50 protein-coding genes, 1 tRNA gene, 1 rRNA gene and 1 other RNA gene (1 of these 53 only partly in view) are annotated in these 45,601 nt (G+C 43.2%); 5 read left to right on the top strand and 48 right to left on the bottom strand.

What is annotated here, in order from left to right:
* The 13 genes from B9A22_RS07855 to B9A22_RS07915 all read right to left on the bottom strand — a co-directional run.
* On the bottom strand, positions 1–140 hold the beginning of the coding sequence (locus tag B9A22_RS07855) for a DUF1292 domain-containing protein (protein WP_084575161.1). Its footprint begins 217 nt before the window's first position; 140 of the gene's 357 nt are visible here — the first part of the coding sequence; its start codon is at positions 138–140; its stop codon lies off the left edge, out of view.
* A 79-nt stretch (positions 141–219) separates the two neighbouring features.
* Positions 220–642, bottom strand: a complete 423-nt coding sequence (ruvX, locus tag B9A22_RS07860) for a Holliday junction resolvase RuvX (protein WP_084575162.1) — start codon at positions 640–642, stop codon at positions 220–222.
* A 50-nt stretch (positions 643–692) separates the two neighbouring features.
* On the bottom strand, positions 693–1,640 hold the full coding sequence (locus B9A22_RS07865; RefSeq protein WP_084575163.1) for an aldo/keto reductase: 948 nt from the start codon (positions 1,638–1,640) through the stop codon (positions 693–695).
* On the bottom strand, positions 1,641–1,898 hold the full coding sequence (locus tag B9A22_RS07870; RefSeq protein WP_084575164.1) for an IreB family regulatory phosphoprotein: 258 nt from the start codon (positions 1,896–1,898) through the stop codon (positions 1,641–1,643).
* Between the two features lie 311 nt (positions 1,899–2,209).
* Positions 2,210–4,828: an alanine--tRNA ligase gene (gene alaS / locus B9A22_RS07875; RefSeq protein ID WP_084575165.1), complete on the bottom strand. Its 2,619-nt coding sequence runs from the start codon at positions 4,826–4,828 to the stop codon at positions 2,210–2,212.
* A 95-nt stretch (positions 4,829–4,923) separates the two neighbouring features.
* Entirely contained in the window at positions 4,924–5,949 is a 1,026-nt protein-coding gene (locus B9A22_RS07880; RefSeq protein ID WP_084575166.1) for an AI-2E family transporter, read from the bottom strand.
* A gap of 57 nt (positions 5,950–6,006) precedes the next feature.
* Complete coding sequence (locus B9A22_RS07885; protein ID WP_084575167.1) at positions 6,007–6,207, bottom strand: hypothetical protein; 201 nt, start codon at positions 6,205–6,207, stop codon at positions 6,007–6,009.
* 1 nt (position 6,208) lies between these two features.
* Positions 6,209–6,406, bottom strand: coding sequence for a hypothetical protein (locus B9A22_RS07890; RefSeq protein ID WP_084575168.1), 198 nt, complete (start codon positions 6,404–6,406; stop codon positions 6,209–6,211).
* A 12-nt stretch (positions 6,407–6,418) separates the two neighbouring features.
* Positions 6,419–6,931, bottom strand: a complete 513-nt coding sequence (locus tag B9A22_RS07895; RefSeq protein ID WP_084575169.1) for a PRC-barrel domain-containing protein — start codon at positions 6,929–6,931, stop codon at positions 6,419–6,421.
* A 101-nt stretch (positions 6,932–7,032) separates the two neighbouring features.
* A complete protein-coding gene (gene mnmA, locus B9A22_RS07900) occupies positions 7,033–8,118 on the bottom strand; it encodes a tRNA 2-thiouridine(34) synthase MnmA (RefSeq protein ID WP_084575170.1) in 1,086 nt (361 codons plus the stop codon).
* Between the two features lie 7 nt (positions 8,119–8,125).
* On the bottom strand, positions 8,126–8,497 hold the full coding sequence (nifU, locus tag B9A22_RS07905; RefSeq protein WP_084575171.1) for a Fe-S cluster assembly scaffold protein NifU: 372 nt from the start codon (positions 8,495–8,497) through the stop codon (positions 8,126–8,128).
* A 25-nt stretch (positions 8,498–8,522) separates the two neighbouring features.
* A complete protein-coding gene (gene nifS, locus B9A22_RS07910; RefSeq protein WP_084575172.1) occupies positions 8,523–9,734 on the bottom strand; it encodes a cysteine desulfurase NifS in 1,212 nt (403 codons plus the stop codon).
* Between the two features lies 1 nt (position 9,735).
* Positions 9,736–10,173 carry an RrF2 family transcriptional regulator gene (locus tag B9A22_RS07915; RefSeq protein ID WP_084575173.1) on the bottom strand — a complete coding sequence of 146 codons (438 nt, stop codon included), beginning with the start codon at positions 10,171–10,173 and terminating at the stop codon, positions 9,736–9,738.
* 182 nt (positions 10,174–10,355) lie between these two features.
* On the opposite strand from B9A22_RS07915, the gene B9A22_RS07920 reads away from it, so the two are divergent.
* Positions 10,356–10,973, top strand: coding sequence for an acetate uptake transporter (locus B9A22_RS07920; protein ID WP_084575174.1), 618 nt, complete (start codon positions 10,356–10,358; stop codon positions 10,971–10,973).
* A gap of 46 nt (positions 10,974–11,019) precedes the next feature.
* On the opposite strand, the gene B9A22_RS07925 is transcribed toward B9A22_RS07920, so the two are convergent.
* The 33 genes from B9A22_RS07925 to B9A22_RS08085 form a co-directional block, all read right to left on the bottom strand.
* On the bottom strand, positions 11,020–12,351 hold the full coding sequence (locus B9A22_RS07925; protein WP_084575175.1) for a replication-associated recombination protein A: 1,332 nt from the start codon (positions 12,349–12,351) through the stop codon (positions 11,020–11,022).
* A gap of 151 nt (positions 12,352–12,502) precedes the next feature.
* On the bottom strand, positions 12,503–13,123 hold the full coding sequence (locus tag B9A22_RS07930; protein ID WP_084575176.1) for an acetate uptake transporter: 621 nt from the start codon (positions 13,121–13,123) through the stop codon (positions 12,503–12,505).
* 196 nt (positions 13,124–13,319) lie between these two features.
* A non-coding RNA gene (gene ssrS / locus B9A22_RS07935) (6S RNA) lies at positions 13,320–13,500 on the bottom strand.
* 89 nt (positions 13,501–13,589) lie between these two features.
* On the bottom strand, positions 13,590–15,377 hold the full coding sequence (aspS, locus tag B9A22_RS07940) for an aspartate--tRNA ligase (protein ID WP_084575229.1): 1,788 nt from the start codon (positions 15,375–15,377) through the stop codon (positions 13,590–13,592).
* Positions 15,378–15,418: 41 nt separating this feature from the next.
* Positions 15,419–16,684, bottom strand: a complete 1,266-nt coding sequence (hisS, locus tag B9A22_RS07945) for a histidine--tRNA ligase (RefSeq protein ID WP_084575177.1) — start codon at positions 16,682–16,684, stop codon at positions 15,419–15,421.
* Between the two features lie 2 nt (positions 16,685–16,686).
* Positions 16,687–18,273, bottom strand: a complete 1,587-nt coding sequence (gene hemZ, locus B9A22_RS07950) for a coproporphyrinogen dehydrogenase HemZ (protein WP_245823886.1) — start codon at positions 18,271–18,273, stop codon at positions 16,687–16,689.
* Positions 18,263–18,712, bottom strand: a complete 450-nt coding sequence (locus B9A22_RS07955) for a Fur family transcriptional regulator (protein ID WP_084575178.1) — start codon at positions 18,710–18,712, stop codon at positions 18,263–18,265. Before B9A22_RS07955 ends, hemZ begins: the two co-directional genes overlap by 11 nt.
* Positions 18,713–18,717: 5 nt before the next feature.
* Entirely contained in the window at positions 18,718–19,770 is a 1,053-nt protein-coding gene (locus tag B9A22_RS07960; RefSeq protein ID WP_084575179.1) for an AI-2E family transporter, read from the bottom strand.
* 12 nt (positions 19,771–19,782) lie between these two features.
* Positions 19,783–20,403 carry an MBL fold metallo-hydrolase gene (locus B9A22_RS07965; protein ID WP_084575180.1) on the bottom strand — a complete coding sequence of 207 codons (621 nt, stop codon included), beginning with the start codon at positions 20,401–20,403 and terminating at the stop codon, positions 19,783–19,785.
* 16 nt (positions 20,404–20,419) lie between these two features.
* Positions 20,420–20,869 (bottom strand): D-aminoacyl-tRNA deacylase, encoded by a 450-nt coding sequence (gene dtd / locus B9A22_RS07970; protein WP_084575181.1) that lies wholly within the window; start codon positions 20,867–20,869, stop codon positions 20,420–20,422.
* Positions 20,869–23,094, bottom strand: coding sequence for a RelA/SpoT family protein (locus B9A22_RS07975; protein WP_084575182.1), 2,226 nt, complete (start codon positions 23,092–23,094; stop codon positions 20,869–20,871). The genes dtd and B9A22_RS07975 overlap by 1 nt, the downstream gene beginning before the upstream one ends.
* A gap of 61 nt (positions 23,095–23,155) precedes the next feature.
* Complete coding sequence (locus B9A22_RS07980; RefSeq protein WP_084575183.1) at positions 23,156–23,668, bottom strand: adenine phosphoribosyltransferase; 513 nt, start codon at positions 23,666–23,668, stop codon at positions 23,156–23,158.
* A complete protein-coding gene (recJ, locus tag B9A22_RS07985) occupies positions 23,668–25,737 on the bottom strand; it encodes a single-stranded-DNA-specific exonuclease RecJ (protein WP_084575184.1) in 2,070 nt (689 codons plus the stop codon). Before recJ ends, B9A22_RS07980 begins: the two co-directional genes overlap by 1 nt.
* Before the next feature lie 90 nt (positions 25,738–25,827).
* Positions 25,828–26,118, bottom strand: a complete 291-nt coding sequence (locus B9A22_RS07990) for a LapA family protein (RefSeq protein WP_084575185.1) — start codon at positions 26,116–26,118, stop codon at positions 25,828–25,830.
* A 143-nt stretch (positions 26,119–26,261) separates the two neighbouring features.
* The gene (locus B9A22_RS07995; RefSeq protein ID WP_084575186.1) at positions 26,262–26,726 is read right to left on the bottom strand and encodes a DUF456 family protein; all 465 of its coding nucleotides are present in this window, start codon (positions 26,724–26,726) and stop codon (positions 26,262–26,264) included.
* Positions 26,727–26,771: 45 nt separating this feature from the next.
* Positions 26,772–27,800 carry a hypothetical protein gene (locus tag B9A22_RS08000; RefSeq protein WP_084575187.1) on the bottom strand — a complete coding sequence of 343 codons (1,029 nt, stop codon included), beginning with the start codon at positions 27,798–27,800 and terminating at the stop codon, positions 26,772–26,774.
* Positions 27,801–27,888: 88 nt separating this feature from the next.
* A complete protein-coding gene (gene secF / locus B9A22_RS08005; RefSeq protein WP_084575188.1) occupies positions 27,889–28,797 on the bottom strand; it encodes a protein translocase subunit SecF in 909 nt (302 codons plus the stop codon).
* 13 nt (positions 28,798–28,810) lie between these two features.
* Positions 28,811–30,016, bottom strand: a complete 1,206-nt coding sequence (gene secD, locus B9A22_RS08010; RefSeq protein WP_084575189.1) for a protein translocase subunit SecD — start codon at positions 30,014–30,016, stop codon at positions 28,811–28,813.
* Positions 30,017–30,066: 50 nt separating this feature from the next.
* A complete protein-coding gene (locus B9A22_RS08015) occupies positions 30,067–30,750 on the bottom strand; it encodes a phosphohydrolase (RefSeq protein WP_084575190.1) in 684 nt (227 codons plus the stop codon).
* 116 nt (positions 30,751–30,866) lie between these two features.
* On the bottom strand, positions 30,867–31,448 hold the full coding sequence (locus B9A22_RS08020; RefSeq protein ID WP_084575191.1) for a 5-formyltetrahydrofolate cyclo-ligase: 582 nt from the start codon (positions 31,446–31,448) through the stop codon (positions 30,867–30,869).
* A gap of 88 nt (positions 31,449–31,536) precedes the next feature.
* Positions 31,537–31,830, bottom strand: a complete 294-nt coding sequence (gene yajC, locus B9A22_RS08025) for a preprotein translocase subunit YajC (protein WP_084575192.1) — start codon at positions 31,828–31,830, stop codon at positions 31,537–31,539.
* Positions 31,831–31,893: 63 nt separating this feature from the next.
* Positions 31,894–33,003, bottom strand: a complete 1,110-nt coding sequence (gene tgt, locus B9A22_RS08030) for a tRNA guanosine(34) transglycosylase Tgt (protein ID WP_084575193.1) — start codon at positions 33,001–33,003, stop codon at positions 31,894–31,896.
* A gap of 23 nt (positions 33,004–33,026) precedes the next feature.
* The gene (gene queA / locus B9A22_RS08035; protein WP_084575194.1) at positions 33,027–34,046 is read right to left on the bottom strand and encodes a tRNA preQ1(34) S-adenosylmethionine ribosyltransferase-isomerase QueA; all 1,020 of its coding nucleotides are present in this window, start codon (positions 34,044–34,046) and stop codon (positions 33,027–33,029) included.
* A gap of 19 nt (positions 34,047–34,065) precedes the next feature.
* The gene (locus tag B9A22_RS08040) at positions 34,066–35,427 is read right to left on the bottom strand and encodes a SpoIID/LytB domain-containing protein (RefSeq protein ID WP_176215435.1); all 1,362 of its coding nucleotides are present in this window, start codon (positions 35,425–35,427) and stop codon (positions 34,066–34,068) included.
* A gap of 16 nt (positions 35,428–35,443) precedes the next feature.
* Positions 35,444–35,671: a DUF2905 domain-containing protein gene (locus tag B9A22_RS08045; RefSeq protein ID WP_084575196.1), complete on the bottom strand. Its 228-nt coding sequence runs from the start codon at positions 35,669–35,671 to the stop codon at positions 35,444–35,446.
* The gene (locus B9A22_RS08050; RefSeq protein WP_084575197.1) at positions 35,671–36,225 is read right to left on the bottom strand and encodes an epoxyqueuosine reductase QueH; all 555 of its coding nucleotides are present in this window, start codon (positions 36,223–36,225) and stop codon (positions 35,671–35,673) included. Before B9A22_RS08050 ends, B9A22_RS08045 begins: the two co-directional genes overlap by 1 nt.
* 10 nt (positions 36,226–36,235) lie before the next feature.
* Positions 36,236–37,258, bottom strand: coding sequence for a Holliday junction branch migration DNA helicase RuvB (ruvB, locus tag B9A22_RS08055; RefSeq protein WP_084575198.1), 1,023 nt, complete (start codon positions 37,256–37,258; stop codon positions 36,236–36,238).
* Positions 37,259–37,276: 18 nt separating this feature from the next.
* Positions 37,277–37,900, bottom strand: a complete 624-nt coding sequence (ruvA, locus tag B9A22_RS08060; protein WP_084575199.1) for a Holliday junction branch migration protein RuvA — start codon at positions 37,898–37,900, stop codon at positions 37,277–37,279.
* Positions 37,884–38,390 (bottom strand): crossover junction endodeoxyribonuclease RuvC, encoded by a 507-nt coding sequence (ruvC, locus tag B9A22_RS08065; protein WP_084575200.1) that lies wholly within the window; start codon positions 38,388–38,390, stop codon positions 37,884–37,886. Before ruvC ends, ruvA begins: the two co-directional genes overlap by 17 nt.
* An 85-nt stretch (positions 38,391–38,475) precedes the next feature.
* Entirely contained in the window at positions 38,476–39,081 is a 606-nt protein-coding gene (locus tag B9A22_RS08070) for a BofC C-terminal domain-containing protein (protein ID WP_084575201.1), read from the bottom strand.
* Positions 39,082–39,193: 112 nt separating this feature from the next.
* A complete protein-coding gene (locus B9A22_RS08075; RefSeq protein WP_084575202.1) occupies positions 39,194–39,931 on the bottom strand; it encodes a YebC/PmpR family DNA-binding transcriptional regulator in 738 nt (245 codons plus the stop codon).
* 91 nt (positions 39,932–40,022) lie between these two features.
* Positions 40,023–40,268: a hypothetical protein gene (locus tag B9A22_RS08080; protein WP_084575203.1), complete on the bottom strand. Its 246-nt coding sequence runs from the start codon at positions 40,266–40,268 to the stop codon at positions 40,023–40,025.
* 434 nt (positions 40,269–40,702) lie between these two features.
* A complete protein-coding gene (locus tag B9A22_RS08085; protein ID WP_217805907.1) occupies positions 40,703–41,335 on the bottom strand; it encodes a class I SAM-dependent methyltransferase in 633 nt (210 codons plus the stop codon).
* Between the two features lie 349 nt (positions 41,336–41,684).
* Between B9A22_RS08085 and B9A22_RS08090 the strand changes: the two genes are divergently transcribed.
* From B9A22_RS08090 to B9A22_RS26550, 4 genes are all read left to right on the top strand, one after another.
* On the top strand, positions 41,685–42,401 hold the full coding sequence (locus tag B9A22_RS08090; RefSeq protein ID WP_084575204.1) for a helix-turn-helix transcriptional regulator: 717 nt from the start codon (positions 41,685–41,687) through the stop codon (positions 42,399–42,401).
* A 112-nt stretch (positions 42,402–42,513) separates the two neighbouring features.
* A complete protein-coding gene (locus B9A22_RS08095) occupies positions 42,514–43,689 on the top strand; it encodes an MFS transporter (protein WP_084575205.1) in 1,176 nt (391 codons plus the stop codon).
* A 229-nt stretch (positions 43,690–43,918) separates the two neighbouring features.
* Positions 43,919–44,407, top strand: a complete 489-nt coding sequence (locus B9A22_RS08100; RefSeq protein WP_084575206.1) for a CBO0543 family protein — start codon at positions 43,919–43,921, stop codon at positions 44,405–44,407.
* A gap of 14 nt (positions 44,408–44,421) precedes the next feature.
* A complete protein-coding gene (locus B9A22_RS26550; RefSeq protein ID WP_371361026.1) occupies positions 44,422–44,868 on the top strand; it encodes a CBO0543 family protein in 447 nt (148 codons plus the stop codon).
* Between the two features lie 184 nt (positions 44,869–45,052).
* On the opposite strand, the gene B9A22_RS08110 is transcribed toward B9A22_RS26550, so the two are convergent.
* Positions 45,053–45,128: transfer RNA gene (locus B9A22_RS08110), tRNA-Ala, on the bottom strand.
* Between the two features lie 203 nt (positions 45,129–45,331).
* Positions 45,332–45,601, bottom strand: a 16S ribosomal RNA gene (locus tag B9A22_RS08115); the annotation flags it as partial.

Here is a 45,601-nt window from a genome sequence, read left to right on the forward strand (position 1 = left end):
ACCAGGATGGCAAAGCGCTTATCGCCCACAGGGACAATCATATCTTCGCGATAATAGTATTCATTGCCTTCTTCATCAGTCATGACTACTACCGGCTCATCGTCAAACTCCATAATATCTTCTTGTTCGTTATCTGCCATTTTTTTCACCTCTTTTTACTCATACGCAATGTAATTGTATCCTAGAAAACATGTCCTGTCAAGGAAACCTATGGAAAGGCTACTGTCCTCGCGGTAAGCTGTCAAGATAGCCTTGCAGGAAGAAAACGGCAGCCATTTTGTCTATGATCTGCTTCCTTTTAGCCCGACTGACATCGGCAGCTATCAGTGATTTTTGCGCTGCCACAGTAGAAAGGCGTTCATCCCAGAATTTTATCTCGACATTTGGAACTGCTTGAACTAAAGTTTCTCCGAATTCTTTTACAAGCTCGCCTCGCGGTCCGATAGTGCCATTCATGTTCTTGGGCAATCCGATAATAACCAGCCCTACCTGATACTGAGCGATAAGTTCGTTAAGCCTGGCGAAATCCTTAGCAATTGATGTCCGCCTAATAACTTCGACTCCTTGTGCTGTGAGCTTAAGTTCATCGCAGACTGCCACTCCAATGGTTTTGTCCCCAACATCAAGTGCTAGTATGCGCATAGTTCCTCCAGATTATTAGCAAAAAATATTATTTTACCAATATATTTAAATTAAATAATTTTCAAACAAAATTCCGGGCAATACGCACCACAATAGCCGCATAATACACACTGACCAGAATCAGCACTTGCTTTTCCATTCTTAACGGTTATTGCCTTCATTGGACAATGCAAGGCGCACTGACCGCAACCGACACACCAATCCTCGACCAAGAGCCGTCTGGTCACATTGGCCACACTGGCCCAAAGCCGACTATCTGGGGTTCGTCCTGAAAAGACTTCGGTGTTGAGTAATACCTCATCAATTGTCTGCATTCCAACAGCAATTGATGTGATGCCTGACTGGGCCAGTACCCAGGAAAAGGCCTGCTCAGCCATAGTATTTAAGTGACCGCCGCCTAATGCTTTCATGGCATATATGCCTTTACCACAATCAGCCGCAAAGCGAATCGCAGTTAGCATTTCTTCGGCAGTACCGTCGGTGATACCAATACCTTTAATATTAATTATGGGATGAATCACATCTATTTCTTCAATTAAAGCCGCTGCCCTCACAACATCGATGGTATGTGTTGATATCCCTGTTGCCCTAATTATTCCCTGGCGCTTAGCATCACATAAATACGCCAGCGCTTCAGCATGTCCTTTGAGCGTCATACGCGATGACTGCTCATGGAGTAAGAACAGATCAATATAGTCGCGATTTATTTCCCTACAGGCAGTTTCGACACTTAAACGCATGTCTTCATAGGTGTAAGCATAGGACTTGGAAGCAACAATTACATCCTGCTTGGCGCCGACAAGGGATTCCCGAATATAAGGATAAGTACGATATAATTCAGCAGTATCAATAAAATTGACCCCCGCATCAAAGGCTGACCGAATAACGGCAGCACCTTCGGCCAACGGCCGATTAGACTGCAAGGGGCCAATAGTAAGTCCGCCAAAACATAGTCTGGATACATTGAGACCAGTCCGGCCAAGTGTGCGATACTCCATTTACTTGCCTTTAAGATAGGCCCGCACTAACTCCTCAATAATTTCATCGCGCTCTAACTTGCGAATTAAACTACGGGCATTATTATGGCTGGTTATGTATGTCGGATCACCGGATAAAAGGTACCCGACCAACTGATTTATGGGATTGTAGCCTTTTTCCCTTAAAGATTGATAAACAGTAGTCAGGATTACTTCGGCTGCGTTGGTGTCGTCATTATTGACTTTAAACATCATCGTTTCCTGAGATATGTTGGTCATGAAGCCTCCTCCTCCCTTATATTATCTACAAAGTATTACCATATATATTCTACTCGGACTAGATTTTTCCTGTAAGATTATTAAATTTTTACAGGCAGATAAGAAAAGACTTGGCTTGTGCCAAGTCCCTCAGGACGCCGGCAGAAGCCTTAGTCGTTCTTATGTCAACAGAATTGCGTTATAAATTCTGGTAGACTAAAGAAAACACGGCTTGCGCCGAGCCTTTAGCGACAGCGGAAGCCGATGTTGCCCTTATCCAGACGGAAAGTTATACTTTCTTACAGGACAAAACGCCTGCCTGTAAAACACAATTAATTGATCTGCGATTTGATTATCTGTTCAGCCACCTGCAGCGCTTCACCAATTTTTTCCGGCTGCTTACCGCCCGCTTGGGCCATATCCGGCCTACCTCCACCGCCGCCACCGGCAATTTTGGCAGTTTCTTTGATAATGTTACCAGCATGCGCACCTTTAGAAACGCAGTCAGCTGTAGCCATTGCTACAAAATTTACTTTGTCTCCATTAACAGCACCAAGCACAATAACGCCTGACTGTAGGCGATCACGTACCATATCACCGGTTGCTCTCAGGTTCTCCATATCTGCTGCCGCTACTTGACCAATCACTACTTTAACACCGTTAAAATCTTTAACTCCTGTTAAAAGATCTTGTACCTCATTTTTAGCCAGTTTGCTGTTTAGCGTTCCTACTTCTTTTTCCAATTCGCGAACACGCCCGTTGAGCACATCAATTCGAGCCACGATTTCTTCCGGCCGAGTTTTCAGTGCTGCTGCAGCCTCTTTAATGAGCTCGTTCTGTGCCTTCAAGTATCCGTGAGCCCCATATCCCGTAACAGCCTCAATCCGGCGCATACCAGCCCCAATGCCGGCTTCACTGATAATTTTAAACAAACCAATTTCGGCAGTTGAGCCAACATGGGTGCCGCCGCACAATTCTTTACTAAAGCCGTCTACTACAACTACGCGTACCTGGTCGCCATATTTTTCGCCAAAGAGAGCCATTGCCCCCATACCTTTGGCTACATCCTGCGTTGTCTCGATAATGCCTACACAGGTATTATCTAATATAACGTCATTGACGATCTTTTCAACCTCAGAGAGTTGCTCATCAGTAACAGGTGCAAAATGGGTAAAGTCAAAACGCAGTCTACTGCTATCAACAGCAGAACCAGCCTGATTAACATGCTCGCCCAAAACTTGTTTCAAGGCAGCATGAAGTAAATGGGTAGCTGTATGATTGCGGGCAATATGGCGGCGCCTCGCGTAATCAACCGTAAGTTTTAGTGCTTCACCTGTCTTAAGCAACCCTTCACTTATTTGACCAATATGGTAAATAGTTCCATCAGGGAGCTTGCGGGTATTGGCCACTTCCAATTTACCAAGTGCACTAGCAATTACGCCAGTATCGCCCGCTTGTCCGCCACCTTCGGCGTGAAACGGCGTAACATCTAAAATAACGGCAACTTCGTCCCCATCAAAGGCTTCTTCCACAATTTTACCGTCTTTTAATAGCAGAACCAGTTTGGCGTTTTCAGCATCCGGTTTATAGCTAAGAGCATCTGTCACCACACCTGATAAATCAGGCATAACAACCTTTTCTTCGCTGTCCTGCCGGGCAGCCCGAGCCCGTTCGCGCTGCTCAGCCATAGCTTGATCAAAGCCTTGCTTGTCGAGAGTCATGTTATGTTCACTTAAAATTTCTTCAGTGAGTTCCCATGGGAAGCCATATGTATCATAAAGTTTGAATGCTGTTGCGCCGTCAAGAACAGCCTGCCCTGTTTGAGTAAGATCTTGAACATGCTTACTTAACAGTTCAATCCCCTGTGCCAAGGTATTGTGGAAGCGTTCTTCTTCCAGTTGAATAACTCTTTTAATATAAGATTTTTTGTCACTAATATCCGGATAAGCCTGTGCAAAAATATTGGCAACCACATCAACAATATCGGTAAGAAACGGCTTTTCAACGCCCATAAGACGGCCATGACGAACAGCCCGGCGTAGAATTCTTCGTAACACATAGCCCCGTCCTTCATTAGACGGTAACACGCCATCGCCAATCATAACAGTCATACTGCGGCCATGATCGGCGATTACTTTTAGCGATACATCCGTTTTGGCTGATTGTCCATATGAGACACCAGCAACGTTGGCGGTGTATTCGATAATAGGATAAAGCAAGTCGGTTTCAAAGTTAGAACGTTTATGTTGCAAAACAGACGCAATCCGCTCAAGACCTGCACCTGTGTCAATATTTTTCTTGGCAAGCGGCGTATAATTCCCCGCTTCGTCCCGATCAAATTGTGTAAATACCAGATTCCAAATCTCCAGATACCGATCACAGTTGCAGCCAACTGCACAATCAGGTTTGCCGCAACCTCTTTCTTCGCCTAAATCAATGTGAATTTCCGAGCACGGACCACAAGGGCCAGGGCCAATTTCCCAGAAGTTCTCTTCCATTCTAATAATACGATCAGCCGGTATTTTAATATCATTATGCCAAATCTCAAAAGCTTCATCATCGCCAGTATGTATAGTAATCCAGAGCTTATCCTTAGGCATTTCCAAATACTCAGTCAAAAACTCCCAGGCCCAAGTAATGGCCTCTTTTTTAAAATAGTCGCCAAAAGAGAAGTTACCCAGCATTTCAAAAAAAGTATGATGGCGTGCAGTTCGGCCAACGTTTTCAATATCACCGGTACGAACACATTTTTGACTTGTCGAGATACGAGGATGTGGCGGCTTCATTTTCCCCGTAAAAAAGGGTTTAAACGGAGCCATGCCGGCACCAACAAGGAGCAAGGTCGGATCGTTTTCAGGTATGAGTGAATAGCTAGACTGCACCAAATGGTCTTTGCTAGCAAAAAAATCCAGAAACAGCTTTCTGAGTTCGTTTCCGGCTAATTGTTTCAATTTAATCAGCTCCAATGTGCTAAATTTAATCCATTATTCTGGAATTATACTACGATTTAAGATTTAGTGTCAATCTTTGGCTTGTTTTTAAGAAACTATAGTAACAATCTAAGACCATGCTTAAGCAGCACTTTCCCCACTGCAGCTGCCGGCACAGCCAATAACATGCCAACCACGCCATATAATTCACCACCAGCAAATAGAAAAAAGATTACCGTAAGCGGATGCAGTCCTACACTTTCCCCCAGTATTTTAGGGCCGATGACACTGCCTTCCAATTGGTGAATCACAAAAAATAATAAACCTACCTTGAAAGCCAACATTGGTGACTCTAGAAGCGCCAGTGTTATGGCTGGAGTTGCACCAATAAACGCACCAAAATACGGAATAATATCAAGTAAGCCGGCAGCTATGCCAATAAGCAAAGCAAACGGAACATTAAATAAATATAAACCAGAACTTACTAAAATGCCAACAATAATTGCCACTGTTATTTGGCCTCTGATTACCCCACTTAATACTTTGTCAATATCCTTAAGCGCTAAGGTATATTCATGCCGCCAACTACATGGAATCAAAAGCAAAAAAGCCTCTTTTATTTCTCGCCAATCGTGCAAAAGATAAAAAGCCAATATGGGAGTAATGGCAAACCCGATAAAATGGGTAATTAATCCCATAATACCATTGGCTAACTCACGAGCAAAAGATTGACCTTCTCTTTGCAGTGATAATACTGCATCGTCAATACCAATCCGCATCGAGTATGGTAATGCTGAGTTTTGATATTGACTTTGAACAAGGTAAAATAGCTCTTCGCCTTTATCCAGAATATGCGGCAGTTCCCCGGCAAAATTCTCCAAGTCTCTGACAAAAACAGGTACGAGACGGGCTCCACCTAAAATAACTACAGTAAATAAAACTACATATAAAAGCGTAATCGCCAATCCTCTGGGCAACCCTTTCTTCTCAAGATAACATACTGCAGGATTGAGTAAATACGCGAGTACTAACGCAATAATAAACGGATATAAGCCACTACGAACAAGCCAAAGAAAATATACAGTTGCTGATAAAAACAAAAAAATGATAGCAAGGCGAACATGCTTTTTCGTTAACTGCATAGGCTGCCTCCTTGTCAAAAAAAAAGGAGACCATACAGGCCTCCGTATTACCGGATATTAATCCAGCTTTTTCATCAACCGCTTGCGCGCCCGGCGCGCTCCCTTCATCAAATCACGGGTGGTGTCGGCGACCGTGTCAGCACTGTATTCAAACAGCGGCTTTTTCTGTGGTTTAGCCATGGGACCTATGATGGCGCCGAGTGCTGTTCCTACAAGTCCACCCCAAACCAACCCTTGCCAAAACTTACTGCGCATCATATCACCCCTTTTGTACCTCTAAATTAACAGTACCTTGTATTAAATCGTCATATAGAGTCAATGTGCCGTCAGACTCGACATTGAAAATCCTTATATCTTGATCCCGCACCGTGAACTCTACACAGCAATCCCAACAATAGTACTGGTCGGCACCCACCTTACCGATTCCCCGCTGCCCGCACACAGGACAAGTTGTCATGAAACTTACACCTCACACCTCTTTAGATTCAGGTATAAGAAGGTTGGCCATAGTTTCTGGAACAATTAATTTATCCTGACCAACAACTTGTGCTTGCGGCAACGGCATAATTCTGCGGCCATATAGCAGATCAGTGATAAGGCCGTCAGAAATCTCATAAGCCTTTATCTCACCGGTAGAACCATCATAAAGCGCGTCAACCAATATGCCTAAACTTAGTCCGGTATCTGTATAAATTTGCTTGTCCAGCAAATCGCGCACATAATAACTGGTTCCCAGCGTTGCGATTGGTGTCAACTCCTGTACGGCATAACCGGCCCGAACCATTACAGCGTCTCTGCCTATTCTGAATAAATCTTCAAACACAATACCCTGGTCATTAGTGAACCAATTGGCACCGGCAAGGACAATTCCCCATACGGAAGCCTGTTCCAAATCAACTATTACTTCTTTTACCTCTCCAATCTGTGCGCCAGTCCCAGTAATCAGTACCGGCAAGCCAAATAATTCGCGTAATTTATGCATACTAGGCCTCCACAACAGATTGTAGTATTAGTATGACCAGAATCGAGGCTGTTTATATCATTGCCGCAGTGCAGGAAAATTTTATCCGTCTATTTACTTTACTACTTTATTATAATGCCACCGCCAACAACAGTGTCACCGTGATAAAAAACTACTGATTGTCCAGGCGTAATGGCCCGCTGCGGTACCTCGAATTTGACATTAACCTGCCCGTTGCCAAGTGGAATTACTGTTGCTTGAGCCGGCGGCGCGCTGTAACGAATTTTAGCCTCGACCGCAAGTGGTTCATCTAATTGATCAATAGTAATAAAATTAAGATCACCGGCAATGAGCTCAGAAGCAAAAACATCCTTGTCAGAACCAACAACGACCCGATTGCGTTCAGCATCAAGCGCCACTACATACAGGGGCTTACCGACTGCCAGCCCAAGACCTTTGCGCTGGCCGACAGTATATAACTGCACGCCTTGATGTTTGCCTAAAACCTTACCAGCAGTATCGACAATAAGACCTTGCTTCAGTGATTCAGGGATGCGCTCTTTTAAAAAGGCTTTATAGTCATCATTAGGCACAAAGCATATTTCTTGGCTGTCTGGTTTATCGGCAACTGATAAACCCAACTCCTTTGCCATCTTTCTGGTTTCAGTTTTTTCAAAACTGCCTAATGGCATTAAAAAATGGCGCAGAGTCTGCTGATTAAGATGGTATAACGCATACGACTGATCTTTGGCAGGATCAATCCCTTTGCGCAGAATGTAGCGTTGAAGCTCCTCGTTATACATAATCTGAGCATAGTGGCCTGTTGCCACATACTGAGCACCGAGAGCGAGCGCCTTGGACAGCAGCCCTTCAAACTTAACATATCGATTGCAGGCTATACAAGGGTTGGGTGTCCGGCCAGCCGAATACTCAGCCATAAAATAATCGACAACTGTTTCTTGAAACATATCCCGAAAATTAAGAACATAGTAGGGAATTCCCAGTTTGTTGGCAACTTGACGCGCATCATCGACAGCAGATAACGAACAGCACCCTCTACTGTCGGGATTATCTTCATTCTGATCTTTTTCCCATATTTGCATTGTCGCGCCTATTACATCGTAGCCTTGATGAACAAGAAGGGCGGCAGTTAAAGAACTGTCCACCCCTCCGCTCATGGCTACAACCACGCGGGGTTTGTCAGCCATTCATTAATCACTTTCCTTTTTTAGCAATGTAATCTTTTATAGCCTCATGCAGCGCGTCAGCGGCCAAATTGGAACAGTGCATCTTGGCCGGAGGCAATCCCCCAAGCGCTTCGGCAACGGCCTGATTGGAAATCTCTAAGGCTTCATCAAGAGTTTTTCCTTTAACCATTTCAGTTACCATACTGCTAGTAGCAATCGCTGCACCACAGCCGAAGGTTTTGAATTTTACATCAGTGATGATATCATTTTCGACCTGTAAATAAATCCGCATTATATCACCGCATTTGGCATTGCCTACCTCACCAACACCAGCAGCGTCTTTGATTTCGCCTACATTACGAGGATTAGTGAAATGATCCATAACTTTATCAGTATACATAGTATTCTCTCCTCTCAACAAATTATTAGTGATGATGATGGCAACTGGAGCAAGGATTCGATGGTTTAAAGTCAGCTGCACTGCCATAAAGCGGTGACATGCTGCGGAGACGTTCGACTATTTCCGGCACTACATTAAGAAAGTAGTTTACCTCTTCCTCAGTGTTGCCGCGACCAAGGGAAACCCTAAGTGATCCATGCGCCACTTCATGGGTTAACCCCATTGATAACAATACATGCGATGGGTCAAGCGAGCCTGAAGTGCAGGCAGAACCGCTTGATGCAGCAATCCCTTTAAGGTCTAGATTCAAAAGAAGAGATTCACCCTCAATATACATGAAGCTAAAATTAACATTACCAGGCATTCTTAGATCCGGATGACCGTTAAGTTTGATATGCGGCACTTTTTCAGTAATACCAGCAATAATCTTGTCACGTAATCCTTTAACATAAGCAACCTTTTTGTCCATATCCCGCATTGCCACTTCAGCAGCCTTACCCAAGCCAACAATTCCGGGTACATTTTCTGTGCCTGCACGCATATTGCGCTCGTGACCGCCGCCATGCTGAATTTCTTCAACCCTGACACCGCGCCGGATATAAAGTGCTCCCACGCCTTTACTGGCATAAAATTTATGGCCTGACATTGTGAGTAAGTCTATATTAAGTTCTTTAACATCAATAGGACAGTTGCCAGCAGCCTGGACAGCATCTGTGTGGAAATAAATACCCTTTTCTCTGGCCAGTTGTCCAATTTCTTTAATCGGCTGGATTGTTCCCACTTCATTATTAGCAAACATAATACTAATAAGTATTGTTTTATCAGTAATCGCATTTTTCAAGTCTTCCATACGCACCATCGCATGTTCGTCAACCGGAAGATAAGTAATAGTGAAGCCCTGTTTTTCAAGATATTCGCAAGTATGTAGCACAGCATGGTGCTCAATAGCAGTAGTTATAATATGATTGCCTTTTTTACGATTGGCATAAGCAACCCCTTTTATTGCCAGATTGTCACCTTCGGTGCCGCCGCTGGTGAAGAATATTTCATTTGGAGTGGCGTTAATCAAAGCAGCCACTTTTTCCCGGGCTTCTTCAACAGCTTTACGAGTTTCTCGGCCAAACGCATGGACACTGGATGGATTACCGTATTTTTCGGTCATATATTCCATCATCAGTTCGGCAACTTCTCGGTCAACCGGTGTTGTAGCCGAATGGTCAAAATAAATACGTTTCATGCTACTCATCTCCTTGTCTCTTTTCTTCATTGCATAAATCAGCAAGAGTAATTGAATCTAACACAGACGTAATGCTATCTCTTACCTTAGCCCAAACGCCGCGGGTCACACAAATATTAACCCGTGCACAGAAAGTTCTGCTTGCATCCTCATCAGAAAGCAGACAGTCAACCGGGGCAATCGGACCTTCCATAATCCGGATAATATCGCCAACCGAGATTTGCGCCGGTTCTTTAGTCAATGCATAACCGCCTTGGGCACCTCGCACGCTTTTTACGTAACCAGCCTTCCTTAGTGTACCCATTAACTGTTCAAGATAGTGTTCTGATATTCCCTGGCGCTGAGCCACGCTTTTAAGTGAAATGGCACCTTGTCCATAATGTAATGCCAAATCATACATAGCTGCCACGCCATAACGCCCTTTCGTTGACAGTTTCACTGCAACATCTCCCACTCCGGCTTTTCCGAGTATTATGATAGGTTTTCTTGCTTTAAATATTACCAAAATTATGGACAATTGTCAAAGGCGATTTGCCAGTAATTATTTGTAATTTATTTGATTGACACTATATGGCAGACTATGTTATTTTTTAAACATACTAAATATTTAGGAGGTTTTGCATGAGTATTAATACCAATAACACACAAACAGTAAAAATCGTGACTGCCGATCCGGGCGGACTGGGTCTATTTGGCTTGGCAATGGTTACTTTAGTAGCTTCCTCACAGAAACTCGGCTGGACTACAGGATTTTCTTTTGTCATTCCCTGGGCTATCTTTCTCGGCGCTATTGCCCAAGTGATTGCGAGCTTTAATGACTTTAAACACAACAACACATTTGGTGCAACAGCATTTGGCGCTTACGGACTGTTCTGGTTATCAGTAGCTGCCTGCTGGCTCATTAAAATGGGCGCTTTCGGCCCAGAATTAGCTGCTAATGTTGATGGTAAACAGCTTGGGGTTGCATTTATCGGCTATCTTATTTTTTCTGTGTATATGACTATTGGTTCAATGGAAACTAACAAGGTGCTTTTTATTATTTTCTTCCTTATTGACTTACTATTCATCGGTCTTGCCGCAGATGCTTTAGGTTGGGGTCACGGTTGGCACACAATGGCAGCTTGGTCTGAACTCTTGATTGCATTAGTCGGTTTTTATGGCGCTGCCGCTTCCACCCTTAACACCCATTTTGGCAAGCAGTTTCTTCCCACAGGCAAACCTTTTGGTATCTTTAAGTAACTAGTATTTAAATAAGCTAAGCCCCCGCTTCCAGCGGGGGCTTAGCTTATTTTTTATTGCCATTTTGTGCTTTAATGTGTTCTAAACGCTCAGCAAACTTGGTTTCAAAACCATTTCGCGTAGGGTGGTAATAGCTTCGCTGTCTAAGCTTATCAGGCATATATTGTTGAGCAACGAAACCTTCGCTAAAGTCATGGGGATAAAGGTAGCCTTTCCCGCTGCCAAGCTCGCGGGCGCCACGGTAATGAGCATCGCAGAGATGAGGCGGTATTGCTCCATAATCCATACGACGAACATCCTCTATTGCTTGATCAATGGCCATGTACGCAGCATTACTTTTAGGTGAACAGGCCAGATACACTACAGCCTGGGCTAACGGAATCCGCCCCTCAGGCATACCAATAAATTGAACTGCCTGTGCTGCTGCCATTGCTACTACAAGAGCCTGTGGATCTGCGTTGCCGATATCTTCTGAAGCACAAATAACCAGCCTGCGTGCGATAAATTTTACGTCTTCCCCAGCTTCCAGCATCCGTGCAAGATAGTGTAGCGCCGCATCAGGATCTGAACCCCGCATACTTTTGATAAACGCCGACACTACATCATAGTGATTATCGCCCTTTTTATCATAGGCCTGTAGTTTTTCCCCAGCTACTATTTCAACTATTTCAGGAGTAACAATGCTTGATTGAGAAGGTTCAAGCATTGCTGCCGCTTGTTCAATGATATTGAGGGCTGTACGAGCGTCACCACCGGCTAAGGCCGCAATCTTAAGTAAGGTTTCCTCACTACAAGTAATTCCCGCTTGTCCAAGTCCACGCTCACGGTCTGTTAGCGCTTGTTCTACAATCCGGATAATACCCTGCTCATCAAGTCGTTTTAAACGAATTACCCGCATGCGTGAAAGAAGCGGCGAGTTTACTTCAAAGTAAGGGTTTTCCGTCGTTGCACCAATTAGAATAATAGTACCGTTTTCTACATAGGGTAAAAGGACATCCTGTTGTCCTTTATTAAATCTATGAATTTCGTCCACAAAAAGAATTGTTCGACGCTGATGGAGCCTAAGCCGCTCTTTTGCACTGTCAACCACTTTGCGAATATCGGCAGTACCTGCAGCTACCGCATTCAATTTTTCAAAATGGCTGCCAGTCGTTTGTGCAATAATGTGAGCAAGTGTAGTCTTACCAGTCCCCGGCGGTCCATACAAAATAATTGATGGTATATTGTCGGCTTCGATCATTCGCCGCAAAAATTTCCCACGACCAATAATCTCTTCTTGACCAATGTATTCTTCCAATGTTCTCGGCCGCATTTTAACGGCCAACGGTCTACTATCTTTCAACTGAACTTCAAACAAATTCTGCGAAAACAAGTCCACACTATCACCCTTTTTACTGCTTGTGCTAATATGTTACTGGTATTAGGTATAGTATTCTAGCTAAACAGCAAAAAACCCTTGAGTAAAGTTAAAAAACAGACCACCGTATCCGATCAATATCGAATGCGGTGGTCGTAATTAATTTTGTAATTTAAGCGCGTCTCAGGATGCCGAGCGGTTTACCGATTGGCAGAACAACCCGTCCGGCAAACTTATTAAGGAATATAGCGCCACTTGCATAAAATCCGAGGATACTGATAGCAAGCTCAGACCAGGCGGCAATTGAATGTGCCCAGTGGAAACCCCAGGAATCAAGGGCAAGGCAAATTAAGAGAACATCAATTAAGACCATAATACCAATAAACACTTTGTTAGTATCCAAAGATGCCACTGTGGCAAATACAGAGAAAATGAAGTAACCAAAAAATGCGAAACCAAGTTGACTGACATCAGCCTGTGCAGCAAGTGCGGCACCAAATACTCCGCCTTTAATCATCCAAGCCATTGCAACGCTATACCAGAAAAGACCAAATGCGCCTAGAACGGTAGCGCCAAAGAGGTTGTTGTGCTTAAAATCCCAGTATGAGGCAACAAATTGAGCAGTAGCCCCAAGGAAGAAAGCCCAAGGAATAAGGAATGCAGTGCCTGACGTCCAACCTAATTTTTGGGACGCTGCGACCAGTGTTACCATGGCCAGACCAAAGACGCCTAATGGAGTAGGATCAGCGATGACTTCGGAAATTTTTTGTACTTCACCAGATTTGTTGCTCATGATATCCCCCTATAAAAAAGATGTACAACAAACATAACATAAATAGAATAAAAGGTCAATTCTTGTCGAAATAAAGTATAAAGTTTTTTTAATCCTTTCAGTAAAGGTACACAAAAAATTCGGACATCGTCCCCATTGATATAAGGAAGATGTCCGAATATGTTTCTTAGCAGAAATTAACTCTCTCTATGAATGCTCAATCCCCACCATGCCGTATTGTCTGTGTTTTGAACCTGCCCCCGGCAGGTGGGTGCTCGCCTGATTACTTTGTGTGTCCCCTCAAACATACAGGGCATACAGGCCATAATCAGAGACAGGCTCCCGCAGTAAATGTGTTGGCTCAAAACATAGACTTCAAACGAACACAGTAGGGTATGAGCAATTCTTTTGTTCGTTTTTATATTATCAAATAAATCACGCAATTGCAAGAGTTTAGGCTCCGGAATATTCTTCCATTTACAATCGCTTACTTTTTAGTCACAACATCAGACTTAATAAACAATTCCTTAAGCTGACGCGGTCCCACTTCCGACGGAGCTTGCATCATCATATCTGAAGCGCTTTGTGTTTTGGGGAAAGCAATAACATCCCGAATTGATGCTCGTTTGGCCATAAGCATAACTAGACGGTCTAAGCCAAAGGCGATACCGCCATGCGGCGGAGTGCCATACTCAAAAGCCTCAAGCAAATAACCAAACTTATCTATAGCTTCTTCAGGAGTTAGACCTATCGCCGTAAATACTTTTTCCTGAATGCTGCGGTTATAAATCCGGATGCTGCCACCGCCCAGTTCAATTCCGTTAAGCACCAAATCATAGGCTTTAGCTTTAATCTTGCCTGGATCATTGCCCAAATATTGAACGTCCTCGTCGCGCGGTGAAGTAAATGGGTGATGCATAGCAACCCAACGCTTGTCTTCTTCGTCATATTCAAACATGGGGAAATCAATAACCCATAAGAAGGTTAGTTTATCTGGATCGATTAAGTTAAGACGACGGCCCATTTCCAGTCTGAGCTGCCCTAATGCGGCTGCCACAACTTTAGGTTTATCAGCAACAAATAGCAGCAGATCACCAGTCTCAGCTTGCGTTAGAGCTGTCATTTTACTAATCGTATCTTCGCTAAAGAATTTAGTAATCGGCGATTTTAGGCCCTCGTCAGTATAGCATATCCAAGCTAATCCCTTAGCACCATAGGTGGCAACATAGTCTACTAGACCATCAAGTTCACGGCGGGGAGCGTTGGCGTAACCCTTAACATTAATGGCTTTAACCTGACCGCCGTTAGCTAGTACAGTATCAAATACTTTGAAGCCGGAATCTTTAAAGATTCCAGACAAATCAACCAGCTCCATACCAAAACGAAGATCAGGTTTATCTGAACCGTAGCGTGCCATGGCTTCATCATAACTTAAACGCACAAAAGACGCAGGCACCTCGGCGCCAATACCTTCTTTAAAGATGTGAGCAACCATTTGCTCCATAAGAGATATAATATCTTCTCTGTCAATAAAGGACATTTCAATGTCAAGCTGGGTAAACTCTGGCTGGCGATCAGCTCTTAAATCTTCATCCCGGAAGCAGCGGGCTATTTGAAAATAACGTTCCATCCCAGCAACCATAAGCAGCTGTTTATAGATTTGCGGCGATTGCGGCAAGGCATAAAACTTGCCTGGATTTACCCGGCTGGGTACCAAGTAGTCTCTAGCACCTTCAGGCGAACTTTTTGTCAGAATGGGGGTTTCAACTTCAAGAAAACGGTGCTGATCCAAGAAGTCCCGCATGGACTTGGCCACCCGGTGTCTGAGCATAAGGTCTTTTTGCATCTCAGGCCGCCGCAGATCAAGATAACGGTACTTTAACCGTAGAATTTCATCAACCTCGATGTTGTCTTGGATATAAAAAGGCGATGTTTTGGCCATATTTAAGATTTTCAGTTCACTGCCATATACCTCAATTGTACCTGTATCCATATTAGGATTAATAGTACCTTCAGAACGAACCTTTACAGTACCGCGTACAGCCAGCACATATTCATTGCGAACCATCTCAGCCTTAACAAAAGCATCCTTATTAACATCAGACGAAAATACTACTTGAACAATACCTGAACGATCACGCAAATCAATAAAGATAAGCCCGCCATGGTCACGGCGTCTGGAAACCCAGCCGCATAGAATAACTTCCTGGCCTGTGTGATCTTGGTTCAAATCATTACATGCATGGGTCCGTTTTAACCCCTGCATTGTATCAATTGCGCTAATTGTTTCATAATCGGCTGTTTCTATTTGTGCCATTACTTCTCCATCTCCTCTATAATCATATGTACCAGTTCAGCCCTATCAATTAAATTTTGGCTGCCTGTTTCCATATTTTTTAACATTACTTTATTCTGTGCCAGCTCATCCTGGCCAATAAGCGCCACAAACTTGGCCGGATATTTATTGGCATATTTCATCTGCGCTTTTAAGCTGCGATTCATAAAATCCATATCAGCGGCGATACCTGCATGGCGAAGCTCAGTTAACAGCTCGAAGGATGCTGCCTGAGTCTCAGCTCCCAACGGGGCAACAAAAACATCAATCGCGTTATTTATGAATGGCAATAACTCTTGTTTTTCTAGCGCTAAAAGTACCCGCTCAATACCAATGGCAAAGCCGATACCCGGCGTTGGCTGACCGCCGCATTCGGCAATCAGACCGTCATAGCGGCCACCGCCACATACTGCGCTCTGCGCACCTAAGGGTGAGTACTGGATTTCAAAGGCCGTCTTTGTGTAATAATCAAGGCCACGCACTAAACGCGGATTAAGGACAAAACTAATCCCCGCAGCAGTCAAAAGATCTTTCAGTCCAGTAAAATGGTTACTGCAATCACTGCAAAGGCAATCGACCATATGAGGAGCACCTTGAGAGTGTTCAGCACATGTCTCATTTTTACAATCTAAAATACGCATAGGATTACGATCATACCTGGACTGACAGTCTGAACATAAGTGCGATACTTTATCGCGAAAAAACTCTTGCAGCTTAGTGCGGTAAACAGGACGACATTCTGGGCAGCCAACCGAATTAATTAACAATTTTAATTCATTTAACCCTAACTTGTTAAGAAGCTCTACTGCCAAGCTAATAATCTCAGCATCAATAGTTGGCCCGTGCGCGCCGATAGCTTCGATGCCAAACTGGTGAAACTGGCGGTAACGGCCAGCTTGCGGCCGGTCATACCTAAACATGGGTCCGATATAAAATAATTTTGTCGGCTGCGGTCCAGCATACAGTTTGTTCTCTAAATAAGAGCGAACCACAGAAGCAGTATTTTCAGGTCTTAATGTAATATTGCGTTTACCTCTATCGGTAAAGGTATACATCTCTTTTTCAACAATATCAGTAGTCTCTCCGATACCGCGTAAAAAAAGTTCTGTATGCTCAAAAATCGGGGTACGAATCTCGTGATAGGCAAAATTACGGCATACTTCACGAATCGTTTTTTCAACATACTGCCAATGTCCACTAGTATCAGGCAATATATCCTTAGTTCCCCGAGGGCCTGTTGTCAGCATAATTAATCCTCCTTACAGTCGCCATATAATCTTGAAAGCAGTGTATTTCTTTCGTTTAAATAAACATCTAGATTTTTTATGTAGGAGACAACATCTTTGGCATTATAGGAACTTTGAAGCCGCCAGTGATTAGGGCTTACTGCCTTAGTACCAGCACCGGGTCCAATGCCGATGATCGTCTGTCTTTCTTCCATTATTTGAATATTATAAAGGCAATCGGTTTCCGGTTTGGCATAGCCGATGTTTTCAAGATTACCTGTCATATACTTCTGCCGGTATAAATAGTATGGATGCATGTCCAAGCTGGTGGCGTAATCGGTAGCAACCTTAAGCATTGCTTGAGTTACTTCCTCATTGGGCAAAGATTGTCCTGATAGTATGCCGGAACTCAGTGACTCCTTCAGGATGGAGCCACGCTTTAAGGCTAACGTATGTACCGTAATATTTTCAGGGTTGAGCATGGCAATTTGCCGCATGGTATCCTCCATATCGGCTTCAGTCTCACCAGGCAGACCTGCAATTACATCCATGTTTACCAGGGGTATCCCAGCATAGCGGATTTTACCGAATATGTCTATTATATCTTGAACAGTATGTCTTCGTCCAATCTGTTTTAATGTTTTATCTTGCATTGTTTGCGGATTTATACTTACCCTATTTACTCCATATTGCCGCAAAACATCAATTTTTTCGTTATTAATGCTATCAGGGCGTCCAGCTTCAACTGTAAATTCTTTCGTTTGCGCACTCCTAAAGCCTTCTCTAATTAGAGCAAGCAAAGCGGCCAAATCAGTTGCTGACAAACTCGTAGGTGTTCCGCCACCAACATAAATACTCTCTACCGATAAATTAAACCTTGCTATTAGCTGTGAAGTGCTTTCGATGTCTCGGGTAATTGACCGTAAAAAAGCATCAAGCTGTTCTCGCCGCTCGGGCAGCACATAGGCTGGGAATGAGCAGTATAAACATCTCGATGGACAATAGGGTATTCCTATATATATACTTATTTTTTTTTCGTTCACTGGATTATCAGGGCTAACGATCACGGGGCGCTGATGGATGGCAATACCGGTAACAAGTGCAGCCTTGGCGGGTTCTAACGCATACTCTTGCACAAGTTTTGCAGTGATTTGGGAACGAATAAGACCTTGATCCAACAAACGATGGACTATTTTCGTGGGACGAACACCACGAAGAATTCCCCACGGTGCTGGGTTACTTCCTGTTAACTTCCGCATAAGCCGAAGAACAGTAAGACGTACCAGTCGCCTGACCAGCCCAGTTACATCTTCACTGTCTTCACTCTTAGTGCGCGCCAGCGGCATAGGACGATACTCATATTCAGTCAAAGATTCGATTTCAGCTGCTGGGGTACAAAAGCTAATAACAATTTTTATACTTACTTGATCCTCTTCACATCTGACTGAACTTACTATAAGCAGACTGCCAGGCTTAAGATCAGCTAAGCGGGCCCCTTCCGGCCAGACGCCCGCAGCATCAACATTAAACAGGAGCATAGTATCACGTATAGCAGAAGAAATATCAACGCCGGCACCAGCATTAGTAAAGAAAAAATTATTAATCTTCACGTTTTTTGCGGCACTCCTGACAATATCCGTAAAACTTAACTTGATGATCTACGATGGTAAAATTGCTGTTTTTAGCAATTACGTTTTCTAGCTCGTCCATTAAATCATCTTCAAACTCTATCACCTTGCCACAGGCAAGGCAAATAAGATGATGATGATGATGGGGCGTACTTGTTTCATTAATTTCATATCGGCTGCGGCCATCACCAAAATCCATTTTTTGCAGAACATCGAGTTCACTCAATAATTCAAGCGTGCGGTATACTGTTGCCAACCCAATATCGTTCGACTGCTGCCGCACAATATTATGAACGTCTTCAGCGCTTAAATGCTTGTCTTGATTATCGATAAAAACCTGCAAAACAATTTGGCGTTGGGGTGTCAGCTTATAGTCCCGTTCCCGAAACTTTTGACGCAAGTTAGACAAATCAATACTCATATAATTCACCTGTCCTTCGGAACTTCATCCAAATACCAGAGGTGCCGGAGTACAACCTTGAATAATGCGGCAACAGGCACGGCCAGAATCATTCCGGCGATTCCGTACAATTGGCCGCCTATCAACAAACTTATAATTACCAATACGGGATGCAAATCAATGGTGTGCCCCATAATATTAGGAACAATTATGTGGTTTTCAATTTGATGAAGGATTATATAAAAAGCAGCCACTTTTGTTGCTAACACGGGTGATGACAAATAAGCTAGCAAGATAGCAGGAATAGCACCAATTATCGGCCCGATAATTGGGAGTGTCTCAGTCAAAGTAACCAGGAGACCCAATACAAGCGGATAGTCCACTCTCAAAAAGTACATGCCGCTAAATACCATTAAACCCATTATGGCACTAATCAGTACCTGACCGCGAATATAATTGCTCACAACCATAGCCAATTCTTCAATTATGCTGACAGCTCGGGGCTGGGATAAAGGAGGAAAAAGGGTAATAACATCAGCTTTGAGACTTCGCCAGTCTTTCAAAAAATAGTAAGTTAAAACAGGTACAACTACCAGCTCAATGATTTGTGTGGCAAAAGCGAATACTGCATTAATAATATTACGCATGAAGCCTACGCCATAAGAAGCTGCTCCAGTCAGTCCATCAGTAATCAGCGAGCGGATATTATCAGGAACTTGTGCAGAATTTGCCTGTTGCTCAATCAACATAGTTAGCTTGTTAATTCTGCTAACCAGTTTGGGCAGGTCAATAACAAAGTTATTAAACTCACTGATAAATGGTAATAAGACAAACATCGTAATAGCGCTCAGGAGCAGGCCAGTTAGCAGAAAAGCTAGTAAAATAGCTACTTCACGGGGTAAATGATATTTCTTCGTACCCATGGGTACGTCAGTCAGAGCATTTACTAGTGGATTAAGCACAAAAGCCGCGATAATAGCAACAATAATAGGTAGATAAATAACCGTTACCTGGCTGAGCATATATAATCCAGAGGCTAAAATGACGATTTTTATCCAAACGGCAAGTGATTTCATCATACGTAATCCAAGTTACTGAACAAAGGGATTGTGTGTACGTTCCCAGCCTATCGTGGTTTCTGGGCCGTGGCCTGGCAGGACAGTAACATCATCCTCAAGGTTCAGCAGGTTATCTTTGATGCTATTGATTAGCTGACTATGAGAACCGCCCGGAAAATCAGTCCGGCCAATTGATTCAGCAAACAATGTATCCCCAGCAATTAGCACTTTGTCTGACAGCAAGCAAATACCTCCAGGTGTGTGCCCAGGCGTATGCAAAACTTTCAATTTAATGTTACCAACAGCAATAGTATCATTATGACTTAGTAGCTGATCAGCAGGCTGGCAAACAATACCGCCGCCAATAAACATAGATAGGTTGCTCTGAGCACTTGTCAACATACCGGCATCTTCATGATGAATGAGAACTTTTGCGCCGGTAGCCTGCTGAATCGCGTCGTTTGCCGCAATATGATCGGCATGTCCATGTGTATTGATAATATACTCAACCTTAAGATTAGCTTTATTAATTTCAGAGATGATGGCGTCGGCGCTTCCGCCAGGATCAATTACGCCAGCTTTTAATGTTTGCTCGCAATACACTACATAGCAATTAGTTCCAAGATGGCCTACTTGCAGTTGAATTACTTTCACATAATCACACTCCTTATTAAAACAACCGGTTACTGTCAAGCAGCATGGTTACCGGTCCATGATTGCTCAAACGAACAATCATTTCGGCCTGGAACTGCCCACACGACACATTCACACCCATATTGCGGCATAATTCCACAAAAGCCTCATAAAGTGCCAAGGCTTGCGCTGGCGGAGCCGCAGTATCAAAACTTGGCCGGCGGCCTTTACGGCAATCGCCATATAATGTAAACTGGGAAACTATTAACAAATCTCCGTTGATGTCTTTGACAGACAGATTCATTTTTCCCGCATCATCAGGAAAAATTCGCAAATTAACAATTTTTTCCGCAAGATATTTGGCATCTTGCTCAGTATCCTCCTGGCCCACCCCAAGAAACACGGTGAGCCCTGTCTTACTATTAGATATTTCCTGCTCTGCTACCGTTACACTGGCGGCATCTGTGAGTTGAACAACAGCCCGCATTAGACTCCTCCTAAGGATTGGGTCATACGGTGTACAGAGAACACATCCGAAACCCTGCGTATTTTATTCATAATATGCTCTAGTTGGGCCAGATTGCCGATATCAATGTCCATGTTAATAATAGCGGTTTTATTTTTCTGTACCCTAGCATTCAGAGAACTTACGTTAATCCTAGCATCTGCTGCGACCATCATAATGTCTGACAGCAGGTTAGGACGATCCCCGCCTGCAATCTCAATGGAAACCTTGTAGAGTGTATCACCAGGCATATCCCAGTTAACTTCAATCATGCGCTCGTATTCCTCGGGATTATTCAATATATTAGGACAGTCCGCACGGTGAACCGATACTCCCCGTCCTCTAGTAATATACCCAACGATGACATCACCTGGCAGCGGATTGCAGCACCTGGCCAATCTGACCATAAGTCCTGATTCGCCTTTTACCAAAATACCATGGCTGACTTTACTCTTTGGCCGTTTAGGCTTAAGATCGGCCAATATAGCAGTAACATCAGGAGGTGTAGTGCTTTTTAGTTCTTTTTTATGAGCTTCCATCAGCTTGCCCATAACCCCATGGAGGGTAACTCCACCATAACCCAAAGCTTCAAACAAGTCATCTTCGCTTACAACGTTTAAGCGTTTAGCGACTTCACTTAAACGATCGCCTTTTACCAGATCACGCCATTCATAGCCAAGTTTCTTACTCTCGCGTTCGATCATCTCCCGGCCTTTGGCAACATTCTCTTCTCGCTTTTCTTTCTTAAACCATGACCTGATTTTATTCCGGGTTTCCGATGATCCTACCACATTTAACCAATCACGGCTAGGCCCGTTGTTATGTTTGGAAGTAATGATTTCAACAATATCGCCATTAGTGAGCTTGTATTCAAGCGGGACAATTCTGCCGTTAATTTTGGCCCCAACACAGCGATGACCAACATCGGTATGAATGCGATAGGCAAAATCTATCGGTACTGAACCAGCAGGCAAATCAACGACATCGCCCCGCGGTGTAAACACAAATACTTCATCGGCAAAGACATCCATCTTTACCGTTTCAATGAATTCGCGCGGATCCCGCAAATCACGGTGCCATTCTAAAAGCTGCCTGAGCCAGGCTAGTTTTTGGTCTGTGTCCTTATTGGCTGCTTTTGGGCCTTCTTTGTACTTCCAATGAGCGGCAATACCATATTCGGAAATCCGGTGCATGTCTAATGTACGAATTTGAATCTCAAGTGGCTGACCTGATTGCCCAATAACAGTAGTATGTAGTGACTGATAGCCGTTAGATTTCGGCATTGCGATATAATCCTTGAATCGACCAGGCAAAGGTTTCCATAAAGTATGAACAATACCGAGAGCACCGTAGCAATCTTTTACAGAATCGACAACAATCCGAATGGCTGATAGATCATATATTTCACTAACATCCTGCTTGTGACTTTTCTTTAGTTTCTTATAGATACTGTAAAAATGTTTTGGACGCCCTTGGATTTCCGCTGTAATCCCGACACCCTCAAGCCGTTCACTCATCAGCGCAATGGCATCGGTAATAATTTTCTCTCGCTCTTTACGCTTTTGTTTAACTTGTTCAACAAGCTTATAATACTTGTCTGGTTCTAAAAACCGAAAAGATAAATCTTCCAATTCCCACTTAACATTAGAAATACCAAGCCGGTGCGCCAATGGTCCAAATATCTCAAGTGTCTCACGGGATATCTCCTGCTGTTTATGTGGTGCCATATACTTAAGCGTACGCATATTGTGCAATCTGTCAGCAAGCTTTATCAGTACTACCCTGATATCTTTAGCCATGGCTAAGAACATCTTGCGGTAGTTTTCCAACTGCTGTTCTTCTTTGGACTTATACTCAATGCGACTTAATTTAGTGACTCCGTCAACAAGCATGGCAATTTCTTTGCCAAACTCTTTTTCCAGTTTCTCTAATGTAACTTCAGTATCTTCCACCACATCATGAAGCAAGCTGGCGCTAATTGTAACAGCATCAATCTGTAAATCAGCCAGTATATTAGCAACCCCTAACGGATGATAAATATACTCTTCGCCAGATACCCTAAGTTGACCAGCATGGGAGCTATGGGCCAATTGGTAAGCTTTTTCAACTAACTGCAATGGCGCGTCAGGTTGATAAGTTTTAATTTTAGCCACTATATCTTCAATATTTGGCCGTTTCCCTTTTTTTTCTTGCACATCGCTGCCCATGACCCACCTCTTACCCTGTTGCTGCTAATATATTATATATAGCTGTACTTGATTTGGCTAATTAGTATTGAACCAAAGAGTTTATGTCATAGCCAGCCAAAACTTGGCGCCCATTCAAAAAGGATAGTTCGATCAAGAACGCCAGCCCTGCCACCTTGCCACCTAACCGTTCAACCATCTTGACTGTCGCCATGGTAGTACCGCCGGTTGCCAGCAAGTCATCGACAATCAGCACGCTGCTTCCTGGTTCAATTGCATCTTTATGAATTTCAAGGGCATCTTTACCATACTCTAATGAATACTCATAACTGATTATCTCAGCAGGCAACTTTCCTGGTTTACGGATCGGCACAAAACCTGCGCCTAGAACATAGGCGACCGGAGCACCAACAGCAAACCCGCGCGCTTCTGGTCCAACCACTACATCAATGTGCTTATCCTGATAATGTGCTGATAACATATCAATCGCTACTCGAAATGCTTTTCCATCTTTAAGTAGTGTAGTAATATCTTTAAAGTCAATTCCTTGCTGTGGAAAATCAGGTACATTTCTAATTTTTTCCCGTAGATTCATTACTGAACCTCCTTAAACTGAGTATATCCAGCTAAATACTCCTCACGCATTCGTACACTCTCACGAAATGTAGGTGAATCTGATAGCTCTAGCTTTTTCAACGGAGATGGCTCCAGTACAATGTTAAGTGTTCCTTCAGCAGTTACTTCTTTGGCTAATAAATTTAGTTCCCATAGTATGGTTATTGCCATATCAACAACCTTCTCAGGTAAAGTAATTTTATACTTTTTTAAAATTATATCGGCGATATCTTGAAGAGAAAATTTACATTGTCCCAATTTATTAAATTCTTTAACAGTCAAATAGATATACCCAATACATTCTCGGTCAGGTGCAAGTTTATCCAGACTCTCTTTGTCTTCACTGACAATCGATTGTCGCACATCATGCGCTGTCAACTGCAGATTTTTTTTTCCCTGCCATTCATTAAATTTAGGTACAAATACCAGGTCTATTTTTTTGTTGCAGGCAAGCGTATCTGATAATTCTCCCATGTTCCAGGCAATTACATCATTAACTGCAGTATTTTTTAACTTAAGCTTCAAGTGTCGGCTCTGCTGCCCGATCAGCCTTTTTTCCAAAAACTCAACATTTCGGCAGGCAAACACCGGACTCGGGTTGCCAAATCCATATGGTTCAAGGCAAGCTAATTGTTCAATAAACGCCGCATTGACTTCTGCCAGCGGCAAAAAAGAATCAATAGTAAGGACAGGAATATAGTCAGATTCTGATAGGTTTTCCGAAGCAATAGCATTTAATCGCTCATGAAGAAAGGGTATATTGTTAACAGGAATTGTTAGGCCTGCCGCCTGACGGTGACCGCCAAATTGGGTTAACAAATCAGAACATCGAGTCAGCGCTCCGTACATATCAAATGCCGGTATGCTGCGGCAGGAGCCCTTGCCGTATCCGTCACGTACACTAATCATGATTACCGGTCTATAAAATTTGTCTACTAACCGCGAAGCTACGATGCCAATGACCCCTGAATGCCATTCTTCGCCAGCCAGAACCAGCACGTTGGCAGCACTTATATCTAGCGTGGACAACTGCTCTTCAGCTTTGGCCAAAATCAGCTTCTCTATTGCTTGGCGGGCTGAATTTTCAGCATCTAAGAGGCCAGCCAGTTCACGCGCATAGTTTAAGTCATTAGTGATTAAAAGCTCCACACCGGCCGTTGCTTGGCTCACACGTCCTACTGCATTTAGCCTCGGTGCAATAACAAACCCCACACTCCCGCTGTCAACCACCTTACCAGTTAATCCACATACTTCTAATAAAGCATTGATGCCTATATTAGAAGTAGTTGCTAACTGCCTTAAACCAGTTTTAACTAAAACCCGGTTTTCACCGGTAAGAGGTACAATATCGGCAATTGTGCCAATCGCTACGATATCGAGGTAATCAAAAAACTTATTATCTGTCCCGTAGTAGTGTTGCCACAAAGCCTGACATAACTTAAATGCGACACCGACTCCGGCTAAGTTTTTTTCAGGATACAGACAATCCGGCTGTTTGGGATTAATAATCGCCAAAGCAGATGGCAGTTCTGCCGGTGGCTGGTGGTGGTCTGTTATAATTATATCTAGCTGCCCCAATATAGCAGAAATTTCTTTTACCGCACTAATTCCACAATCGACAGTAATAATAAGTTTGGTTCCTGTCTGAATAAGGCTGTCTAAAGCGGCAGCATTCAAGCCATAACCTTCACTTTGCCTGTCTGGAATATAAAACTCAACACTAGCGCCAAGCCGAGTTAATGTTTTATAAACTACCGCACATGATGTAATTCCATCAACATCATAGTCACCGTAAATAGTAATCTTTTCATGCGCTGCAATAGCCTGAACAACTCTCCCGACGGCAATACTCATATCTTTAAGGAGATATGGGTCTGCGATATATTCTGAACTAGCAGACAAAAATTCAGTTGCTGCTTTTTCGTCGGTAACACCGCGATTAATTAACGTTTGAGCAATAAACTCTGATATATTCATTTTCCGGCTGAGCTCACTAGCCAGTTCACGCTTAGCAGGAAATAGTCTCCATGCCTTTTTTAGCCTCGCCATAGACTGTATAAAGACCTCCGTAATACTATACTAGATAATTGTAGTATACAGTGTAATATTTTGCAACTTGACCTAAATCTATCTTGTTTTTTACTGGTTTTGTGGCTGGGTTTCCTGTCCGGCTCGCAATTCACGGTTTTCTGCTTCCAACTGCTGCTGCACCTGCTGTGCTTTGCGGAGGGCACGTCTAAGTCTAAATTGTACCAGCATAGCAAGCGATAAGATGATCATAGCGCCAAAGGTAGCAGAGCCTAGAATGATAATAACCAGTGAAGTTTGAAAACCCCATGTCAAAAAAGTCACAGTAACCGGCAGTGAGTTCTGGACAGCAAAAATAGCCACCAGAAACGCGAAAATAAAGGCAAGCAATAAGTTAATCATTTTTCTATCACACCCATAAATAGTTATCAAGTTACTATTCTCGTAAAAAGTGGAATAATCCTTTAAATTTGATAAAATAGGCAAATAAAAGTAGCAATATAAAGAAAAACAGGCTGAGCGCCTGCTAATCTACAAATCAAAATTCACATGATATACATATTAATGAGCACGATCATAATAAGCCCACAGGTAAATCTGAGTAGAGCCACCCCGGCTAACCGGTAGAGTACGGATAAAACGCTATCACTACGGGGAATAAGTGTTTTGCCAGCAACTAACTCCCAGACTACTAGCCCAAGAACGGGCCCTAGTAATGCATCACTAGCTAGCATGCCGGCAACGTGACTGATTACGCTGTTGACGCTGAATACACGAGAAACTGGATAGTTTCGGGTCAAATATATTCTTAATGCCCTGCCACCCAACTCGGCTATTACAACCAGACATATCAGCATTACGATAATCCATGGCGCGAAAGTCAAAAAACCAGCAAACAGGCCATAAAGCGCTGCTCCCAGCAGAATGATTAACGTTCCAGGCAGCTTAGCTGAGATCGTACATAAGAGACCGACCAGCATAATAAAAGTGACTAGAAATTTAACCAACAAAAGTCATGTACCCCGTTTCGCACTAGTATAGTACTATTGGTAACGTTATTGTGACTTGTTGGCACCTTGTTTATGTAGGGAGTAAGCTGTATAACAAATGAAAACCATCATGATCAAACCTGTACCGCTCATGAGCATGAGCATCAAATCTAAACAGATAAAACTGCCACCCCAAATAAGAGCCCCCGACAGTGTCAATGCAGGCCACAGAGTTAATCGGGTCAATACACTGAGCTGCTTTGCATTGACCAGCATTGCTGGCACCATTGTATTAATAAATATACATAGCAAAATACCGTTAAAACCAGTTGCCAGCCAAGGACCAAGGACCTTATCAGCAACAGTTGGCAGCGCCATGAGTCCGGAAGCTCCACCAACTAATGCCAGATGAGCCAAGAATAGGGTAAAACAACCTTCAAAAATTTTAGCCAATATTGCTAGATACACCCCTGTGTAATCTCTGGTGACAAAATAAGTTCCGGCCTCTACTACTAGCGCTGAACGCATGCCACAGGCATTATAGCCAATGAGCGCCAAGACTAAGGGCCAACTGATCTGATCGAGTGCAATGATATTATTTAACGGTATAACTTGGATAGTATCTAACAGCATTGCCAGCATAATGCCTGTTGCCGGAATAAACAGAAGCGCCAGATAATTAGAAATCTGCAGCAATTCTCGACCATAACCGGCGGCCAGCATAGAACATCCTGCTATACATAGTGCAGCGGCAAACATATACGGGATGCCAGTCAAGCTCTCAATTAACTGCCCAGCAAAATAGCCGCCGGTTAACGCGCTGGCGGGGAGCGACACGGCTAATACGGAAAACGCCAGTATCTGCTTACCTCGCAGGCCAAATAACCGTTTTACTACTGCTGTCAATTCGCGCCCGCTCTTTACACCTATCCAGGCTGACATCCCCGCTAGCACTGAGCCAAATATCATATAAGCCAAGAAAACTGTAGCATAAATACCATTTCCTATTAACGAAGCCATGGCCGGAACAACTGCTGCATTATCGCCTGCAATATGAACAATAGCCAATGACAGCGCCGGTAGTATTACGCCCATATGTATCGCCCCCTGCCTTGCTTATAGGATATGCGCAGGGGCCTCGATGGTGCAAAAAAACCTGGAGCAATATGCCCCAGGCTACTTTTTACTTGGCGCCTTTTGTCTTTATCTCAAGCCGCCGCCGGTCTTCATATAGTTTCCAGGTAACCCAAATTTGGCTGGCATTAAATATCGAAGAGTATGCGCCGCTGGCAAAACCAATCAAAAGCGCCAAAGAAAAGTTCTTCGTAGTCTCGCCGCCAAACAGATAGAGCGCTCCTGTTGCAAACAGCACCGTAAGCACGGTATAAATCGAGCGGGTCATAGTCTGCCAGATGCTGCGGTTGACAAGTTCCTCAAGACCATCTGCTTTTTTATACGTTTTCAGGTTTTCGCGAATACGGTCAAAAATAACGATTGTATCGTTAATCGAAAAACCGACAATTGTCAAAATAGCAGCAACAAAGGAAGCGTCAATCTCCTTTTGCAGAATTGAAAACAAGCCCATCACAATCAATATATCGTGAAGTAGTGCTGCAATCCCAGAAACAGCAAATTTAAACTCAAACCGATAGGTTATATAGACAATCATAAGCACCCAGGAGATTAAGAGCGCAAAAATCGCCTGCCGGGTAAGCTCTGAACCAATAACGGCTCCAACCTTTTCGATCCTGAGCACTTCAAAAGCACCCAACTTAGTTTCAAAACCTTTAAGTACCGTCCGTCGCTCATCTTCATTGAGCACGTGGGAACGTACAAATACGTTAGGTGACCTATCTTCCTGACCGGCCAGAGCCAGCTGAATGGTACTGCCTTCTAACTGATAATCCTTGAGAACATCCCTGACTTCCGCAACTGTGACCGGGCGAGCAAATTTCAGGTCAAGCAAAGTGCCGCCGGTAAAATCAATGCCTAGATTAAAACCTTGCATCATCATAGAGATCAGGCCGGGGATTAAGAAGAGCGCTGAAAGTATAAACCACCATTTACGTTTACCGACAATATCGAATTTCATGTCCTTCTCCCCCCTAAGCCCCGTAAAACTTGCTATTTTTAAATACATTGGCATGAATGAGCATTCTTAATACATATCTGGTAATTGTAATTGCGGTGAACATACTTAAAACAATGCCCAACCCCAAAGTGACGGCAAAGCCTTTAATAGGCCCTGTGCCCAAGAAAAACAGTACTGCAGCTGCAATGAGAGTAGTCACATTAGAATCTAAGATAGTGGCAAAAGCCCGGCTAAATCCGGCGTCCATGGCAGCCCGCAACGTCTTTCCGTTGCGATATTCTTCTTTAAACCGTTCGAAGATAAGCACGTTGGCATCAACGGCCATACCCATAGACAGGATTATTCCCGCAATACCTGGCAATGTTAACGTCGCATTGAGCATTTTTAAACCAAATAACAGCAGCATTACATACAAAACCAGCGTGACATTAGCCACAAAACCTGAAAGGCGGTAGAAAAGCAGCATAAAGATGACAATGGAGGCAATACCGATGACAAATGCCTGCATGCTTTTAGCTTTAGAATCTTCGCCTAAAGACGGACCAACAGTTCGCGTTTCCAAGATATCAACCTTAACTGGCAAAGCACCTGATCTGAGTAGTATTGCCAGACGTTCAGCTTCTTCGATGGACCGATTACCTGAAATTACTGCCTTACCGTTAGGAATAGCTTCCTGCACAACAGGATTTGTTAAAATCTGCTTATCTAACAGAATCGCGATATGTTTACCCACATTTTTGGCAGTCAAATCAGCAAACTTTTTAGCACCTTCGTCGGTAAATTCAATGGAAACCAGTTTTTGCCCGTTTTGATCTATCTGGGCTTTGGCATCCTTTAAGTCTTTACCAGTCAAGACTACGGCACCGCTCTCATCCTGAAACTCCATAAGAGCAGTTCTGCCGAGCATTTCAATAGCTTTTTCCGGATCTTTTACACCTGGAAGCTCAACAATAATCCGGCGTTCACCCTGGCGCTGAACAATTGGCTCGGTAAGCCCAAGTTCGTTAATCCGGCGCTCAATAATATGAACAACCCGCTGCATGGCATCCTCGTTAACTTGAGCTTCGGGAGTGTCAGAAGCCTCCAGTACAACATGTGTTCCGCCCTGTAAGTCAAGACCCTGTTTGATAGATAGGGCCAGCGGCAACATATAATAGCCAGCAGCAGCAAGAATTACTAAGACCACAGCCAAAAATTTCGTTAAATTCCCCCACCTCAAAAAGTTATCCCCCAATCTTGCTTGTATGTGTTTTTTTGAAATGACTATGTCTAGAGTAAGTCATAGTCATTGATTACCAACTTAAAACGACAGTCTAAAAACTCGGCCGCTCGCCGGCACATAACCATGCGTAATAAAAATATTTCAAAATACTCCATGACAGGACAGATTTCCGTGTCAATAGTGACATGGAGCGTTACAGTGCGGGAAGCTTTGTCAACCAGCAGCTTGCCACTTTCGGCAGCATAGTTTACTCTGTCATGTATCTCAAATTTGGCAAAATCACGATTAGTAACCCGTGCACGATGGACATCAGACTTATCAGCGAGAATTAACGCTGCAGCCACATGGTTAACGGCGTTACCGCGCTCTTCCTCATGGTTGCCGATAGCTGATATAACCAAAGCAATCTCTTCTGGAGGCATTCTCAGACGTGTAAGAATATTATAGGCCATTATTGCACCTGAGCCGCCGTGATTATACCGGTTAATCATATTCGCAACGTCATGAAGATAACCGGCGATCGCCGCAAGCTCACATTCTCGCGCCGGATACTCCAATTCTTGCAATACCTTATAGGCTAAGGCTGAAACAATCCCCGCGTGTCTGAGACCATGCTCAGTGAAACCGAGGCTCCCGAGATATTGAGTACTACGGGTAAGATAAACGTTTACTTCGTGGTCTGCTCTTAATTGTGCAATAGTAAGAGTACGCTCATCAGTAGCTACTGACATAGACTAATTCCTCCGTTTATCAAAAAAATTAGCCTTTGCCCTCCACTGCCAAATATCTCGTAGCCATATTCAGTTAATGGCAGTGTAAAGGCAAATGCAACTACTTACATTTTGCCTTACCTGCACGTAAATATGCCCTCTTCAGTAACTAAATAATTTACTGGCCGATCATGCTCGTCAGTGGGGACCATCTCAAGTATTTGCGCAGCCCAAGCCGCACCAATAAGCTCGGTCTTGTTCGCCTTAATCAAGAACCGGTCATAGTAACCAGCCCCCATCCCTAATCGTCGGCCATCTTTGTCAAAAGCCACTCCAGGAACAATAATAAGGTCAAGCTCACTTGGTTCCAGGAGCCTTAAGGTTGCCGGATTGGGAGTTAAAAGATTAAACTGACCTACTACCAAATCATCAAGATCGGCAATAATAGCAGCATCCATCAGGCCTCTAGTCTCACGCATATGCGGTACACATACTGTTTTACCGGCAGTCAGCGCGTGTGAGATAACTTTTTCCATATGAGGCTCATCAGGCATTGCCAGATACATCATAATATGTTTAGCGGCTTGATAGACAGGCCAAGCACACAAATGCTCAACAAAGCGTTCACTGCCGGCAGCAACTTCCTCAGGAGTCATTCCCCGTCTAACAGCTAAAATATTTTTGCGCAGTTCCATTTTGGCATTTTTATTCATTTCCATAATGCTTTCCCCCCTCCTTTAAGAAAAGACTTGGCGTTGCACCAAGTCCTTAGGACGAAACCGTAAGTATGGGTGACAGCGATAATTATTAAGGCTTAGGTTGATTCTGGTGGTGGCTTACAGCGGAACGTGATACATCGACTTCCACTTTATCGGCAATTTTGATTGTGACGGTTTTTTCACTGAGTGCAGTGATAGTTCCGTACAAACCACCGATTGTTACGATCCGTTCGCCCTTCTTCAGATTATTTAAAAGTTCCTGGCGGCGCTGCTGTTCCTTTTTCTGTGGACGGTAAAGCAAGAAATAGAAGATCACGCCCATTAAAATAATCGGCCATGAAGCTTGAATGGCTTGCATTATTTCGGGTGAAAACTCTGGCATTATAAATCACCTCCTGTTGTCTGTTAGCCAGTATATTCCACACAATCGCCGTAAATCCTCTTATTATTTACGATAATGAGCCCAAAACTCTTCTCTAAAAGCCAAAAAACGGTCTTCAAGGATGGCTTTGCGCATGTCTTTCATAAAATTCAGTAAGAAATGCAGATTGTGAGTGGTTGTCAGGCGCATACCAAAAATTTCTTCTGTTTTTAATAAGTGCCGGATATAGGCGCGCGAGAAGTTACGGCAGGCGTAGCAGCCGCAATCCGGATCAATTGGCCGAAAATCTCTAGCGAACTCAGCATTTTTGACGACAAGCCGTCCGCGGCTTGTCATCACAGTGCCGTTACGCGCCACCCTTGTTGGGAAAACGCAGTCAAACATATCAATGCCGTACATTACACCCTCTACCAAACAATCAGGCGTACCTACTCCCATTAAATAGCGCGGCTTGTTTTCGGGTAATAAGGGGACAGTGTGCTCCAACATTTCATACATAAGTGGTTTTGGTTCTCCGACACTCAGACCACCAACAGCATAACCGGGAAAATCCAAAGAAATGAGATCTTTGGCACTCATAGCCCGAAGGTCTCTATACATTCCTCCCTGAACAATGCCAAATAGAGCCTGATCCTTACGGGTATGGGCTTTTTTGCAGCGTTCAGCCCACCGTGTTGTGCGTTCAGTGGATTGGCGGGCATATTCATGATCAGCCGGGTAAGGAACACACTCGTCAAAAGCCATGATGATATCAGCGCCTAACGCCATTTGTACTTCAGTGGCTTTTTCTGGAGATAGAAAGTGTTTTGATCCGTCAATATGCGAGCGAAATGTAACTCCGTCTTCGGTTATTTTGCGAAGGGGCCCTAAACTAAACACCTGAAATCCGCCGCTGTCAGTCAAAATGCCACGATCCCACTGCATAAACTTATGAAGCCCACCAGCTTCGGCGACCAAATCGTGACCTGGACGTAAATATAAGTGGTAAGTATTACTCAAAATTATGCCTGCACCCATAGCTTTAAGCTCGTCAGGTGACATGGCTTTCACCGTAGCCTGCGTGCCGACAGGCATAAAAATAGGCGTGTCAAATACGCCATGCGGCGTATATAACCGGCCAACCCTCGCCCCTGTTTTCGAACAACGTTTAATAAGTTCATATGTAATGGCCATAATTACACCTCCAAATCAAAAAATCAACTAATAAACATGGCATCACCAAAGCTAAAAAAACGGTAACGCTTATCTACCGCTTCCCTGTATGCATTAAATATATGTTCGCGACTAGACAATGCGCTAACCAACATGAGCAATGAGGATTTGGGAAGATGAAAATTGGTAATAAGTGCTTTGACAATTTTGAATTCATAGCCTGGATAAATAAATATCTCCGTCCAGCCGCTTTTAGCCTCCAATTGCCCACTAGTCCCTGCCGTCTCTAATGTACGTACCGCTGTGGTACCTACTGCAATAACCCGTTTGCCTGCTGCTATTGTTGCATTTACGATAGCAGCAGTTTCTTCAGGTACAGAATAATATTCCCGATGCATAATATGTTCTGTAATGGTTTCGGTGGCTACCGGCCGAAATGTCCCTAAACCGACATGCAGAGTAACAAAGGCTAGGTTGACACCCATACTCTCAATATTTTCCATGAGTTCACGGGTAAAGTGAAGCCCGGCTGTAGGGGCAGCAGCTGACCCCCGTTCCCGGGCATAGACAGTCTGATAGCGTTCCTTATCTGACAACTGAGCTTTGATATATGGCGGCAATGGGGTTTCCCCTAAAGTATCGAGGATTTCTTCAAATATGCCCTGATAATTGAATCGGACTCTACGGCCGCCGAAATCAGTAGTATCGATCACTTCACAGCGTAAAGTCTCACCAAATTCAATGACTGTACCTATCCTAGCCCGCTTTCCTGGCTTAACCAGCACTTCCCACTCATCTTTAGTTGTGCGGTTTAATAAAAATACTTCCAGTTTGCCGCCTGTTTCAGGCTTAACTCCGAACAATCTGGCTGGTATTACCCGGGTATCATTAAAAACCAGGGTATCCCCTGGTTGTAAAAATTGCGGCAGATTATAAAACTGCTTATGCTCAATAACACCTGTTTTTCGGTCAAGCATCAACAATCGAGATTGATCGCGCGGTTCTATCGGTTGCTGAGCAATTAGTTCTTCAGGCAAATAATAATCAAAATCTGAAACCAGCATGTAACTCCCTCGTTATGGCCTATAAATAGGCTTTTTTAATTTGTACGCTTTGGTAGTAGTGTTTCAATATATCCTTAAAATATTCGGTGTTCTCAGGCGGAGCCTTTTCCGCCATAGCTTTAGCTCCCCACTGGGACATGCCAACACCATGTCCCCAGCCAAATCCAGTAATAATGACAAAGTCAGTTGGTTCGCCATTAACAGGACGAATATCAAAGATTTGCTTGGTGGTTGATAACGATAGCATCCCCTGACGCGGCTGCATAATTCCTTTTCCGCTAGCGGCAAAAACAGGCATAGCAAATTCTTTAACCTCATTGGCGAGAGTATTAATGTCAAATAGTGTGCTTTTCAAATCCCACATACGTCTCAATTTTTCACCAGATACCTGGACGCTGCCGCTTGTTCCTATCAGACGGACATTCTTAACCCGACCTGATACACCACGATCAACGCTAACAACTGGCGGGGGACCAAGCGGTGATAATTCGATAGCCTGAAGGCTGCCAATATTATATCCAGCCTTACTAATGGCTTGGTTAACTTCAGCAATTGTCAGCTTTTTTTCCCATTTAAAATACTGGTTGTTTTGGTCGTAGTCAGCCACACCCCGAAGGTAGGGCTGCGATGATGACCAGACGTTTTCGCTGTTTTCAGTATACCCGCCTGAACTACTATGAAAGTAGGCTGTTATCAACTTATTATTATAGGTCAACACCAAACCACGTGTCGCATCTACTGCTTCAAGCGCTCTAGGGGCTTCGCTTTCCCTCCCGCCATACACTTGGCAGTCGGTAGTTGCACATACATCAAAGCCATCTGCTTTATGTTTATTGTAATTTGCTAAAGCATAGGTACGTGCAGCTACAGCCTGAGCTTTTACCGCTTCCAGTGCCCATTCAGGTGAAATTTCATTTTTAATTATTCCATATAGATACTGTTCAATCGGCAGTGTATTAACTACAGTCATACCGGATTTTCCAATTGTACTGCGAATGCTTATATCGCCTCGATACCGGCGTTTATTAACCTGGATATGCTGTTCAACATAAAACAAAAACTCATCTTTTTTAATAATAACGTCCACACCTGCAGCTGTTGTTGGTAGGCCGTTGATAGCAAATTCACCATTTTTAATAGTTATTGCTACTATATCCTTGGCACGGAAACTTCCCAATACCTTACCAGCTCCAGCGCTAACAAGATCAAAATTGGCATCTGCGGAAACCTGTACACTTTGCTGGTTAGTTAAAATCCCCACACGCAGGCTTGGTTCGAAAAATGACACGACTTCATCCGCATTAGACGGTTGGGCATATCCGCATAGTGGTAGGAATACAAGAACAAACAGCATTAACCATTTTAGCATATATTTATGCACTCGCATACCTCCGATGCTATTTTCTTGATATCAGGTTCAAAATTATTGTTAAAAGAATACTTAAGATAATAGACGTAACAATCGGGAAATGAAAACTAAAGTTGCTCCGCTCAATATGTATATCTCCAGGCAGACGGCCAAAATTAAAAATTTTCCCACCGAAATGGAATACGGCCCCAGCAATCAATAGGACTATACCAAATAGCATTAGTATCTTACCAAGCGAGTCAAAACTTCCAAACATCAGCTTTGCCCCTTGCGTGGTTTGTAATAACGGTCTTTCTCGCTAAACACACAGCCACAGTAAGGTTGACGATACATTTCAAGCTCTCGGCTAAGCAGAGCGCCTTCTTGCCAGCCTGGTCGGAAGTCTATATAGCAAAACTTGATTCCCTCGGCTTCGGCTGCCGCTTCAGCTGCTGCTTTTATCAAATCATGCTGCTGATAAGGACTGACTAACAGCGTAGTGCTAAAACAGTCAAAACCATGCTCTTTTGCATACCGAGCTGTTTGTCTCATTCGCATATCGTAGCAATTACGGCAACGCCCGCCAGGAGCATCTAACGCTTGCCGCAAAAATTCCTCAAGGGTATAGCTCTCATCGATGATTAGATTGTCCAAACCTATTTTTTCTGCAAAGGCTTTAAGTGTATCCAACCGTCTGACAAACTCTTTGTATGGGTGGATATTAGGGTTGTAAAAATACCCAGTTATCTCATACTGCGAATATTCTTCCTGCAGATGTTTCAGTGGAAATATAGAACAAGGGCCGCAACATACATGCAGCAGCATGCGCATAACAAGTCACCTACCAAAGTTTTTCTTGGTTTTTACCTTTATCTTCATAAGCAATATTGAGATGTGCGTAGGCTGCAGGGGTTGCTACCCGCCCACGCGGCGTTCTGGCAATAAACCCCATTTGCAGTAAAAATGGCTCATACACATCTTCAATTGTCTCTGTCTCTTCACTAATGGCTGCAGCCAACGTGTCAAGGCCTACCGGCCCGCCGTTAAACTTTTTAATAATGGCATTAAGCATACTCCTGTCGGTTTTATCCAGTCCGCGCTTGTCTACTTCTAAAAGCTCCAGCGCTTTATCGGCAATGGCATCAGTAATTACACCATCGCCAGTTACCTGGGCAAAATCCCGTACCCGCTTTAAAAGACGATTGGCGATTCTCGGCGTACCGCGTGAGCGTCTGGCAATCTCCACCGCTCCACGGGGCTCAATATCCACTTTCAGAATTTCGGCGGCTCTATTTACAATACATGTTAAATGCTCTGTCTCATAATATTCCAGACGACAGATTACTCCAAACCGGTCTCTAAGTGGCGCCGCCAATGCTCCTGCTTTGGTCGTTGCCCCAACAAGTGTAAACTTGGGCAGATCAAGACGAATCGAGCGGGCAGACGGCCCCTTACCAATAATAATGTCAAGCGCGTAGTCCTCCATTGCGGAATACAAGACTTCTTCTACTGCCCGGGACAGGCGGTGAATTTCGTCAATAAACAATAAGTCCTTTTCACCCAAATTAGTCAAAAGTGACGCTAAGTCACCAGGCCGCTCAATGGCCGGGCCTGATGTAATCCGGAAATTCACTCCAAGTTCATTGGCGACAATACCAGCTAATGTTGTTTTCCCCAATCCAGGCGGACCATATAACAATACATGGTCAAGCGCCTCTCCTCTGGCAAGCGCTGCCTGAACAAAGATAGAAAGATTACTTTTTACCTGTTCTTGTCCAATATATTCAACCAGGCGCCGCGGCCTCAGGCTATATTGCCACGAATCAACATCCTGCTCGCCTGGTTCTATAACGCGTTCTTCCAACAGTTCGATACCTCCCAGTTACCTCCGGCCAAATTCCTTTAAAGTAACCCTAATCAATTGCTCCAATGATAGTTCTGTATGTGTTTTGCCTTCACGTTCATATACTTTCTTAATGACCGGTGTTATCTCGGCATGGTTGTAACCTAGAGCTGTAAGCGCCTGCATGGCCTCCTGCAGGATATCGCCCTGCAGGCTCGTATCGGGTGATGGCTGCCCAGGAACACCTGCAGCAAACTCAGTGCTAACCCCGATTTTATCTTTTAACTCCAGAATTATTCTTTCAGCCGTTTTTTTGCCGATACCTGGTAATTTGGTCAGCATAACACTATTATTTGTACTGATCGCTGCCCTGAAATTTTGCGGCGTAATCGCTGATAAAACACCGGCAGCTACTTTCGGCCCAATACCCGATACAGAAATAAGGCTCAGAAAAAGTTCATACTCTTCCTGAGTATGAAATCCGTGCAGGGTTAACGCATCCTCACGCACATTGAGATATGTAAATAATGTTGCAGGTTGGCCTGTAGTTAATTTCTGCCTGGTTGAATTGGGGATAAATACCCTGTAGCCAATACCCTGCACATCTACAAAACAATAATCCGAAAACAGATGTGTAACTATTCCTTTAACATAACCTATCATTCGTTATCCTCACCCTGTTTATACTTCCGCAGTGTATGGTACAGATGGCCACCGCCAGCGCATCGGCGGCATCATCCGGATGCGGCTTGCTAGGTAAATTGAGCAGCCTTTGCGTCATATAGATAACCTGCTCTTTGGTTGCTTTACCATAGCCGGTTACTGCCTGTTTCACCTGTAATGGTGTAAATTCGGCAAGTTTGAGTTCATTCTGTGCTGCCGCCAGGAGTATTACACCTCTGGCTTGGCCTACGGCCATTACTGTACGCACGTTCTTATTCATAAACAACTGCTCAACGCCCATGATATCTGGCTTATACTGTTTAATCAGGAGATCTATCTCCTGGTGGATTTTTCTGAGCCGCATAGCGCCTTCCATATCAGGTGTAGTTTCAATGACGCCATAAGTAAGCGGTTTTAGTTTGCTCCCTTGTGTTTCGACTAATCCATAGCCACAGATAGCTGTGCCGGGGTCGATTCCTAATGCTATCATTTGTTGCCCCCTTTTCCCTGCTACATTCGACAACTTCACCTCGTATTCCTGTTAATTAAATGCAAAAAGAGAGGTTTCCCTCTCTTCAGCGAGCCTGCATTCCTTCTAATGTTTTTAAGAGTTCCTCTTTAGACTGCACAACCAGACCTTGATGCAACTCTTGCACGTCTTGCGGCATCAGACCATTAACCGAGATTTTTGTTACTTCCTTTACGATGGCTTTTGTTCCTGGTACTCCATAGAAAACAGCTACATAACCGTCTTTAATGCCAATAAACATATTGTTGGCATGCTCGCGGCATAAGCTATCCACCTTCAGCGTCATTTCAACTTCTTTGGTGTCAAACTTTTCAATAGACCAGCCAGAATAGATCTTTTGCACCTGATTAAAATTGAGACCTACCAAATTATCAGGCGGCTTAGTTCGAAATGTTTCTTCATCGTTGCACTTGGTGTAGATAATCTTTTGCACGACATTGGTATTTGCTGAAATCTTAATCTTCCCATCCTGTTTAACAACCTCGCTCTCTTGCTGAGGGACAGGCCGCTTGACTTCATCATTTGAATGAAAACTATAATATCCAATACCAGACAATAGTAAAATTAGACCACCGATTACTACAGGCCTCAATTTAGCAAACAGTTTGTTCTGATGTAGCGAGAAAAGTTTTGCAATAAATTTAGATAACATACAGACAACACTCCTTTCTTTAGTGTCGCCAATATTTTTACCAAATTATACAAAAAATATACACTAACACCCTAGTAATAATCAATAAAATAAAGCAGGCCGGAGCCTGCTGCTAATCTTCCATATCTTCAGGAATGTCAAAGTTGGTGTACACTTCCTGGATGTCATCATGATCTTCCAAGGCCTCCAGCAGCTTCATCATTTTTACTGACTCATCACCTGCTAGACTGGCTGTAGTTTCCGGCACCATAGTAATCCGGGCAAACACTGTTTTTATATTATTTTTTTCTAATGCTTCCTGTACTTTCTCAAAATCATCAGGCGCAGTAGTTATTTCAAACTGGTCGTCAGCTGCTTCAAAATCTTCTGCACCAGCATCAAGCGTCATGAGCATTAATTCCTCTTCATCTATCCCGTCTTGTTCAACAATAAATACACCCTTTTGTTTGAACATCCAGGAAACACAGCCGGATTCACCTAGATTGCCGCCGTATTTTGAAAATAAATGCCTTACATCGGCAGCCGTCCGGTTACGGTTATCAGTCATGGCTTCGACCATGATAGCAACACCGCCAGGGCCATAACCATCGTACTTTATTTCTTCATAACTGCTGCCCTCAAGCGCTCCCGCGCCTTTTTGAATTGCCCGTTGGATATTCTCTTTAGGTACATTATTCTCTCTCGCTTTTTGCAGCGCTAACTTTAAGCGCATGTTACCGGACGGGTCAGAGCCGCCCATTCTTACTGCAATTGTAATCTCGCGGCTAATCTTGGTAGTAACCTTGCCGCGTATGGCATCCATTTTGCCTTTTTTGTGTTTAATATTGGCCCATTTTGAATGTCCCGACATCGTAATACTCCTCTCAGACTATGAATCGCCAATATTGTAACATATCTAGTAAGGAGTTGGCAAAGTGCAATTTTACAAAAGTTTGCATTCACTAAATTCTTGTCATTATCTTCTTCGAAAAAATATCAGGTATTTTATTAACCGAGGCATTATTAATACTCTCGCCTTCAATCCTTAATGTGATACCCTGATTGCACTTACCCGAACAATGGTGCTCTTCAATTTCTATGAATCCGTCAATATTGTTGTTTTTAAACAGGTCCCGTAACACTGTTATTATTCCATATGATTCACATAATTGGCAGCCGTTACCGAAAGGAACAACAACTTTTACCACAATATCACTCCCAATGCTCGCTTAAATCCATTCAATAGTAACATCTATTATACCTTAACACCGCTGGTGAAATATTTCACTTTTTAGATTATATTATATCAATTTGATTTATTTTACCCTAAAACCACTTAGTCCGCAATGGGCTATGCTTCCACATAATATTACAGTGGAAGTACAAGTACTGTTCCCCCCTTATCCTGATAGCTTTAGCCGTCTATACTTTTTGTGCTATTACGGCAATCCAATCTCCACCAACCTTATATTCTTCCCCAGTTAGACTATTCCATATATGTGCAATCTTAAAACCATTATTGGTTAATACTTCTGATATCGTTTGTAATGAATAATCATGAAACCACATATGGTATCTTTTCCATTCCCCATCTTCACGAATAATCGTATACTGATCTACCCATGTATCATATTCTGGATAATCAAATCCCTGTTCTAATACAATATGTTTTCCTGAATGCCAAAAACCGCCATCTATTCTTTAATCCCTCACGCTTTCTTAATTCACGGGTAGAAACATCAAAAATGAATAAACCGTCTGTTTTCAATGCTTTATGAATAATTCTAAGTAACCGGTCTCGTTCTTCATTAGGAAAGGTACAGATTTCTCCATATACTTGCAAAACGCTATCAAACATTCCATCATAGTTAATATCAAAAAAGCTTCCTTGAATATATTCGATCTTCAGTCCTTGTTCTTTGGCTTTTCTCTGCGCATATTCTATTGACCTTTTTGATAGATCAATACCGGTCATATTTATACCAAATTGACAGAACCTGTTACTATATAACCCTGGACCACATCCCAGGTCTAATACTGTGTCACCTTGTTTTAACAAAGAATTTTTTATAAGATAATTAACTGTTTTCTTGATAGTTGCTAGTTTTCGGCTTGCACCGTCAAATTCAGGATTCAAATGCGCAGCAAGCAAGCTCTTAGAAATATAAGGATCATCCCAAAATAAAAACATATCTTTTTCAAATAAGGTCGGTCTTTTAATCGAATCAGCCATACATTCAAATAATGTTTGAAAATGTTTCTCTATTTTTGCCATTGCAGTATCCTCACAATTCAAAATGCTATTGACCATTTGTTGTGGTCACTGTCGCCCTCACCTGTTGAGGGCAGCAACCCCAAAAGCATCGTAATTTATCTCCACGCTAATCGCTCAGTATTTATATTTATTATTAATATCATACCTATTTCCTCATCAGAAAACTAGCCTTTAATTATTCTAGCTAAACATTATCTTAATCTGTCAGATCTACACTTCTACCCAGCATCAAAATTATTAAAAGGAATGGTTGTCACAAATTGACTAACCGCTATATACTAAATTTAGTACTAGTGAGTTTTTAGGCTCGTTCAAAGCGAGGTTAGTTAAAATAACGGGGTGAAAACTAATGCGGCAGGTTAACTCTACATTTGCAGAAAAAATGCATTTTATTGATATTGAGCATACTCATGTCCATTCTTTCGGGCATTTAGTCCTGCCATTACAAGGTACTCTAAACCTGAAAACGAGGCAGCGGTCGTTAATTGTTGACTATCAGCATATTCTTTTCTTGCCTCCGGAATGTGAGCATAGCTATTATTCCAAAGAACGAAATGAATTTTTAGTATTTTATATTCCGTATACTATGCTTTCACATAACTGTGCTGACGAAGTGAAGTATTTAGAGTTAGATGCCCGTTGGCGTGCATTACGTTTTCTGATGCTGAGCGAATGCCAAAACAAAAAAACGAATACGATAGCAATGAATCAACTACTCTATTATTCTTTTCAATTGATCCAGCAAAACCAGGAGTATCCATCAATTCGTTATCTTCAGGAGAACTATCATACCAGTATTCCGCTCAAAACATTAGCTATCTTGGAACATTATAACATTAGCTATTATAGCCAGTGGTTTCAGAAAAAAATGGGGGTTAGTGTGCAGGTATACCTGCAAAAGCTAAGGCTGCAGGAAGCCAAACGATTACTCCGGGAAACGAACTATAGTATTTTAGCCATTGCCCAACAAGTTGGGTATGAGCATCAAGCATCATTAACCAGAATCTTTAAGCAGTCTGAAGGCATGACTCCCAGTGCTTATCGCAATAGTTCCATAAATAAGTAAAAATAATCTTGAATACGGTCAAAAGTACCCTCTTTATCGTGGCTATAATGAAGTGAGGCTGATGCCTTACTTTTTTTTATTTCACAATTTTGATTAGAAAGGAGAATCTGGAGTGTTTAAGCATAGTCAGTTGCTAGTATTGAGCATCTCTGTTTTTTTGCTTATGTTAGGGGACGGAATGGTATTGGCTTTATTGCCAAAAACAGTGATCTCTTTGACCAACTCAAACTTATATGTTGGGTACTTGGCGTCCACCTATGCGTTGGCTCAGGTTATGTCACAACTTCCTATAGGGATGCTTTCTGACCGATGGGGTCCCAAATTTTTTGTACTGCTTGGGTATGTTCTAAGCTTCATCGCAGGATTATTATTTTACTTCACAAATGACGTGAACTTGATATTTTGGGGAAGAGTGTTGCAGGGAATTGCCGAGGCACCATTACTAAGCTTAGCACCAGCTTTATTATCAGTCCGCTATTCTGCAGATAAGGGGAAAGCGATTGGCATATATAATGCTTCCATTTACCTCGGGCTTACAGCAGGACCATTCCTCAGAGTAGTGCTACTCCAAGGGTGGTCTGATCATCAAATATTTCTACTTTATGCCGTATTGTGCCTCATTGGAGCTATCATCATTTGTTGTAGCATGAGAAACCAATTGGAAAGACAAAGTACTGTAAAAGAGACTATGAATATCAACAGCTGCTTAACTCTAATGAAAAACCCACAGACTTTGGCTGTGCTTTGGGGTATTACGTTATACGGAGCAGGATTTGGTATATTTATGACTCTTATTCCTGCCTTTTTGCTTACTCTAAAAGGCTATAATCAATCCTATATTAATATATTTTTTTCACTATTTTATGTTGCAATTAGCCTTGCTCAAATAACAATTGGCTGGCTGTCTGACAGATTAGGGCGTCTATTGTTTATGGTGCTTGGTATGTTAATCGCAGCAACAGGAACCGCTATATCCATCTACTTTGACCATCTTGCACTCACCGTTATTTTATGCTTTTCCAGTTTTGGTTTAGGAGCTTATTACCTTGCTTCTATGGCTTTTTTAAATGAAAAAGTACCTGCAAACTTTAAAGGCGCTATTTCAGGAATCTATTATGTTTTCTGGGGAATAGGTATGTTTTGGGGGCCTTTGATGTTAACTGGTTACATACAAGCCAACAGCTATCAAGCTGGCTTTCAGATGTTTTCAGTGATACTGATGGTACAAGTTGTTTTACTATCCATTGCCAAACCTTATCAGACTCAAGCAACGAAGGATATGCAATAAACATAAAGAAAACACGGCTGCGCCGAGCCTCTGGCGAAAGCGGAAGCCGATGTTGCCCTTATCCAGGCGGAAAGTTATATACGTGTTTCTTAATGTCTCCCGACTCTAGTTTGACACGGCCTAAAAATGGTAACTATAAAGAGGACGATAATAAATAGCTTCTCGGTTTGCAATCATGTGATAGTCTGTTGTAAACAATACAGGAGGAGATTCTTCAGGTGGAAGCATTATGAGCAAGGAATATTGGGTTATCCTCGCGCTGGCCATCGCCAGCATTTTGCTATTGACGGTTTTTGGCCGCAGGGACAAGCCACGGGAAAGCTTGCTCCTTTTGCTAATGGCTCAAACAGTGACCTGGCCAGCCACTATTCTCCTGGTTTTTGCGGGGAAAATCGAAAGTCCCATACGTTTGTTTCCGAATGCCACCGACAGTAATTTTATATTGGCTTTTGTTTTCCTCCCGACGGTATACGTTGCGTATTATTGGCATTATCCCCGGAACAAGAGCCGTATTGTCCAAATCGCACATACTCTGGCGTTTGCGGGAATCGGCACCTTAATCCATGTCGCTGTACAAAAATATACTAACTTATTGGTCTATATCGCATTTTCGGGATACAAGCTGTGGTTGATGGGTATCGTATCGAATTACGTATTACGTATCTATGCCGATTGGTACTTTGAAAAATTGGCGAAAGCGAGGTCGAGTAATTCATGATGAACTTGGAAGGCATGATTTTGAACGCCGCGGTCGTAGTTTCGTTAATATCTCTTGCCTTCACCCCGAGAGACAAGGTGCTGCAGATGCAGTTTATCCTTCTTTTCGTACAGCTTCCCACTTGGTTGCTCGGCCTGTCGGCGGTGGAGATGGGGCTTTTGGAGTATCCTTACCGGGAGTTAGCTAGTGTTAACAGGACCAGTTTTATATTCGAATATTTGGCTTTGCCAGTAGTGTGCGTCCATTTGAATAATCACTATCCTTGGCACGCGTCTGCACCGATGAAAGCGGCATATTTCGCGGGTGTAAGCCTACTTTTGACCGGAACGGAGGTTGTCTTGGAGCGATATACTATGCTGATCAATTATACTGGGTGGGAGTGGTACTGGACCTGGATCAGTGTAATATTTATCTTTTGTCTAACGCAGAAGACGGTGGCATGGTTTTTTAGCTACCGATAATACTTTATCGAGTAAATCGTATACCTCTGGAAATCAGGAAAAAGCATAAATTATCCGCAATGTAGGTGTGTGAAAGATGGGTAAACGTGCAAACGTAGAAGGCTTTATCTATTCATTTATTCTCCAGTTGCTACATTTAAAATAAAAAGCCTTTGCAGTTAAACCTGCAAAGGCTTGATTTTTCTGGTGGAGATAAGCGGGATCGAACCGCTGACCTCTTGAATGCCATTCAAGCGCTCTCCCAGCTGAGCTATATCCCCATGTTATTGTTTATGAAGCAGTGTTGGTAACTTGCATTCCCTCAAAACCAAACAATGTAAGTGTAATGCATCTGCCAAGATGTACCGACCTAGAATTGAGCTCGCTTAAATGATGTTCTTCGCTTTCGCTCAGAACTAAGCGATTCGCACAGGTTTCCGCGTCGCTTTCGCTCCTAAAAACCTGGCTCTCTGCTTATCCCTAGAAAGGAGGTGATCCAGCCGCACCTTCCGATACGGCTACCTTGTTACGACTTCACCCCAATCATTGACCCCACCTTAGACGGCTAGTTCCATCGCAGGTTACCCCACCGGCTTCGGGTGTTGCCAACTTTCGTGGTGTGACGGGCGGTGTGTACAAGGCCCGGGAACGTATTCACCGCAGTATGCTGACCTGCGATTACTAGCGATTCCGACTTCACGGAGGCGAGTTGCAGCCTCCGATCCGAACTGAGAGCTTGTTTATGCGTTTCGCT

It is taken from the genome of Sporomusa malonica (assembly GCF_900176355.1).
GTDB classification, from domain to species: Bacteria; Bacillota; Negativicutes; order Sporomusales; family Sporomusaceae; genus Sporomusa; species Sporomusa malonica.

Coding starts and splice junctions, on each gene's coding strand:
- nifU (WP_084575171.1), bottom strand. CDS start 8,497: ATGTATACTGATAAAGTTATGGATCATTTCACTAATCCTCGTAATGTA.
- B9A22_RS07930 (WP_084575176.1), bottom strand. CDS start 13,123: ATGAGCAACAAATCTGGTGAAGTACAAAAAATTTCCGAAGTCATCGCT.
- ruvA (WP_084575199.1), bottom strand. CDS start 37,900: ATGATAGGTTATGTTAAAGGAATAGTTACACATCTGTTTTCGGATTAT.
- B9A22_RS08090 (WP_084575204.1), top strand. CDS start 41,685: ATGCGGCAGGTTAACTCTACATTTGCAGAAAAAATGCATTTTATTGAT.
- B9A22_RS07955 (WP_084575178.1), bottom strand. CDS start 18,712: ATGAGTATTGATTTGTCTAACTTGCGTCAAAAGTTTCGGGAACGGGAC.
- queA (WP_084575194.1), bottom strand. CDS start 34,046: ATGCTGGTTTCAGATTTTGATTATTATTTGCCTGAAGAACTAATTGCT.
- B9A22_RS07890 (WP_084575168.1), bottom strand. CDS start 6,406: ATGACAACTTGTCCTGTGTGCGGGCAGCGGGGAATCGGTAAGGTGGGT.
- B9A22_RS08100 (WP_084575206.1), top strand. CDS start 43,919: ATGAGCAAGGAATATTGGGTTATCCTCGCGCTGGCCATCGCCAGCATT.
- B9A22_RS07920 (WP_084575174.1), top strand. CDS start 10,356: ATGAGTATTAATACCAATAACACACAAACAGTAAAAATCGTGACTGCC.
- B9A22_RS07870 (WP_084575164.1), bottom strand. CDS start 1,898: ATGACCAACATATCTCAGGAAACGATGATGTTTAAAGTCAATAATGAC.
- B9A22_RS07975 (WP_084575182.1), bottom strand. CDS start 23,094: ATGGGCAGCGATGTGCAAGAAAAAAAAGGGAAACGGCCAAATATTGAA.
- B9A22_RS07880 (WP_084575166.1), bottom strand. CDS start 5,949: ATGCAGTTAACGAAAAAGCATGTTCGCCTTGCTATCATTTTTTTGTTT.
- hisS (WP_084575177.1), bottom strand. CDS start 16,684: ATGCTGACAACAGGCCCTCGGGGAACTAAGGATATATTGCCTGATACT.
- B9A22_RS08015 (WP_084575190.1), bottom strand. CDS start 30,750: ATGTCAGTAGCTACTGATGAGCGTACTCTTACTATTGCACAATTAAGA.
- dtd (WP_084575181.1), bottom strand. CDS start 20,869: ATGCGGGCTGTTGTTCAACTCACAGATGCCGCCAGTGTAACGGTAGCA.
- B9A22_RS07895 (WP_084575169.1), bottom strand. CDS start 6,931: ATGCATAAATTACGCGAATTATTTGGCTTGCCGGTACTGATTACTGGG.
- B9A22_RS07865 (WP_084575163.1), bottom strand. CDS start 1,640: ATGGAGTATCGCACACTTGGCCGGACTGGTCTCAATGTATCCAGACTA.
- B9A22_RS07885 (WP_084575167.1), bottom strand. CDS start 6,207: ATGATGCGCAGTAAGTTTTGGCAAGGGTTGGTTTGGGGTGGACTTGTA.
- B9A22_RS08085 (WP_217805907.1), bottom strand. CDS start 41,335: ATGGCAAAAATAGAGAAACATTTTCAAACATTATTTGAATGTATGGCT.
- yajC (WP_084575192.1), bottom strand. CDS start 31,830: ATGCCAGAGTTTTCACCCGAAATAATGCAAGCCATTCAAGCTTCATGG.
- tgt (WP_084575193.1), bottom strand. CDS start 33,003: ATGGCCATTACATATGAACTTATTAAACGTTGTTCGAAAACAGGGGCG.
- nifS (WP_084575172.1), bottom strand. CDS start 9,734: ATGAAACGTATTTATTTTGACCATTCGGCTACAACACCGGTTGACCGA.
- B9A22_RS08000 (WP_084575187.1), bottom strand. CDS start 27,800: ATGGGCGTAATACTACCGGCGCTGTCATTGGCTATTGTTCATATTGCA.
- B9A22_RS26550 (WP_371361026.1), top strand. CDS start 44,422: ATGATTTTGAACGCCGCGGTCGTAGTTTCGTTAATATCTCTTGCCTTC.
- mnmA (WP_084575170.1), bottom strand. CDS start 8,118: ATGGCTGACAAACCCCGCGTGGTTGTAGCCATGAGCGGAGGGGTGGAC.
- B9A22_RS08070 (WP_084575201.1), bottom strand. CDS start 39,081: ATGTTATCTAAATTTATTGCAAAACTTTTCTCGCTACATCAGAACAAA.
- B9A22_RS08045 (WP_084575196.1), bottom strand. CDS start 35,671: ATGTTTGGAAGTTTTGACTCGCTTGGTAAGATACTAATGCTATTTGGT.
- secF (WP_084575188.1), bottom strand. CDS start 28,797: ATGAAATTCGATATTGTCGGTAAACGTAAATGGTGGTTTATACTTTCA.
- B9A22_RS07980 (WP_084575183.1), bottom strand. CDS start 23,668: ATGAATCTACGGGAAAAAATTAGAAATGTACCTGATTTTCCACAGCAA.
- ruvC (WP_084575200.1), bottom strand. CDS start 38,390: ATGATAGCATTAGGAATCGACCCCGGCACAGCTATCTGTGGCTATGGA.
- B9A22_RS07990 (WP_084575185.1), bottom strand. CDS start 26,118: ATGATTAACTTATTGCTTGCCTTTATTTTCGCGTTTCTGGTGGCTATT.
- recJ (WP_084575184.1), bottom strand. CDS start 25,737: ATGGCGAGGCTAAAAAAGGCATGGAGACTATTTCCTGCTAAGCGTGAA.
- B9A22_RS08075 (WP_084575202.1), bottom strand. CDS start 39,931: ATGTCGGGACATTCAAAATGGGCCAATATTAAACACAAAAAAGGCAAA.
- ruvX (WP_084575162.1), bottom strand. CDS start 642: ATGCGCATACTAGCACTTGATGTTGGGGACAAAACCATTGGAGTGGCA.
- B9A22_RS08050 (WP_084575197.1), bottom strand. CDS start 36,225: ATGCGCATGCTGCTGCATGTATGTTGCGGCCCTTGTTCTATATTTCCA.
- B9A22_RS08020 (WP_084575191.1), bottom strand. CDS start 31,448: ATGGAAATGAATAAAAATGCCAAAATGGAACTGCGCAAAAATATTTTA.
- B9A22_RS07960 (WP_084575179.1), bottom strand. CDS start 19,770: ATGATGAAATCACTTGCCGTTTGGATAAAAATCGTCATTTTAGCCTCT.